Origin of the sequence: Streptomyces roseoverticillatus, assembly GCF_000719265.1 — a bacterium.
Lineage (GTDB): Bacteria > Actinomycetota > Actinomycetes > Streptomycetales > Streptomycetaceae > Streptomyces > Streptomyces roseoverticillatus.
Genome location: NZ_JOFL01000014.1, coordinates 1 through 54,881, shown reverse-complemented (window position 1 = coordinate 54,881; position 54,881 = coordinate 1). Strand labels below are relative to the sequence as shown.

The window sequence follows — 54,881 nt, the reverse complement described above, 5'->3', positions numbered from 1 at the left end:
ACGGCGACGGTGCGGACATCGACTTCACCTGGCGGACCACCGGCGAGTACCTGGACCGCCTCGACCACGGCTTCGCCGGCGAGGGCATCGCCGTCAACGCCGCCTACCTCATCCCCCAGGGAACGCTCCGCGCGCTCGCCGTCGGCTGGGAGGACCGCCCGGCGACGCCGGCCGAGACCGAGCGCATGAAGCGGCTCGTCGCGGAGGGGCTGGCACAGGGCGCCGTCGGCCTGTCCTCCGGGCTCACGTACACACCCGGCATGTACGCGACGGACGCCGAGCTGACCGAGCTCTGCCGCGTCGTCGCGGCGTACAGCGGCTACTACTGCCCGCACCACCGTTCGTACGGGAAGGGGGCCCTCGCCGCGTACGAGGAGATGATCGCCCTGACCCGCCGCGCGGGCTGCGCCCTGCACCTGGCCCACGCCACCATGAACTTCGGGGTGAACGAAGGCCGCGCCCCCGAGCTGCTGGCCCTGCTCGACGCGGCGCTCGCCGCGGGCGCGGACATCTCCCTGGACACGTACCCGTACACCCCCGGCTGCACGACGCTCGCCGCGATGCTGCCGAGCTGGGCGGGCGAGGGCGGCCCGGAGTCGGTGCTGGCGCGCCTGCGCGACGACGCGACGGCCGGGCGCATCCGGTACGCGATGGAGACCGAGGGCGCGGACGGCTGCCACGGCGTGCCCATCGACTGGGAGGCGATCGAGGTGTCGGGCGTGGCCGATCCGGCCCTGGCCTCCGCCCACGTCGGCAGGACGATCGCCCGCGCGGCCCGCGAGCGCGGCGAGGAGCCGTGGGCGACGGCCCGCCGCCTGCTGATCGCGGACAGGCTGGGCACGGCGATCCTGCAGCACGTGGGTCACGAGGAGAACGTCCGCACGATCATGCGGCACCGCGTGCACACGGGCGGCAGCGACGGCATCCTGCAGGGCGCGAAGCCCCATCCGCGCGCTTACGGAACGTTCCCGCACTACCTCGGCCGGTACGTGCGCGAGCTCGGCGTGCTCTCCCTGGAGGAGTGCGTGGCGCATCTCACGTCCCGTCCCGCGGCCCGGCTGAGGCTCCCCGACCGGGGTCTCGTACGGGTCGGGCACCATGCGGACCTCGTCCTGTTCGATCCGGAGACGGTGGCCGCCGGTGCCACTTTCGAAGCCCCGCGAACCCTTCCGACCGGCATTCCTTATGTCCTGATTGCCGGACGCTTTGTGATGGAAGACGGCCGCCGCACGGACGTCCTCGCGGGCCGGACCGTCCGGCGCACCGCACGGCCGTGATCAGCGGCTTCGCGGCGGTGCCGGCGCCTCCGCAAACGGCGCGCGCCCCGTGTCGCGCCCCCGTATGGTGGCCGTCATGCAGGTGATCCAGTCAACGAAGCTCGCCAACGTCTGCTACGAAATCCGTGGCCCGGTGCTCGAGGAGGCCATGCGGCTGGAAGCGGCAGGTCACCGCATCCTCAAGCTCAACACGGGCAACCCGGCGATCTTCGGGTTCGAGTGCCCGCCGGAGATCCTCGAGGACATGCTGCGCAACGTCGGCGACGCGCACGGCTACGGCGACGCCAAGGGTCTCCTCTCCGCCCGCCGCGCGGTGGTGCAGCACTACGAGACGAAGGGCATCGAGCTGTCCGTCGAGGACGTCTACCTCGGCAACGGCGTCTCCGAGCTGATCCAGATGTCGATGCAGGCGCTGCTCGACGACGGCGACGAGGTCCTCGTCCCCGCGCCGGACTACCCGCTGTGGACGGCCTCGGTCTCCCTCGCCGGCGGCACCGCCGTGCACTACCGCTGCGACGAGCAGTCGGACTGGATGCCGGACCTCGCCGACATCGAGCGCAAGGTCACCGACCGCACCAAGGCCATCGTCATCATCAACCCGAACAACCCCACGGGTGCCGTCTACGACGACGAGATGCTGCGCGGCCTGACCGAGATCGCCCGCCGCCACAACCTGATCGTCTGCTCCGACGAGATCTACGACAAGATCCTCTACGACGGCGTCACGCACACTCCGACCGCCGCCATCGCCCCCGACCTGCTGACGCTCACCTTCAACGGCCTCTCCAAGTCCTACCGGGTGGCCGGCTACCGCAGCGGCTGGATGGCGGTCTGCGGCCCCAAGGCCCACGCCGACAGCTACATCGAGGGCCTGACGATCCTCGCCAACATGCGCCTGTGCGCCAACATGCCGGCGCAGTACGCGGTGGCCACGGCCCTCGGCGGCCGGCAGTCGATCAACGACCTGGTGCTGCCGGGCGGCCGGCTGCTGGAGCAGCGCGACGTCGCGCACGAGCTGCTGACGCAGATCCCGGGCGTGACCTGCGTAAAGCCGAAGGGCGCGCTGTACGCCTTCCCGCGCCTCGACCCCAAGGTCTACAAGATCAAGGACGACCGGCAGATGGTGCTGGACCTGCTCCGCGCCGAGAAGATCATGGTCGTCCACGGCACGGGCTTCAACTGGCCGGAGCCGGACCACTTCCGCCTGGTCACGCTGCCGAGCACCAAGGACCTGGCGGACGCGGTGACGCGCATCGGGAACTTCCTGGACGGCTACGGCCAGCCCTGAGCGGCCCGAGCGGCCCGAGCGACCCTGAGCGAGCCTGAGCGACCCGAGCAGCACAGAGCGGCCCCGATTGACCCTTCGGACCCAATCTGATCGAGTATCCCTGTAGACAGGACAACTTTAGACGCCGTCTAAGTTAGGATGGCCTTCTGAGGCATTCCCAGGAGGCCATCCATGTACGAGCCGATCCGGACGCAATCGGTCCACACCATGGCCGCACAGAGCTGCAGCATGCGCGGCCTGCACCGCTCCCGCGAGGAAGAGCTGGACATCCGGCTCGCGGGGCACCTCACCGCACTGCTGACCATGACCGACGAGCTCCGCGCCCTCACGCCGTCCCGCACCCTGGACGACGCGGCGGACCGGCTCGCCGACCGCATCACCCGCATGCGCGGCCACGCCCCGCTCCGCGCCACCCCCTCGGCGGAGCACAGCACCCCCGCCCGCATCACCGCCCTGCACCAGCGAGCCCACCAGCTGGCCGGCCAGGCCCTGGTCGTCGCGACGACCGTCGGCGACACGGCGGGCGAGACCCTCGCCGCGGAACGCCTGGCGGCGCACGCGGCGGCACTGGGCATCGCCGAGCCGGGCAACTAAAGGCGGCCGGCCCGACCAGGTTCCGCCCGGTCGGTCATCCGATGCGTCGGGCCGGATCCCCGCGCTGATCAACGGGCGCCGTGGCGGTCACGGACGGAAGCACCGGATGCGGCATGGCTAGCATGGCGGAATGAGCGACAACACGTCCGACGACTACAGCCCCGGCCCATCACCGGCCTCGCGGTCCGGGAAACCCATATCGCTGCGCACGCTCAGGCGCGCGACCCGATGGGAAACATTCGCCCTTCTCGTCGTGCTGCTCATCGTCGTCTTCGCCTTCGCCTAGAACTGCCCTGGTAGTCATACGCGGAGCCGGATGACGGGGGCCGCTTGAACCGGTGCCGCCACAAAGCGCCGCCACCGACCGGGGGTCAGCCGACCGGGCGTTGACGGCCCACCCGTAGAGTCGGTGGTGACCAGGTCGTTTCACCGTTGGGAGGACATGGAATGAAACAGGCCCCGTTCGGCGTCCTGTTCGCTGTGCTCACCGTGCTCGGAACTGCACTTGTATCCTTCGCGTTTCAGTTGCGCGCAGAAGGCTACGAACAGTACGTCCAGGACGTGACTTTTGTGGCCGGCACGGCGTACTTCACCGCGATCATGACCGTGGTGATGTGGGTGCGCGCTCGCCGGATGCCCTTGAGCTGAGTCCTTCGGCCACGGCGCAGGCGCCTCGGCAAGGGCCTGCCTGGTGGGTCCGGTCACTCAACTCACCTGGCACGCCCTATGCCGCCAGCGGCTCCGGGCCGTCGCCGCGCACCACCAGCTCCACAGCCGCCCGCATGGTCTCCACCGGCCACAAGCCGGGCCACGGCCGACCCGTCCGCCGGTCGAACCACTCGCTGCCGGACCCCACCCGGCCCACACCCTTCCTGAGAACTGGACTGGTACCAGGTGGGGTTCTCGCACGAACACACACCCAGGCGGGGCAACCGCCGCCGCAACGCAGCTCAGCGAAGTCTCGGGTGGTACCAGCCACGACGTAGTGATGGGGCATTTGAGCTGACTTGTCATGAGGGCTGTTAGATACGAGACAGGGTTCCTCCCAACTCGCGCCTCGGCGCCCCCATGAGGACACTGCTTCACCGGTTCCGGCACGGCCCTTCGGACATGCGCCTAGGCGCATCTCGTCGGTGCTCATCCCGCTTCTGTGCGGTTGCTGCCAGTGTTCTCGTCGGTCAGCGGCCGGATATCGGCGTCAAGCTTCATGAATCCTGCTGGCCGGATCGGCGATGCGCTACTCACCTTGTGGACTTGGCCGATTTACCTGCTGGTTGACGGAAGTCGCACGCGACAAGATTGGCTCGCTCGCCGAGGTTTTCACTAACTCTGGCCGGCGGTGCTACGCGTGGTCTTACGGCTCGATTCCGGGAGTCAAGAATCACAGGCAGAAAGGTGATCGGTATGCGTGAGACGAATTTCCACATCGACATCGTCATGCCGGAACAGACGGTCCTCGATCTGGAACACGGCGGGTACCATCTCTTCGGCTTCAAGGCGGTCACGACCTCCTCCCCCAACGGATCTCCGGTGGTGTGGATCAAGTCTCAGAAGTACTCCACACACACCACGATCAAGTGGAGCGAGCACTTCCAGGCGTATGCCTCAGTGTCTGACATCCAGCCGGGCTACGAGATCACGGGACGGAACGCCAAGGACATCACCCTGGGGCAGAAGTTCATCATCTACTCCAAGCATGCGATCGGCCGGGTCGAAGGTGGCGGCACCCCGGAAGTCATCAGCGCCATCAACGAAACAACGGAACGGTTCTCGACCGGAATCTCGCAAGCCCAGCCGGGCCAGGACCCTGCGCCCCTGTGCGCAGTTGACCTTCGCGGACTGCAATCAGTGGCGTTCGCTCCTAAGGAACGCGTGCTCCTGGCCTTCGCCACCAACCCCTTCAAGGTCGGAACGGTCACGGTGCAGATGTTCGGCCCCGGGGCTCTGATCGATATGGGGTTGGAGGACAACCGAAGGGTCGCTTTCGACATGGACAAGGGCTGGAGTGCCGAGGGGACCCCACCGTGGCTGCAGCTCGTGAAGTCGGGCGATCTGATCACCCCGCTGCTCATCTCTCACTCCATGGAACTGGCCGCCCAGGTCGAGGAGGTCAAGCTGCTGCCGTGAGTGGCCGAGCAGTGAACTGCTGAACAGCCTATAGGCGGGCCCCGTGTCAGGCCGGATACTTTCTGTCCTGACACGGGGCCTCGAACATGGAAACTTACCGGCTGTTTTGAGGTAGTCGATCATAAACTCCCACCGCTATGCCGGTCGAAGATGCCGGGCTGCATCAGATCGGCATCACCGTAAATAAGCTTGCTGAAACCAGCAGCCGCTGCGATGGGATCGGCCCGGCGGGGGAGTTCTGTCCGGCCGAGGCCGAGGTTAAGCGGCCAGTGATTGCGGGCCGTCCCCGCGCACGACATCCACCGCCGGAACGCGCCTACGGACGGATCCGGAGACGGTCACCGAGAAAGGTGGCACGGCCGCTGGTGGTACGGCCGTCCCAGACGTGGCCGCGGCCGCCGTAGCGGGGGCTGAAGAAGTGGTAGGGGACGTTGCCGGCGACGAAGTGGCCCAGGCCTTCGAGGTAGGCGTCGAGGCCCGGCCGACCGCCCCGGGGCCCGCTGCGGACGGCCTCGGTGACGTCGAGCAACTGCCGTTCGTGATCGGCGATGAGCCCGCACAGCCTGTCCGTCGCCTCCTGGAGGTCCAGGCCCTCGTGGAAGTGGAGAATGCCCAGCGCGTTGAAGGGCCACTGCCCCTCTCGGCACTCGCGGCCGAAGGAGAAGAGATCGTTGACCAACGCCGAGTGCAGCACTGCGAGTTCCCGTGCACGGCGCAGCTCAGGGCTGTCGAGGAGGTCGTCGGGCAGGTCCACGTCCAGGACGAAGTCGAGCATCGCTGTCCAGGGCCGAGCCCCGATGGCGTAGCCGCGCATCGGCAGGTACTCGTCGATGGTGAGGCGGCGGCCGGTCCGGTGGACTTCGTCGGCCATGGCTTCGCCCCTGACGTAGTCGTGTATCCCGGCGAGCACGCGCCAGCGCTGGCTCGGGCGCATGGGAGAGGTCAGACCGTTCCATGCCTCGGCCGCCATGACGGCCAGCGGGTCGTCGCCGGGCGGGGCGCCCCCGACGACCTGCAGGACGGCGGCCGTCACGGCGGCGGTGCGATCGGGCCGCAGGCCGCGCTGCATGTCGGTGAGCAGGTTGTCGCAGACCGACACGCAGATCGTCAGATCGGCCGAGCCGCGCACCCTGTCGGTGACGCCCCGCGGGTAGACCCAGCACGGCCAGTTGTCGTGGCGCATGGAGACGAAGACGTCGGTCCAGTCCGCGTCGAGGCCCATGCGGTGCAGGTGCTTCCTGGTCCAAGGGGTGGTCACGGCCCGGATGGACTCGTGGTCAGGGTGGAGTTCGGCCTTCAGGCCGGCCAGCAGCTCGGGCAGGAGCACGGTGCGGCCCAGGGCGTCGGTGCGCGGTGTGAGGAGCATGGCGATCCTCCTGAGGGTGGTCCCTGCCGGCGAGCTGCTCGTACTCAGTGGCCGTAACGGCGGTGCCGTGACGCGTAGGAGTCCAGTGCGCTGCGGAAGTCTTCCCGGCTGAAGGCTGGCCACGGGGCTTCGCAGAAGTAGTACTCGGCAACGGCCGCCTGCCACAGCAGGAAGCCGGACAGGCGCTGTTCAGGGGCGTGTGCCCCGTCGCGCGACGGCTGTTCAGGCGGCGGAGGTGTTAGGAGAAGACGTGCACGCACTTTGGCCGGCGCTCCGGCAGGCACGTGCCGCACGCGCCGTCAGTCCTGAACTGGTCACGCTCTACGACCAGCGCGCGGACGTTCCGGTATCCCGCTTCGCCGACCTGTTCGCCCAGGCCCGCGAGCACATCGACGTACTCGTCTATGCCGCGGTCTTCCTGCACGAGGCGTACCCCCGACTCAACGATCTCCTTCGTGAGCGGGCCGCTGAAGGATGCTCGATCCGGATCGCGCTGGGCGACGCCGACAGCGCGAACGTACGGCAGCGCGGTGAGGAAGAGCGGTTCGGCCACGGCATCGAGTCCCGGTGCCGGCTGGCGCTGATGCACTACCGGTCGTTGGTCGGGGTGCCCGGAATCGAGATCCGGACCCACGGGACGACGCTGTACAACTCCCTCTACCGGGCGGATGATCAACTACTGGTCAACGCTCACATCTGGGGAGCGAACGCGTTCGCGGCACCTGTCTGGCACCTCCGCCGCAGCGGCGCCGGAGGGATCTTCGACACGTACGCGCAGAGCTTCGACGCGGCGTGGGCGACAGCGACGCCCGTCCAGGAGGAGTGACCGTGTCCCGCACCGAGTACTACGACGACCCGGAGGCCCCCGAGCCCAACAGCATGGTCGTCGCCGCGTCCGCCGTCGTCACCGACGACCAGGGGCGCATCCTGCTGCAGCGGCGACGCGACAACGGTCTATGGGCCTTGCCCGGTGGCGGCATGGAGATGACCGACTCCCTCCCGGGCACAGCCGTGCGCGAGGTCAAAGAGGAGACCGGGCTGGACGTGGAGATCACGGGGATGGTCGGCACTTACACCGACCCGCGCCACGTGATCGCCTACTCCGACGGGGAGGTGCGGCGGCAGTTCAACGTCTGCTTCACCGCCCGCGTGACCGGCGGGAAGCTGGCGATCTCCGACGAGTCCACGGAGCTGCGGTTCGTCCGCCCCGGCGAGATCGCTGCTCTCCCGATGCACCACACCCAGCAGCTCCGCATCCGGCACTTCCTGGAGCACCGGGAGCGCCCCTACCTGGGGTGACGGGCCGCGATGTCAGTCCTCGACCGGCGCGATCCCCGTCGGGCACGAGCCGCCCCAGTTCGTCTCGAACGGGTCACTCAGCTTGACGCCCGTCCGTCGGCTGCATGCTGCCACGTGGCCTTGCACGCGGTTGGCTGCTGGGCGCGTCGACATGGCCGGCTTTGGTGAGAGGTCGATCGAAGTGAGCAGGAACCGGGCGCTCGATAGGGGTGTTCCCGAGCTCTTCGGTGGGGAGCTTCCAGCGGTGATGAATGAAACGTTGCTCAATGAGCCCAGATGGAGCGATCACCATTGCAGGCCCTGCAGTGATCCAATGCTCAGCGGATCGCTTCGTCCATGAGTACGTACAGCACGCCCACCAGGGATCCGCTGCTGACGATCTCCCGGCGGTCGATCATGCCGCGTACCTTGTCCAAGGGGACCCACTCGATCCGGTCAGACTCGTTCTTCTCGGTCGGCGGGCCGATGTACGTGGCGCTGTCGGCGCGGAACACGTAGTGCTGCGAGTCCGTGATCCCGTTCGCGGGCTCCGCGTACACCAGCGGTCTCACCGACTCGGGGCGCCAGCCCGTTTCTTCCTCGACCTCCCGGACGGCCGCTTCCTCGGGGGTCTCGCCCACCTCTATCAGACCCATGGGGAGTTCCCAGGCCCACGAGTCCGTGATGAACCGGTGCCGCCACATCATGAGGATCTCGCGCTGCTCGTTCACCACGGCCGCCACGGCGAGGTGCCGCAGCCGGACCACGTGGTGTTCCCACCGCCGGCCGTCCGGCTGTTCAACGTCGACCAGGCACAAGTTCACCCACTCGTTCGTATAGATCTGCCGCTCGCCATGGGTCTTCCACTGCATGCGAGTTGCCCTCCGTCGCCAACTGCACCCCAGCATCCCAGAGGGGTATCCCAAGTGGGTAAGTCCCGGTCGGCAGGGGAGTTGACGCACGGGCGTGCTGCCGTGAGTTCAGCGCTTCCGGAAGCGGGGCTCCGGCGTGTACGGGATTTAAGCCCTGAGGACGCTGTTCGCCGGATCCGGTCCCGCCAGCAGCGCCTCCAGCGTTGCCACCGCGCCCGCAGGCAGCGGTTCAGTCACTGGCCGTTAGCCTCGGCCACGCCGATCGGGCAGCTAACACCAGTCCCGCCGATCCCGCAGTAGCCGTTAATGTTGCGCGCAAGATACTGCTGGTGGTAGGGCTCCGCGTAGTAGAACGGGCCCGCCGGGAGGATTTCCGTGGTGATGGGGCCGTAGCCCGAGCCCGTCAGGACCTGCTGGTACGCCTCCCGGGAGGACTCCGCGGTCGACTGCTGGGCGGCGGAGTGGGTGTAGATCGCCGAGCGGTACTGCGTGCCGCGGTCGTTGCCCTGGCGGAAGCCCTGGGTGGGGTTGTGGGATTCCCAGAAGAGCTTCAGGAGGGTGGCGTAGGAGACGACTGCCGGGTCGAAGACCACGCGGACCACCTCCGTGTGGCCCGTCAGGCCGCTGCACACCTCCTCGTACGCCGGGTGCGGCGTGTGGCCGCCCTGGTAGCCGACGAGGGTGGTCCGGACGCCCTCCGTCTGCCAGAACTTGCGTTCCGCGCCCCAGAAGCAGCCGAGAGCGAAGTCCGCCACTTCCAGGCCCGCCGGGTAGGGGCCGCCCAGGGGCGTGCCCAGCACCGTGTGGCGTTCCTGGAGGGGGAATTCCGGTTCCGGGCGGCCCTTCAGGGCCTCTTCCGGGGTGGGGAGGCGGGGTTCTCGGGTGGGGAAGAGCATGTCAGGGCCTCCAAGGCGTCAAAGGCAAGCACGGCGCGGCTTTACAGCCAACGGTTCGCCGCTCCCGGCGATTCCCCGCCCGCCAGCGCCACCGCGCGGTACGCCGCGTACGCCGCGACCGGATCCGCCTCGTACGACCACGGCACCGCACCGATGTGGCCGTCCACCCGGCGCAGCTGCTCGATCGCCTCCGGGTAGCGCTCGGCGTTGACCAGGAACCAGACGAGCAGGTGGCGGACGTGCGGCAGGACGGGGTGGTCGGACGGGGCGTGGACGGCGGCGTACTGCGCCGCCTCGATCGCGCGGGTGATCACCTCGCTGCGGTACAGGCCCTGGACGACGTTCACGTCGGGCAGGTGGTCGTGGACGGCGAACAGCGGCAGCGCCGGCAGCAGGCTGCCCTTCGCCGCGCCCGCGGCCGCCCGCTGCGCGAAGGCGTCGGCCTGCTCGCGGGAGCCGTGCCACTTCGCGCTCCAGTAGCGCAGCGCGGCCAGGTGGGCGCCCATGTGCTGGGGGGCGCGGGCGGCGACCCGCTCCCACGCCGACTGGAACTCGGCGGCTCCCACGCCCATGCCGCGCGCCACGCCCAGCTCGACGATCAGCGGCACCACATCCTCCGGGGCCAGCCGGGCGGCCTCCGCGCAGACCGTACGGGCCTCCTCCAGGATCATGCGGTAGTCCTGCGAGGACGGGTCGCGCAGGGCCTGCTGGACCAGGAACTCGGCCTGCACGGCCGCGCCGCCCGCGTCCTCCGGGGCCACCACGCGCCAGTGCCGCAGCCACAGGCCGCCCGTGCCCGGTGCGCCGGCCAGCTCGCGGACCGCCGCGCCCGCCAGCGTCTGTACGCGCTGCCAGCGCTGCTCCGGGTCGTTCGTGCGGGAGAGCAGCTCGGCGGCGGGCTTCCAGTCCTGCGTGCGGCGGGCCTCCTCGACGGCGCCCAGCAGCTCGGGGTCGGGGCCGGGCAGGCGGACGTCCAGCTGCTCGGGCGGCAGGAAGCCGTGCGCGGCGGCCGCGTCGACCGGGCCGGGTCCGTGCGGTCCGCCGGCCAGCCCGGCGCGGGCCCGCCGGCGGCGCAGCGCGGGCCCGGCGAGGACGGCGCCGATCGCGACGACGGCCAGCATGATGAGCAGAAACTCCATGAGCGGTCCTGAACGTGGGTGGGGCAGCGTACGGCTATGTGAGGAACAACGCGCGGGATCCGCGGATCGTTCATCCTCCGGTTACAAGTGAACACGGGTGTTCGGGTGTGCGGAGTACTAGGCTCGGGAAAATGAGCGATCAGCATGCCTTCGAAACCCTGGCCATCCACGCCGGGCAGGAGCCGGACCCGCTGACCGGGGCCGTCGTGCCGCCGATCTACCAGGTGTCCACCTACAAGCAGGACGGGGTCGGCGGTCTGCGCGGCGGTTACGAGTACAGCCGCAGCGCCAACCCGACCCGTACCGCTCTTGAGGAGAACCTGGCGGCGCTGGAGGGCGGTGTCCGCGGCCTGGCGTTCGCGTCCGGCCTGGCCGCCGAGGACACCCTGCTGCGTACGCTCCTGGCGCCGGGTGACCACGTGGTCATCCCGAACGACGCCTACGGCGGCACCTTCCGCCTCTTCGCCAAGGTGATCAGCCGCTGGGGCGTGGAGTGGTCGGTCGCCGACACCTCCGACCCGGCCGCCGTGCGCGCGGCCCTGCGGCCCTCGACCAAGGCGATCTGGGTCGAGACCCCGTCGAACCCGCTGCTGGGCATCAGCGACATCGCCGCCCTCGCCGAGGTCGCGCACTCGGCCGGGGTCCGCCTGGTCATCGACAACACCTTCGCGAGCCCGTACCTGCAGCAGCCGCTCGCGCTCGGCGCGGACGTCGTCGTGCACTCCACGACCAAGTACATGGGCGGCCACTCCGACGTCGTGGGCGGCGCGCTGATCACCGCGGACGCGGGCCTCGCCGAGGAGCTCGCCTACCACCAGAACGCGATGGGCGCCGTCGCCGGCCCCTTCGACTCCTGGCTGACGCTGCGCGGCATCAAGACCCTCGCCGTGCGCATGGACCGGCACAGCGCCAACGCCGAGCGCGTGGCCGAGCTGCTCGTCTCCCACCCCAAGGTCACCCAGGTCTACTACCCGGGTCTGCCCGAGCACGCGCTGCACGAGGTCGCCGCCAAGCAGATGAAGTCCTTCGGCGGCATGGTGTCGTTCCGTGTGGCCGGCGGCCAGGAGCAGGCCGTCGAGATCTGCAACCGCACCGAGGTGTTCACCCTCGGCGAGTCCCTCGGCGGCGTGGAGTCGCTGATCGAGCACCCGGGCCTGATGACGCACGCGTCGACCGCCGGGTCCCAGCTGGAGGTCCCCGCGGACCTGGTCCGCCTGTCGGTGGGCATCGAGTCCGTCGACGATCTGCTGGCCGACCTCACGCAGGCGCTGGGCTAGTCGCCGGTCCTTCGCCGGTCCTTCGCTTTCCCCCTACGCCGGGCGGGCCGCATTACGCGGCCCGCCCGGCGCAGTGCGTTTCAGCGCGTTCTACGGTGCGCTCAGCGCGTTGCTCGATGCGTTGTTCGGCGCGTTACTCGGTGCGATGTTCAGTGCGTCCTTCGACGCGTTCTTCGGTGCGGTCACGCCGTCGGCGTCACCGGCGGCAGGGCGTTGTGCACCTCGGACAGCGCGGTGTTGAAGCGCGTGAGCAGCGAGCAGAACGCGTCCCGCTCGCCCTCGCTCCAGCCCTCCGTCACCAGCGCCATCAGCGCGCGCCGCGAGGCCCGCACCTCCTCCAGGCGCGCCTTGCCGCGCGGGGAGAGCTGGAGAACCACGGCACGGCCGTCCTCGGGGTGCGAGGTGCGCTTGACCAGGCCGGTGTCGACCAGCGGCGCCACCTGGCGGGTGACGGTCGAGGAGTCGATGCCCATGCCGGCGGCGAGCGCCTTGACGCCCATCGGGCCTTCCTGGTCGAGGCGGTTGAGCAGCAGATAAGCGGCGCGGTCCATCGAGTTGCGGACCTGTCCCACGCCGCCGAGCCGCGTCTGTTCGGCGCGGCGTGCGAAGACGGCAACCTGGTGCTGGAGCGCGTCGAGGACACCTGGGGCGATGTCGGTCGTCATGTCCGAAGGGGTGGGCATGGCCTGGGGCTCACTTCGTGCGTCGGGCAGGGAAGATTGGGGGACAGAGTACGCGGCCCGGAGGGCCCCTGGGCCGGTGGCGGACAATCCGCTGGAGCGGTGCCTGACAATCCGCTCGGTATGCATGGATATGCACTGCGATGCGCACCGGAATCGGCCGGACGATATGCGTCGGTCACGACGGTCGTTACGTAAGGTCGTTACGTAAACGAGCCGCAAGCGAGCCGAAACCGAGCCTCGGACCCACCGCGGGCCCGCTCACCGGAGCCGTGCGCGGGCCGCCCGCCCGGCTGCCACACTGGCCTCATGGCCGTACGCGCGGCGGACCGGCCCGGCCTGCCCGCTGCCCCCGCTGTCACCCTCGACGACGTCCTGCGCGCCCGGAAGGTCCTCGCGGGCGTCACCCGCGTCACGGCCCTGGAAGGCAGCCGCCACCTCTCCCGCCTGATCGGCGCCCCCGTCCGCCTCAAGTGCGAGAACCTCCAGCGGACCGGCTCCTTCAAGGTCCGCGGCGCGTACACCCGCATCGCCGGGCTCTCGCAGGGGGAGCGCGCGGCGGGGGTCGTGGCCGCCAGCGCGGGCAACCATGCGCAGGGCGTGGCCCTGGCAGCCGCGCTCCTGGGCGTGCGCGCCACGGTGTTCATGCCGGTGAGCGCGCCCCTGCCGAAGGTCGCCGCGACCCGCGCGTACGGCGCCGAGGTGCGCCTGCGGGGACAGGTCCTGGACGAGGCGCTGTCCGCCGCCCGGCAGTATGCCCGCGCGACGGGCGCCGTCTTCGTCCACCCCTTCGACCACCCGGACGTCATCGCCGGTCAGGGCACCGTCGGCCTGGAGATCCTCGAACAGTGCCCCGAGGCGCGCACGATCGTGGTGGCCATGGGCGGCGGCGGGCTCGCGGCCGGGATCGCGACCGCGGTCAAGGCGCTGCGGCCGGACGTCCGGATCGTGGGCGTGCAGGCTGCGGGCGCGGCCGCGTACCCGCCGTCGCTGGCCGCCGGGCACCCCGTGGCGGTCGCGGAGCCGGTGACGATGGCCGACGGCATCCGGGTGGGCCGCCCCGGGGACGTGCCCTTCGGCATCGTCCGGGAGCTGGTCGACGGGGTCTGTACGGTCTCCGAGGACGCCCTCGCCGGGGCGCTGCTGCTCTGCCTGGAGCGGGCCAAGATGGTCGTGGAGCCGGCAGGCGCGGGCCCGGTGGCGGCGCTGCTGGCCGATCCCGACTCGTTCGAGGGACCTCTCGTCGCCGTGTTGTCGGGCGGCAACGTCGACCCGCTGCTGCTGCAGCGCGTCCTGCGGCACGGGATGGCGGCGGCCGGCCGCTACCTGAGCCTGCGGCTGCGGCTGATCGACCGCCCCGGGGCGCTTGCCGCGCTCCTGGAAGTGCTCTCCGCCGCCGACGCCAACGTCCTGGACGTCGGCCACGTCCGCACCGACCCGAGGCTCGGCCTGGCCGAGGCGGAAGTGGAGCTGCACCTGGAGACGAAGGGGCCCGCGCACTGCGACGAGGTGTTCGCGGCCCTGCGGGAGGCGGGATACCGGGTGGCCGGATGGCCGGGTGAGAGTGCCGCCCCCATATGAAGCCCGACGCCCGTACGAGGCACAACGGCCATGCGAGGTCCGATGGCCGTACGAAGCCCGACGCCCGTACGAAGCCCGATGGCCGCACGAGGCCCGATGGCCGTACGAAGCCCGACGGCCATACGAGGCCCGACACCCGCACGAGCCCCGACGGCCGTACGAGCCCCGACACCCGCACGAGGACAGGGTGTTGCCCTTCCGCACCCTGCACGGATTGACCCGCATTGCCCGCGTTTCCCTGCACAAGCGGGGAACGGCATTCACAGGGCGAGATCGCACCACCGAACGTAAAATCAGGTAATACGTCATTCAGCGGGGAGAACTTCCATGCCAGGCGCCATTTACGCCGAAGGCCTGGTGAAGACCTTCGGCGACGTCAGAGCTCTGGACGGCGTCGATCTCGACGTACCGGAAGGAACCGTTCTAGGACTGCTCGGCCCCAACGGCGCCGGCAAGACCACGGCGGTACGCGTCCTCACCACGCTCATCAAACCCGACAGCGGCTCCGCCTCCGTGGCGGGCATCGACGTCCTCAGAAAGCCGGACGAGGTCCGGCGCTCCATCGGCCTCTCGGGGCAGTTCGCCGCCGTCGACGAATACCTGACGGGGCGTGAGAACCTGCGGATGGTCGGCCAGCTCTACCAGATGTCCGCCCGCGACGCGAAGGCGCGGGCCGACGAGCTGCTGGAGCGCTTCGACCTCGCCGACGCCGCCGACCGCATCGCCAAGACCTACTCCGGCGGCATGCGCCGCCGCCTCGACCTCGCCGCCGCCCTCGTCGTCAGCCCGCCCGTGATGTTCATGGACGAGCCCACCACCGGCCTCGACCCGCGCAACCGGCAGGGCCTGTGGGAGGTCATCCAGGAGCTGGTGGCCGGCGGCACCACCCTCCTGCTCACCACGCAGTACCTGGAGGAGGCCGACCACCTCGCGCACGACATCTGCGTGGTCGACCACGGCCGGGTCATCGCCCGCGGCACCTCCGACCAGCTCAAGGCCCGAACGGGCGGCGAGCGCGTCGAGGTCGTCGTGCGCAGCCCCGAGCACATCGCTCCGGCCGACGCGGTCCTGCGCGGCTTCGGCAAGGGCACGTCCTCGGTCGAGAAGCACACCCGCAGGGTGACCGTGCCGGTCTCCGGCGGCGCGAAGCTGCTCGCCGAGGTCATCCGGGAGCTCGACGGCCGCGGGATCGAGATCGACGACATCGCCCTGCGCCGCCCGACCCTGGACGACGTCTTCATCTCGCTCACCGGGCACGCCGCGGAGGCGGATGCCGACGAGACGGCGGGGACGGGAGGGACGGCGGGGACGGCCGAGCCGACCGAGGATCCCGGCGCGCAGCAGGAGGTCAGGTCATGAGCGTCATCGGAAGCCCCGCCTCCAGAGCCGCCGCCCTCCGCGTCCACGGCGGCATCGGCCGCTCCGTGCGCGACTCCCTCGTCGTCGCCAAGCGCAACCTGATCCGGATGATCCGCATCCCCGAGGTGGTCATCTTCGGGCTCATCCAGCCGATCATGTTCGTGGTGCTGTTCAGCTACGTCTTCGGCGGCTCGATCGCCGTCGGCGGCAACACGGACCCGGCCGCGTACCGCGAGTTCCTCATGGCGGGCATCTTCGCCCAGACGGTCACCTTCGCCACGGCCGGCGCCGGGGCGGGCATCGCCGACGACATGCACAAGGGGCTCATCGACCGCTTCCGGTCCCTGCCCATGGCCCGCGGCGCCGTCCTCACCGGCCGCACGCTCGCCGACCTGGTGCAGACGGCCCTCACCCTGGTCGTACTGGCGATCGTGGCGGTGATCGTCGGCTGGCGGATCCACGAAGGCGTCCTCAAGGCCATGGCGGGGTTCGCGCTGCTGCTCCTGCTCGGCTACGCCTTCTCCTGGATCGGCGCGCTGATCGGGCTGTCGGTGCGCACCCCGGAGGCGGCCACCTCGGGCGGGCTGATCTGGCTCTTCCCGCTCACCTTCATCTCCAACGCCTTCGTGCCCGCCGACAACATGCCGACGGTGCTGCGCACGATCGCGGAGTGGAACCCCTTCAGCGCCACGGTGCAGGCGGCGCGCGAGCTGTTCGGCAACCTGCCGGACGGCTATCCCGTGCCGGCGGCGTGGCCGATGCAGCACCCGGTGTGGGCGTCGCTGATCTGGTCGGTGCTGATCATTGCGCTGTTCCGGACGCTGGCGGTGCGGAAGTTCCGGTCGGCGACGGCCTGAGCATGGCGACGGCCTGAGCGCGGCGTGTCGCCCCGAGGGACACCCCCGAGCACGGCGAAGGCCCTCCCGCCCCCTTGAGAGGGGACGGGAGGGCCTTCGTGCGCCGCGTGCGACGCCCTGCGACACGTACCGCGCGACCCGGCCGTCGGTCAGCCGGTGAAGCAGTCAGCCCGTGAAGCTGGTCAGCTGGTCAGCCGGTGTACGGCTTGGCCTCCAGGATGCGGACCATGGCCTTCTTGCCGTTCGGCAGCTCGTACTGGGCGTCCTCGCCGATCTTCTTGCCGTTGACGCCGGAGCCCAGCGGGGACTGCGGCGAGTACGTCTCGATGTCCGAGCTGGCGTACTCGCGGGAGGCGAGGAGGAAGTCCAGGGTGTCGTCCACGTCGCCGTCGAAGGCGATGGTCACCACCATGCCGGGCGCGACGACGCCGGTGGCCGCCGGGGCCTCGCCGACCTTCGCGTTCTCCAGCAGCTGGGTGAGCTGGCGCACGCGGAGCTCCTGCTTGCCCTGCTCCTCCTTGGCCGCGTGGTACCCGCCGTTCTCTCGCAGGTCACCCTCCTCGCGGGCGGCCGCGATCTTGGTCGCGATCTCGGTGCGAGCGGGACCAGACAGGTACTCCAGCTCGGCCTTGAGCTGGTCGTACGCCTCCTGAGTCAGCCAGGTGACGTTGTCGCTGGTCTGGGTCACAGGTGCTCCTCGTCGGTACTGGGGAATGCTTGGGGATACATCGCGATAACAAATGAACGCCCTACTCAGAAGGGTGCACCTTCAAAGCGGGGCGAAACCACGAGCCTAACAATTGGGTCCGGAGAGGGGGAAGAAGTAAACGGGAGAAATCACGCAAGAATCGCGTCAATGCAGGTCAGGCAGGTGACTGCACTCCGTATCGGATCAGCTGCGGCGCGTGGCGCCCGGCCGACGGAACCCCTGCTTCAGCACGCCGGCGTTCGCCCGGGCCCGTCACCCGTCGCCCGTCAGCGCCCCGGCGTCGCCCGGCAGCCCTCAAGCTCCGTGGCCGCCGCGTGCTGCGTCGTCCGCATGACGACGAACTCGGTGAAGTGCTCCTCGCGGCGGTCCAGCGTGACGTCCTTGCGGCCGACCTCGGAGCCGTCGGCGCCGAGCGAGCGCAGCGTGCACACGCCGGTCTGGTCCTTGCCCTTGCGGATCTCCACGACGGCCTGCACGGTGTCGTCCGAGACCGGCTTCGAGCGGAGGAGCTGGCCGGTCACGTCCGACTTGGTGATGTAGTGGATCCCGGACCAGGCGATCACGCCGAGCAGTCCGGCGCCCAGCACCGCGCCGACGACCTTGAGCTTGCGGTCCGCGCGCGTGTCCGCCGAGCGGCCGTAGCGACCGTCGGGCAGCCCTTCGCGTGCCGCAGCCATGATCTTTCCTCCGGGTCGGTGCCGCTCGGGAGAACAGGAATGAAACGCCCTCCCGCTTCGGTCACTATAGGAGGCGCCCCGACACACCGATAAGACGGGCCATGACCAGTGACTGAGGATCGAGCCTTGACTGAGCAGCTGCGACTGATGGCCGTGCATGCCCACCCCGACGACGAGTCGAGCAAGGGCGCGGCCACGATGGCCAAGTACGTGTCCGAGGGGGTGGACGTGCTGGTGGCCACCTGCACGGGCGGCGAGCGCGGCTCCATCCTCAACCCCAAGCTCCAGGGCGACCCCTACATCGAGGAGCACATCCACGAGGTCCGCGCCAAGGAGATGGCCGAGGCGCGCGACATCCTGGGCGTCAAGCAGGAGTGGCTGGGCTTCGTCGACTCCGGTCTGCCGGAGGGCGACCCGCTGCCGCCGCTGCCGGAGGGCTGCTTCGCCCTGCAGAACGTCGAAGAAGCGGCGGAGGCGCTGGTGCGGCTCATCCGCGAGTTCCGTCCGCACGTGGTCACCACGTACGACGAGAACGGCGGCTACCCGCACCCCGACCACATCATGACGCACAAGATCTCGATGGTGGCCTTCGAGGCGGCCGGCGACGCGTCCCGCTACCCCGAGGCCGGCGAGCCGTGGCAGCCGCAGAAGCTCTACTACAACCAGGGCTTCAACCGGCCGCGCACCCAGGCGCTGCACGACGCGCTGCTGGAGCGCGGCATGGAATCCCCGTACGGGGAGTGGCTGGAGCGCTGGCACACCATGGGCCGCGAGCGCACCCTGACCACGTACGTGCCCTGCGGCGACTTCTTCGAGATCCGCGACAAGGCGCTGATCGCGCACGCCACGCAGATCGACCCGGACGGCGGCTGGTTCCGCGTGCCGCTGGACCTCCAGCGGGAGATCTGGCCGACGGAGGAGTACGAGCTGGCGAAGTCTCTCGTCGGCACGTCCCTCCCCGAGGACGACCTCTTCGCGGGCATCCGCAACAATTGACCCCATGATGAGCTCCCTCGCCGCCACGCAGCTGGTGCCGCTCGCCGAAGAACTCGACAAGAACAAGGTCACCCCCGGTGTCCTCGGCTTCATCGTCTTCGCCGTCATCGGCGTGGCGGTGTGGTTCCTGATGAAGAGCATGAACCGGCACATGAAGCGGGTGGACTTCGTCGAGGAACCGGACGCCTCCGGCGCGGTGCCGGGTGACAAGGCCAGCCCCACGGTCTGACGGCCGAGGCGGTCCGGCACCGCCGGAAGCCGCCGCCGGACTTCGCACCGTTGCGGCGGAAGGGATCGTCCCGCCGCAACGGCGATCAGCCACGCCGGCGGGGTCCTGCGGTGCCGGACCGGCCCGCACCGCAGGACTGCGCCCGCGCGGCGGAAGGTCCGCCATGGCGGAAAGTCGTCCGGCCGTGCCGGACCCGCGCCTGCCACCGGGTGGTGCGCCGGGGCCGACCCCCGCGGGCGGACACGGCCCCATGGCCACCCGCCCGGGAGGGCACCCCGTGCGCAAGGATGGGCCCATGCCCAACCGCCTGGCGCACGAGACGTCCCCCTACCTCCTCCAGCACGCCGCGAACCCGGTCGACTGGTGGCCGTGGTCGGCCGAGGCCTTCGCCGAGGCCCGGCGCCGGAACGTGCCGGTGCTGCTGAGCGTCGGCTATTCCAGTTGCCACTGGTGCCATGTGATGGCACACGAGTCGTTCGAGGACGAGGCCACGGCCGCGCTCCTCAACGAGCACTTCGTCGCCGTCAAGGTCGACCGCGAGGAACGGCCCGACGTCGACGCCGTGTACATGGAGGCCGTCCAGGCCGCGACCGGCCAGGGCGGCTGGCCCATGACGGTATTCCTCACGCCCGAGGCCGAGCCGTTCTACTTCGGCACGTACTTCCCGCCCGCGCCCCGGCACGGCATGCCGGGCTTCCCGCAGGTCCTGGAGGGCGTGCGGGCCGCGTGGCGGGACCGCCGCGACGAGGTCGGGCAGGTCGCGGGCCGCATCGTGCGCGACCTCTCCGAGCGCACGCTCGCCCTCGGCGTCCCGGCGGAGAAGGGCGCGCCCGCACAGCCGCCCGCCGCCGAGGACCTGGGCGCGGCCCTGCTGGGGCTGACCCGCGAGTTCGACGCGGTCCGCGGCGGCTTCGGCGGGGCCCCGAAGTTCCCGCCGTCCATGACGCTGGAGTTCCTGCTGCGCCACCACGCCCGTACGGGCTCCGAGGGCGCCCTGGAGATGGCGCAGGCCACCTGCGAGGCGATGGCCCGGGGCGGCATCTACGACCAGCTGGGCGGCGGCTTCGCGCGCTACTCCGTCGACGCGGAGTGGGTGGTGCCGCACTTCGAGAAGATGCTGTACGACAACGCCCTGCTCTGCCGCGCCTACGCGCACCTGTGGCGGGCCACGGGCTCCGAGCTGGCCCGCCGCGTCGCGCTGGAGACGGCGGACTTCCTGGTCCGCGAGCTGCGCACCGAGCAGGGCGGGTTCGCGTCCGCGCTGGACGCCGACAGCGACGACGGCAGCGGCCGGCACGTGGAGGGTGCCTACTACGTGTGGACGCCGCAGCAGCTGCGCGAGGTGCTCGGCGAGGAGGACGCGCTGCTCGCCGCGGCCCACTTCGGCGTCACCGAGGACGGCACCTTCGAGGAGGGCGCCTCGGTCCTCCAGCTCCCCGACTCCGAACGGCTCCTGGACGCCGGCAAGCTCGACTCGGTGCGCCGCAGGCTCCTCGCGGCGCGCGAGCAGCGGCCCCGGCCCGGCCGTGACGACAAGGTGGTGGCCGCCTGGAACGGGCTGGCGATCGCCGCGCTGGCCGAGACCGGCGCCTTCTTCGACCGGCCGGACCTCGTCCAGGCCGCCACCGACGCCGCCGACCTGCTCGTCCGTACGCACATGGACTGGCACGCGCGGCTCTTCCGCACCTCCCTCGACGGCACGGCCGGCGCCCACGCGGGCGTCCTGGAGGACTACGCGGACGTCGCCGAGGGCTTCCTCGCGCTCGGCGCCGTCACCGGCGAGGGCGTGTGGGTGGACTTCGCGGGCCTCCTGCTGGACACCGTCCTCGCCCGCTTCACCGGCCCGGACGGCGCTCTCTTCGACACCGCCGACGACGCCGAGACCCTCATCCGGCGCCCCCAGGATCCGACGGACAACGCCACGCCGTCGGGCTGGACCGCCGCCTGCGGCGCGCTGCTGACGTACGCCGCGTACACCGGCAGCACCGCGCACCGCGAGGCCGCCGAGCGGGCGCTCGGCGTGGTCCGGGCGCTGGGCCCGCGGGCGCCGCGCTTCATCAGCTGGGGCCTGGCGGTGGCCGAGGCGCTGCTCGACGGGCCGCGCGAGGTCGCCGTCGTCGGCCTGGCCGACGACCCGGCCACGGCCGCCCTCCACCGCACGGCCCTGCTGTCCACGGCCCCCGGCCTCGCCGTCGCCGTCGGCGCGCCGCCGTCCGCGGACGATCCCACCGCGGTGGAGGTGCCGCTGCTGGCGAACCGTCCCCTGGCGGACGGTCGGGCGGTCGCGTACGTCTGCCGGGGCTTCGTGTGCGACGCGCCGGCGACGGACCCGGAAACGCTCACGCTGCGCTTGAGCTGAGCGATTCCCGCACGGGCTGAGGCGGTCCGGCACCGCCGGATACCGCCGTCGGGGCCGACCACCGTCGCGGCGGAACGACGGAATGCGGTTGCACCCCCGGCCAGGGACCGGGCCCCTGGAATCCGCCGCCCCGGCAGTGCCGTACGAGCTGAGGCGGTCCGGCACCGCCGGACACCGCCGTCAGCGCCGGCCGCCGTCGCGGCGGGACGACGGAATGCGGTTGCACCCCCGGCCGGGGACCCGGGCCCCCGGAATCCGCCGCCCCCGGCAGTGCCGCACGAGCTGAGGCAGTCCGGCACCGCCGGATACCGCCCTCGGCGCCGGCCGCCGTCGCGGCGGGACGACGGAATGCGGTTGCACCCCCGGCCGGGGACCCGGGCCCCCGGAATCCGCCGCCCCGGCAGTGCCGCACGAGCAAAGGCAGTCCGGCACCGCCGGATACCACCGCCGGGGCCGACCGCCGTCGCGGCGGGAGGAAGGATGCGGCTGCACCACCCGGTCAAGGGGCCCGGCCCCTTGGATCCGCGGTGCGGCTGCGCCTGTTCGCGGCGGCCTCTCCTGGCCGGGGCAAGGGGCTCGCAGGCCCTTGAATCCGCCGCCGCGGTGCGCAACCACGACGGTGGAGCCCGGCGGTGCCGTGCAGGCCGCAGGCTGCAGGCCGTGCGTGGCGCACGCCCGCATAGCCGCATGGCCGGCATCGCCGCACGGCCCGCATCGCCCGCATCGCCCGCATCGCCCGCATCGCCCGCCGCGAGGCTCAGAGCGTCAGGCCGCGGCCCAGGACGTCCAGCGTGCGTTCGATGAGCGTGACGATGTCCTCCGTCTGGCCCCGCTCGTCCCAGTACATGAGCGCCTCGTTCATCGCCGCGAAGACCGCGGTGACGACGATGCGCAGCTCGATGTCGTCCGCGGCCCGTCCCGTGCGCTCGGCCAGGACGCCGCAGAGCATGTGTCCCGACTCGCCCATCCCCTCGGCCGCGCGGCGGCGCAGTGCGGGCACCTCCCGCATGAGCCGGGCCCGCTGGCGGAACTCGGTCATGTCGCGGGCGACGATGTCCCGCATCGAGACGATGACGCCCTGCCGGATGGCCTCGACGGGCGGCTCCTCCGCCGGTCGCGCACGGATCGCGGCCTCCAGCGCCGGGTCGTACTCGTCGGTGAGGACGATGTCTTCCTTGGTGGGGAAGTAGCGGAAGACCGTGCTGGGAGAGACGTCGGCGGCTTCCGCGATCCGGTCGACGGGCGTCGCGTCGTAGCCCTGCTGCTCGAAGAGGCGGTAGGCGGCGCGGCGGATCGCCTGGCGGGTCTGGATCTTCTTCCGTTCGCGCAGGCCGAGCCGGGGCCCGGGCTGCGCGGCGGAGGGGGTTTCTGCGGAGGCCATGGCTGCATTCTCAGGCATCGGCCCCCACGGCTTCGCGGGTCCCCGCCGCGGCGGCCGTGGCGGGGGGCCTGCCGGGCAGGCGGACGGCGGTGAGCAGCGCGGCGGCGACGGCTCCTGCGGCGCACACCAGCAGGGCGAGGTCCATGCCGTGGACGAAGGCGGCGTCCGCCGACCGGGCGAGGGCCGTGTCGCCGAGCCGCGCGGCCACCGCGTGCGCGGCGACGACGGAGTCGCCGGCGGCGTCCGCCGCGGCCGGCGGCAGGGCGTGGGTGTCGAGCCGGCCGGCGAACGAGCCGGCGATCAGGCTGCCGAGGACCGCGACGCCGATCGCCCCCGAGAGCTGACGCAGTGTCATCAGCAGGCCGGAGCCGCTGCCCGCGCGGTCCCGCGGCAGGGCGCCGAGCGCGCCGTCCATGGCCGGGATGATCCCGAGGCCGAACCCGAGGCCGGCGAGCGTCAGCCACACGGCGGCGAACCCGTAGCCGTCGTGGACGTTCGTACGGCTGCCGAGCAGGGCGGCGACGGCCAGGACGAGCAGCGCGCCGGGGATGACCACGCGGGACCCGAGGCGCTTGACGAGGGGCCCGGCTGCGCGGGAGGCCACGAGCAGGCCGCCCATCATCGGCATCATCCGCAGCCCGGTGCCGAAGGCGTCCCGGCCCTGGACCGTCTGCAGGTACTGCGGCACGACGAACAGCAGGCCGGTGAGGGCGAACGTGACCAGGGCCGCGGCGAGCGTGTTCCACCGGAACGCGCGGTGCCGCAGCAGCGAGACGTCCAGGACGGGCCGGGCCGCGCGCCGCTCGCGCAGCACGAGCGCGGCGAGCAGGACGGCGGACGCGGCGAGCGCGGCGATCACGAGGGGCGAGGTCCAGCCCCGCGCCGGGCCCTCGTTGACGCCGGAGACGAGGGCGGCGAGGCCGGTGACGGTGAGGACGGTGGACAGCGGGCTCAGCTTCGGCGCGGCGGGGTCCCGGGTCTCGGGGAGCAGGAAGAGGCAGGCGGCTATGCCGAGGAGGACGAGCGGGACGTTGACGAGGAAGACGGAGCCCCACCAGAAGTGGTCGAGCAGCCAGCCGCCGACGATCGGGCCGAGCGGCATACCGAGCGCGGAGGCGGCGGAGACGGCCCCGAGCGCCTTGGAGCGCTCCTCCGCGGGGAACAGCGAGGGCAGCACGGACAGGGCGAGCGGCATGATCAGCGCCCCGCCGGCGCCGAGGACGACGCGGGCGGCGATGACCTGGGCGGGGCTGGTGACGAAGGCGCCGAAGAGGGAGCCCGCGAGGAAGATCCCGAGGCCGGCGAGGAGCATCCGGCGGCGCCCGAACCGGTCGCCGAGCAGGCCCGCGGGGAGCATCAGGGCGGCGAAGACGACGAGGTAGGAGTCGGCGATCCAGGTCTGCTCGGCCGTGTCGGCGCCGAGCTGGGCGGCCATCGCGGGCAGGGCCACGTTGAGGATCGTGCCGTCGAAGCCGAGGACGAGCATGCAGGCGACGAGGGCGCCGAGCGCCCACCAGCGGCGCGGGTCGGGCCGGGTGCTCATGGCACACCTCCGAGGGGAGAGTTGGAGTCGAATGATAGTAACTCTCAAAAGATGGGCACTGTCAATCAAGAGTCCCTTTCGGTACGGTGGGGCAGCGCACGAAAATGGCCGCGACCTGTGCGGTCGCGGCCATGTCCGGGAAGGGCGGGGCGGTTCAGGCGTGCGTGTACGCCACCAGCGAGATGCCGACGTAGTGCACGATGAACGCCGCCAGCGTGAGCGAGTGGAAGACCTCGTGGAAGCCGAACCAGCGCGGCGACGGGTTCGGCCGCTTGATGCCGTAGATGACGCCGCCCGCACTGTAGAGCAGCCCGCCGATGACCACCAGGACGAGGACGGCGATGCCGCCCTTGCGCAGGAAGTCGGGCAGGAAGAACACCGCGGCCCAGCCCATCGCGATGTAGCAGGGGGTGTAGAGCCAGCGCGGGGCCCCCACCCAGAAGACGCGGAAGGCGATGCCCGCCGCCGCGGCCGCCCAGACGGCCCAAAGGAGGACCTGCCCCCGGCCGCCGGGGATCAGCAGCATCGTAAGCGGAGTGTATGTACCGGCGATGATCAGAAAGATGTTCGCGTGATCGAGGCGGCGCAGCACCGCGTTGACGCGCGGGCTCCAGTTACCCCGGTGATAGAGGGCGCTGATGCCGAAGAGGGATCCCGCGGTGAGGACGTAGACCGCACAGGCGATCCGGCCGCGGGTGCTGTCGGCGAGGGCGGTCAGGAAGACGCCGGCGATCAGCACGGCGGGGAACATCCCCGCGTGCAGCCAGCCGCGCAGGCGCGGTTTGGCCGGGATCGGCGGCTCGGCGAGCGGGGTGGCGGCGGAGTGGGCAGCATCGGTGGGGAGGGCTGCTGCGGCCGCGCCACCGGCGGGCGCGGGGAGCGCGGGAGGCGCTGCGTCGGGCGCGGGAGTCATGGCCGACATGCTACCTACGCCACCGTAAGTTACGGATCAGTATCACGTGGCGATGGTCACGGGAGTGCCCCCTGGACAGAACGTAAACGGAGTCGGATGATCAAATGAGTGCGGGCGGCACCGGATGAGCGGTCACGAAGCGTCTGGGTCGCAGCCCCCAAGGGGCAGACAACGACGAAGCGGGCTTCCTGGTGCGCCGAGCACCGAACGGGTCCGTTCAACCCTCAACCTCTACGCCGGGGCAGCGTGGTTTCCGGCGGGACGGAGCGATCGTGGCGCGCATCAGTGCGGCTCCCACCACCCCCACCCAGCACCAGGAGCTGATCTCCTGGGTCGACGAGATCGCCGCCCTCACCCAGCCTGACCGCGTGGTCTGGTGCGACGGCTCCGAGGCCGAGTACGAGCGCCTGTGCGAGGAGCTCGTCGCCAAGGGCACCTTCAAGAAGCTCGACCCGGTCAAGCGCCCCAACTCGTACTACGCCGCCTCCGACCCCAGCGACGTGGCGCGCGTCGAGGACCGCACGTTCATCTGCTCCGAGAAGGAGGAGGACGCCGGCCCGACGAACCACTGGAAGGCCCCCGCCGAGATGCGGGAGGTCTTCTCCGGCAAGGACGACCAGGGCGGCATCTTCCGCGGCTCCATGCGCGGCCGCACCATGTACGTCGTGCCCTTCTGCATGGGCCCGGTCGGCTCCCCGCTGTCCGCCATCGGCGTCGAGATCACCGACTCGGCCTACGTCGCCGTCTCCATGCGCACCATGACCCGCATGGGTCAGGCCGTCCTCGACGAGCTCGGCACCGACGGCTTCTTCGTCAAGGCCGTCCACACCCTCGGCGCGCCGCTCGCCGAGGGCGAGGCCGACGTCCCCTGGCCCTGCAACTCCACCAAGTACATCTCGCACTTCCCCGAGGACCGCGAGATCTGGTCCTACGGCTCCGGCTACGGCGGCAACGCCCTGCTCGGCAAGAAGTGCTACGCCCTGCGCATCGCGTCGGTGATGGCCCGCGACGAGGGCTGGCTCGCCGAGCACATGCTCATCCTCAAGCTCACCCCGCCCCAGGGCGAGTCCAAGTACGTCGCCGCCGCCTTCCCGTCCGCCTGCGGCAAGACCAACCTCGCCATGCTGGAGCCCACCGTCTCCGGCTGGACGGTGGAGACCATCGGCGACGACATCGCCTGGATGCGCTTCGGCGAGGACGGCCGCCTCTACGCCATCAACCCCGAGGCCGGCTTCTTCGGCGTCGCGCCCGGCACCGGCGAGCACACCAACGCCAACGCCATGAAGACCCTGTGGGGCAACTCCGTCTTCACCAACGTCGCCCTCACCGACGACGGCGACGTGTGGTGGGAGGGCATGACCGAGGAGCAGCCCGCCCACCTCACGGACTGGAAGGGCAACGACTGGACCCCGGCCTCACCGACCCCGGCCGCCCACCCGAACGCCCGCTTCACCGTGCCCGCCGCGCAGTGCCCGATCATCGCGCCCGAGTGGGAGGACCCCAAGGGCGTGCCGATCTCGGCGATCCTCTTCGGCGGCCGCCGCGCCTCCGCCGTCCCGCTGGTGACCGAGTCCTTCGACTGGCAGCACGGCGTCTTCCTCGGCGCCAACGTCGCCTCCGAGAAGACCGCCGCCGCCGAGGGCAAGGTCGGCGAGCTGCGCCGCGACCCGTTCGCCATGCTGCCGTTCTGCGGCTACAACATGGGCGACTACATGGGCCACTGGATCAAGGTCGGCAAGGGCCGGGACCAGGCCGCCCTCCCGAAGATCTTCTACGTGAACTGGTTCCGCAAGGACGCGGACGGCCGGTTCGTGTGGCCGGGCTTCGGTGACAACAGCCGCGTCCTGAAGTGGATCGTCGACCGCCTCGACGGCCGCGCCGAAGGCGTCGAGACCCCCATCGGCATCCTGCCGACCCGCGAGGCGCTCGACACCCAGGGCCTGGACATCTCCGACGAGGACCTCGACCTGCTGCTCACGGTCGACCAGGAGGTGTGGCGCGAGGAGGCCGCGCTCATCCCCGAGCACCTGAACACCTTCGGCGAGCACACCCCGAAGGAGCTGTGGGACGAGTACCGGGCGCTGGTGCGGCGCCTCGGCTGACGGGTGACGGCCCCCGGGTTCGCGGTCCGGGGGCCGTGCGCGGACGCTCCCGCTAGGGGGTGGGAACGATGCCCTGCGGGTACGTGAACAGCCTGTCGGGGTCGACTGTGCGTTTGACCCGCTGCAGCTTCTTGTAGTTGTCCCGGCCGTAGTAGGCCGTCTGCCAGTTGCTCAGCCCGGGGTCGGGGAAGTTCTGGTAGGCGTCCGTGCCGAGGGTCTTACTCAGGACGCGGTAGAGCCCCTGGAGCCGGTGCCGGTTGGCGTCGGCCACCCAGGACGGGTCGGTGTCCGACCAGTACGTTGCCAGGTCCACGATGAACGTGGCGTCACGGTGGACGTACGCGGTGTCCGCCGGGCGCAGCGCCGTGTCCTCGCCGCCCATCGCGAAGAAGGAAACGGTGGCCCGGGAGGCCGGGGAGGCGGACTTCCAGCTGCCGAGGGAGTCGACGAGCTCGTCGACGAGGGGTGCGCCGAGATCCTGTCCGGCCACGATCGAGCTGGAGAGGTACGGGTCCCCCGACGAGGTCTCGTAGAAGCGGTGCATGCACTCCCAGATCCCGGCGGCGCCGGTGAGGCTCCTGCCCGGCCGCAGCAAGGTGACGAGCTTCCGCAGGGTCTGCTCGGAGCCGAAGAACAATCCCTGGGCGTAGACGCGCGTCTCGCCGGACGTACGGAGACCGAACTGGCAGGTGAGGTTCTTCCGGTACCGGGGGTCCGCGATCAGTTCCGCGAGCCTCTTCAGCGCGGGCGCCGCGTCCTTCCAGTCCCATGACAGGTCGTACCAGGCCGTCGCCTGCCGGACCCGGTGCAGGTCGAACGTGAACGACGTGTTGATCCCGAAGTTGCCGCCCGCCCCTCCGCGGCACGCCCAGAAGAGCTCGGCGTTGCTGTTGTCGTTGCAGCGCGCGGTGTACCCCTCGCCCGTCACGACGGTGGTGTCGGTGAGACTGTCGCAGCTGAGGCCGTAGGCACGCGTGGCCAGGCCGATGCCACCGCCCAGGACCAGCCCGCTGACGCCGACGTCCGGACACCGGCCCCCGGGCAGCAGCAGATCGGTGTCCTTGAGCGCCGCGTACACGTCGGCGTTGCGGGCTCCGGCCTCGACCGTGACGGTGGTGCCGTTCCGCGTGACCTTGCGCATGCCGCCCAGGTGGACCAGAAGGCCGCCGTTCGTCGTCGAGTAGCCCGCGTAGTTGTGGCCGCCGCTGCGTGGAACCGGGGAAACCTTGTTGGCCGCGGCCCACAGGACCGTCGCGGTCACTTCTCCGGCGGTCCGCGGGTAGGCGATTCCTGCCGGGATCCGGTTGGCGTAGAGGTGGTTGGACGGCAGGTTCAGCGGCCAGAAACCGGGGTCACCCGGGCGGAACAACCGGCCGCCGAGCGCCTTCTTGAGAGCACCCCAGTCAGGATCCTTCGGCGCCGCCGGGCGTGCCGCCGCCGTCGCCCGCCCCGCCGGCGCCCATAAGCCCGCGGCGAGCCCCGCCCCCGCTCCCGCGCGCAGCACGGTGCGTCTGTCCATGGCCTTCACGATGGTGCCCCTCTCGTGTCGGAGACGGGGCAGCACCGTACGCGTGGGACAAGGGAGCCGGAAGGCGGTCGGCCGGTCCTGGCTGTGTTTCCGCCAGTGTTTCCGCCAGTGGGTGATGACCGGATACGCCCTGCTTCCGCTCCTCGTGCTGCTGCAACACCGATCGATTACCCAGCGGGAACGTGACCGGGTTCACGGCGTGTGCCGGGAGGGGATCCGGGGTAGGCCGGGGCATGCGCAGCGTGACCTTTGTCGTCGGCTCGGGGCGGAGCGGCTCCACCGCCCTGTCCCGGATCGTCCATGCCCATCCGGACGTGCTGAGTCTCAATGAGTTCTGGGCGTCGGTCGGCACGCGCGCCTTGCCCGACCGGCCCGTCGACGGGGCGGAGTTCTGGCGGCTGATCGCGGATCCTCACCCCGCCTTCGACGCCATGGTCCGCAGCGGGATGCCGATGGCCGAGTTCCTGCACCCGCGCGCGGCGAGACGGGACGAAGGCGCGGGAATCCCCGCGCTGTCGCTCATGGTGCTGCCTCACCTCTCGGACGACCCGGACGGGCTGCTCGAAGAGCTCAAGGAAGCGGTCATCAGGTGGCCGCGCCGTACAGCCCCCGAGCACCACCAGCGGCTGTTCGACGCGCTGTGCGCGCGCTTCGGGCGGACGGCTGTCGTCGAGCGTTCCGGCTACTCGGGGCACAGGGTGCCGCAGTTGCACGCCGCCTTCCCCGGGGCGAAGTTCGTGCACATGTTCCGCGACGGGCCGGACTGCGCGCTGTCCATGAGCCGGCATCCGGGGTTCCGGCTCATCCTCCTGCGGCGCGAGATCCAGGCCCGGACGGGTGCGGCGAGTCCCGACGAGGCGCTGACCGGGGAACAGGTGCGGTCCCTGCCCCCGGAGCTGGCAGGCCTGCTGAATGTCCCCTTCGATCCGGCGCTGGTGCTGGACCGGCCCCTTCCCGTGGCGGAGTTCGGCACCCTGTGGTCGCAGATCGTCAGCGAGGCGGCGGCGCACCTCGGCCGGCTGCCGCAGGAGCAGTGGATGCCGCTCGCGTACGAGGATCTGCTCGACGCACCGCGCCGGGAGCTGAGCCGCATTGCGGCGTTCTTCGGCGTCGAGCCGCTGCCGCACTGGCTGGACACGGGGTGCGCGATGCTCGAAGGGGGCCGCCGGGGCGCCTCGCTGCGGCTGCCGCCCGGTGAACTCGCCGCGCTCCACCGGCAGTGCGCTCCCGGTATGCGGGCGCTGAAGGCGACGGCCGGCAGACCGTCCTCGACTGCCGGCTAGAGCTGCTTCTCCAGGAGGGTGACCGCGTACGTGCTGCCCAGGCCGCCGTTCTTCGCCCGCTGTTCGCCGACGACCGTGTAGCCCGCCGCCTCGTAGTAGTCACGCAGCCGCGCGTTGTTGCTCAGGCAGTCCAGCCGGCACAGGGTCCGGCCGGTGGCGGCGATGCGGCGTTCGGCCTCGGCGAGCAGGTGGCGGCCGGTGCCGGGCGGGGCGGTGCGGCGGTCGGTCATGAGGCGGTGGACGTAGCCGGCGTCCGGGGACTGGGGACCCCAGGCCGCCGGGTCGTCCCACCACAGTTCCCAGGCGCCGGTGACGGGGCCGCCGGGGCCGTGGGTGGCGATCCAGACCTCGCCGTCCTCCAGGCGCGCCCGGAAGTGGTCCTCGCCGAGTTGCCCCGGCTTCCACTGGTCGATGCCGCGGCCGATCTGCCAGCGTGCGGCGTCGTCGCGGAGGCGGGTCAGCTCGGTCAGGTCGTGTTCGTCCGCGCGGCGGAAGGTGAGGTCGTTCATGACGGGGCACTTTACGGCGCGGCTCAGTAGAAGAAGAGCGGGAGGTCTTCCACGGAGCCCGGGCCCGTGAAGAAGGCTTCGGCCGCCGCGAGTTCCTTTTCGAGGCGTGGGTGACGTGCCCTGATCTCCTGCGCCAGGGACTGACCCCGCGGCAGGGTGCGCACCGTGGCCAGGAGGAGTTCCTGCCACTGTTCGCCCTGTTCGGCGAGTGCGTAGATGCCGGACAGCAGGTCGGCCATGCCGGCGGGGCGGGTGAGGGCCGACGGGTCCCGGCCCGTCACCGGGGAGAGTTCCCAGCCGCCGGCGCGTGCGGCGAGGCGGAGCGCGCCGGCCCAGTTGGTGATGCGGCCGATGCGGACGTACAGGGAGTCCCCGGTGTGGGGCGGCAGGTTGCCGCCGTGCAGCGGGTTGGTCGCGGCGACCAGGTCGGCGAGGACGCGCCGCTCCGTGTCGTCCAGTATCCAGTCGCCGTCCTGCTGGGCCCCTATCGCGAGGTCCAGCCAGTCCTCGGCAGCGGTCAGGCGGGCGGCGAAGTCGGCATCATGAGGCATCCCGCCAGTGTGGCCCGGCCGGGCCGGCCCTGCGCGCGCCGTCCCCTGTGCGGCGCGCGCAGGGCCGCTCATGAGCCGGCCGCGCCGCCCGCACCCGGCGCCGCCCCCGCCGCCCGCATCTTCGCCGCCAGCTCCGCCGGGTCGTAGCCCGGTGCGACGCCGTCCACGAGGATGATCACGCCCTCCACGTGGTCCGTACGCAGCGGGACGATGGCCTGGTATGCCGGTGACGCGTACCAGGCGCGGGCCTCGGCCGGGCCCGGGAAGCCGATCAGGACCATGTTGCCGGGCCAGTCGCCCTCCAGGACCTCCACCTCCGCGCCATGGACGAGGAAGCGGCCGCCGAACGGATCGAGGGTGGCCTGGATGCGTTCGACGTACGCGATGATGTCGGGGTGGGGACCGGCGCCGGCCGCGGCGGGGGCGATGTCACGGAAGCTGCCCAGGGCGTACGCGGTCATGAGGGTTCTCCTTCAGCGCGGTTGCGGTGCGGTGCCGTGTGATCGCGGTGTGACGCGGCGATCTGCATCAGTGGTGGTCTCCGTCAGTCCGGAGTCTTCCGTCCGCCCTCCCGTTCCGTCGATTACCTGCCGGGTAATCCCCCGGCCCCGGCTCACCGGCCCGGCTCACCGCCCCCGCTTCGCCACGAAGCGGAAACTCCCCTTCCCCACCGTGACCGTGCACTCCTCGAACCCCGCCATCCGCAGCCGCGCCTCCAGCGTCTCCGGCGGCACCGGAACGCATGTGTCGCCGACGTGGATCAGCCGGAAGCCCCAGTTGCTGAGGGCGTCGCAGCCGGTGAAGACACCGCCGGGGCGCAGCACGCGGTGGGCCTCGGCGAAGAGGCGGTCCTGGGCGGTGAGGGCCGGGACGTGGTGGAGCATCGTGAAGCAGGCGACCGAGTCGAAGCGCCCGTCCGGCAGCGGGATGTCGGCGCCGTCCCCGTAGACGACGTCGACGCGGTCACCGAACAGCAGCCGCAGCCGGGCCGCGTACGACGCGTCCGACTCCACGACGCTCAGCCTCTCCACCTTGCGCACCAGGACCCGCGTGGTCGCCCCGTAACCCGGCCCGATCTCCAGGCAGTCCTCGCCCAGCGGGACGTCCTCCAGGGCCCAGGGCAGAAGTTCGTCCCGGATGGCGCGGAACCACCGGTCGGAGGAGCAGAGGCGGCGGTGGATGAGGTTCATCGGCATGTGTCGAGGCTAGGAAGGGGATGGCGATGTCGTATACGGGCCAGGAGGTCAACTCATGTCGCTGAACGGACAGCAGGAGGCACGGCGGGCGAGCCGGGAGCCGCTCCCCCACCTCGTCTCCCCTCCCGGCGCCGCCGTCGCCGTCGCCAGCTTCGCCCTCGACGACGGCGAGTGGTTCGCGCGCCACGAGCACGCGGCCCACCAGCTGGCCTGGGCACCCCACGGCGTCCTCGCCGTGCGCGCCTCCGGCCGTACGTGGGTGCTGCCGTCCACCGTCGCGCTCTGGATCCCCGCGGGCACCCCGCACGCCACCGGCGCGACCTCGTCCGCGCTCCTCCGCAGTCTCTACTTCTGGCCGGAGCGCTGCCCGTTGGCCTGGGCCGAGCCCCAAGTCGTGCCCGTCTCCGGCCTCTTGCGGGAGCTGATCAACTACCTGGCGCAGGAGACCGGCTCCCTCGCCGCGGAGCCCCGGCAGCGCGCCGAGGACGTCGTCCTCGACCTCCTCCGCCCGGTCTCCGTGACGACCGTCCGCGCGCCGCTGCCCGCCGACCCCCGCGCCCGCCGCATCGCGGAGGCCCTCCGCGCGGACCCCTCGGACGGGCGCACGCTCGCGGAGTGGGGCGCGGTCGTGGGCGCGAGCGCGCGGACGCTCGCGCGGGCCTTCGCCGCCGGTACGGGCATGACGTACGGGCAGTGGCGCACGCAGCTGCGGCTGCAGGCGGCGATGCCGATGCTGGCGGCGGGCGCAACGGTCTCGGCCGTGGCGCGGCGCGTCGGCTACGGGTCGCCGAGCGCGTTCGTGGCCGCCTTCCGCCGGGGCGTGGGGGTGCCTCCGGGGACGTACTTCGCCCCGGGGGACCCCCGGTAGTGCTAGCCCAGCTCCGCCGCGTCCGCCGCCTCCGCCCCCCGCGCCCAGCCGTCCGCGTCGCGCCCCCGCAGCCGGTGCGACGTGGTCTCCGGGAAGAGCCGCTCGGCGGTCTCGCCGACCGCGAGGTCGCGCGCGGCGAGCACCGGCAGCACCTCGGGCCGCGCCTCCTGCGCGACCGCCTCGGCCGTCGCGTCCCGCACCGCCGCCGCGAGCCGTTCGCTGATCCGGGACGCGTAGGCGATCAGGAAGGACTCGCGGAAGTCGCGGGTGCGGCGCGAGCGCCCGCCCGCGTGGTGCGCGTCGGCGGCCCGGTTCATGGCGGTGGTGGCCTGGACCAGCAAGGACGTGTACATGAGCTCCACCAGCTCCAGGTCGGCGTCGAAGCCGACGACGGTGGAGAAGCAGTGGTCGGCGGACCAGACCGCCTGGCAGTGGTTCGCGCCGGCCACCGCGTCCAGCAGCAGCGCCTTCGCCGACTCGTACGGGCCCTCGACACCGATCCGGCAGGCCCCGGGCCCGTCGGCGACGGCCCCGTCCGCGTGGGCGGCCAGGAGCGCCTCGTCCATGGAGTGGCGGGCCATGAGCTCCTGGGCCTTGCCGGAGAGGGCCTCGGCCTCCTCGGGGAAGTCCGTGGACTCGGCCTTGGCCAGCAGCGCGCGGATCCGGCCCAGGACGCGCGGCTCGACGTGCGCGCCCGGCCGGGCGTACGCGGCGCCGGGCAGCGGTCCGACCGCGCCCGTCCTCGGCAGGCGGGCGGCCAGCCGCAGCGCGCCGAGCGCGCACGCGACCGTCTCGAAGCGGCTGAGGCGCTCGCGCTGCGCGAAGCCCTCCAGGAAAGCGGCGTCGTCGTCCCACCACACCTGCGCCCGGAGGTCGTGCAGCTGCGCGGTCCAGCGCGCGCCGAGCGTGTCGGAGGCGTACCGCCGCGCCTCGGCGGCCACGGCCGCGACGGCGAACCGCACCTCGGCGGGGCCGAGTTCCCGCCGGGCGAGCCGGATCACGTCGGCGGGCTGCCAGCCGCGCTCCCAGCAGCCCCGTACGGTCGCCGAGGCGGTGCGCACGACGGCGCGGCTGAGGGCCTCCCAGCCGGCGGGCGCGGCGGCCAGGGCGGAGGCGGCGGCGTAGAGAGCGTCGTCGAGGGTGTCCGGGCCGTGCGCGCGGAGGGAGGAGAGCGCCTCCTCGACGGTCTCCAGCAGGGCGGCGTCCTCCTGCCGGACCTGCCGGTCCTGCTGGTCCTGCCGGCGACCCTGCTGCTTGTTGCGTTCGGCCACGGGACTCTCTTCCTTGCATGACGCATGACGGATCACCGCGTCGGACGGGTTCACCGCGATGCGGCACCGGTACGGCGCCGGTACGGTCCATTGTCCGTGACGCCCGCTGCACCAGGTGTTACCGCCCAGGTCAGCGGGCGGAGGCTACCATTCCGCGGGCTGTCGGGGGAGCCCTCGGACAAAGCCCGGGAGGACTCCCGGGCGCCTCCCGGGACGAGCCCTGTGGATCCCGGCGGAGCCGTACGAGCTGACGTGCGCTCGGCACCGCCGGGAACGTCCGCTGTGGCGGATCATCGCCGCGGCGAAAGAATCCCGGGGCACCCGCAAACGTACGGGTGCCGCCCCGGCCGGCCCCTGCCCGCCGCAGCGCCGCACGACCACGACGGTGGAGCCCGGCGGTGCCGCTCACGGTCCGGCCGCGGCACCGGGCCCGCGCAGCGCCTGAAGCGCTACTCCGGCACCCGTGCCTGGAAGATCCCCACGGACCGCTCCGGCCGGTAGCCGAGCAGCTTGTTGACGGCCCGCATCGGGCCGTTGTCGTCGGCGACGTGCGTGCAGATCTCCCGTACGGACGGCTCCTGCGCGCGCAGCACCTGCAGCATGCGGAGCTTGACGGCCCGTCCGAGGCCGAGGCCGCGGTGCGCGGGGGCGACGGCGGTCTCGTACTGCTGGGCGCGGAGGTCGCCGGGCGAGCGCACGCCCACCTCGGTGAGAGCGGCGTACGTGCCGTCGGGCGCGGCGACCGTGACGGTGTACAGCAGCCCGCCGCGCTCCACGAACCCGCGCTGGGCGGCGGCGATGCTCTCCGCGTCCCACCGCATGGGCTGCTGGTCCAGTTCGCCCATGGGGGCGTCGGCCATGGCGTTGCGGACCCCGGCGAAGAGGGCGGCGTTGGCGGCGGGAACGGCCCCGGTCCACACCACGAAGCGATAGCCGTCGGGCAGCTCGGGCGCGGCGGTCTCGTCGGCGATCCGCTGGACGTACAGGACGAGCTGCAGCCCGCACGTGAACCCGCGGTCCTTGGCGAACTGCTCGCCCACGCTGCCGATTTCCAGCTCCAGGCTCACCGAGTCCCGCCGCTCGTGCTCCAGGACCGCCCGTATCTCCCGCCACAGCAGGGTGCCGACGCCGCGGCGCCGCTGGTCGGGCCGGACGGCGAGCCGCCCGATCCAGGCGGTCCTGCGGTTCACGTCGTCGTCGAAGAGCCGGAGCATGGCGACGCCGGCGTACCCGGAGCCGTCTCCGTCCGGCGACGGGACGGCCAGCTTGACGATCCGGCTGCGCGCCGCGGGCACCCGCAGCTGCCCCGCAGTCTCCACCCGCCCCGGCCCGGGCACCCCCGCCGGCATGTCGTGGCGGTGGGCGGCGGTGACGACGGCGTGCCAAGCGTCGGTCTCGGTATCGGAAGGAGTGCTGCTCAGGCGCTCGACGACGCCCGTTCGCGAAAGATCGCTCATCCTGCGCACGGTACGGATCGCGCTGCCGCTTGTCGTGCGGATTTCATGTCGTGCGGATTCACGGCTCCTGTCCGCACGGCACCGCCGGTCCACAACGTCGTGGCGACGCGCCGTTGCGGCGGAGTCTTTTCGGCGGAACCGCCGGAGCAAGCGCGACGCGCGGCACTCCACGCGAAAGGTGCCACCCGGCGAAGGTGCCGTCCACACGACAGGGCGGCGGCCCCCACTCTCGTGGGGACCGCCGCCCTGGGAAAACCGCTTACCTGCCCGGAGGGCCTACGCGCCCGTGGCGCTGCCCGCCACCCACGCGCTCCAGTCCATGTTCCAGCCGTTGAGGCCGTTCTCGGGGGCGATGGTCTTGTCGGGCGAGTTCTTCACCTCGACGACGTCACCGATCTGGGAGTTGGTGAAGAACCAGGCACCCGAGGTGTTGGGGTCGTCCGCGCCCTGCTTGTCCTGCAGGCCGATGCAGCCGTGGCTGGTGTTGGCGACACCGAAGATGCCGCTGCCCCAGTAGTTGCCGTGGATGAACGTGCCGGACGTGGACAGCCGCATGGCGTGCGGCACGTCCTTGATGTCGTACTCGCCCTTGCCGTCGCCCTTGGTGAAGCCGACGGTCGAGCCGTCCATCCGGGTCTCCTTGAACTTCTCGGAGATCACCATCTTGCCGTTGTACGTGGGGTTCTCGGGGCTGCCGGCGGAGATCGGGATGGTCTTGATGGTCTTGCCGTCCCGGACGACCGTCATCTGGTGGGACTTGCTGTCCACCGTGGAGACCTGGGAGTGACCGATCTTGAAGGAGACGGTCTTCTTCTGCACGCCCTTGACGCCCGGCGCGCCCTCGACGCCGTCGAGGTCGAGCTTCAGGGTGACGTCGGAGTTGGCCTTCCAGTACTCCTGCGGGCGGAAGTCGATGCGCTGGTCACCGAACCAGTGGCCGACGACCTTCTGGCCGCTGCTCGAGTTCACCTCGATGTGCGACTGGACGGCCTTGCGGTCCTTGATCGGCTTGTCGAAGTTGATCGACACGGGCATGCCGACGCCGACGGTCGAGCCGTCCTCGGGCGTGAACGCGCCGATGAAGCTGTTGGTGGGCGAGACGGTGGTGAACGAGGAGTTCTCCGTGGCCTTGCGGTTGGCGGAGTCCACGGCCTCGACGACGATCTTGTACTTGGTCGAGCGCTCCAGCTGGGCCTTGGGCTGCCACGACGTCTTGTCCGGCGATATCGTCCCCTCGACCGGGGCGCCCTTCTCCGTCGTCATCTTGACGCTCACGAGCGTGCCGTCACTGACGGTGACCTTGGCGTTGTCCGCCGCGATGCCCGCGTTGGTCGAGCCGTCCTTCTGAGCGATCTTGATCTGCGCCTTGGAGGCTTCCTTGGCGGCGGCGGCATCGACCTTGTTCTGCTCCTTGCCGCTGCTGCTGGAGCTGCTCTTGCCGCCGTCGTCATCGCCGCCGCAGGCGGCGAGGGTCAGTACACCGCCGAGCACAGCGGCCGCGGCCGCGAGGGCCTTGCGGCGCTTGCCGTACGTCATCACACGCTTCTCCATTGCTCCTGCGGCCCCTATCCCCGAGCCGAACCGTGGGGCAGCACGATTCCCGGCTACTACTTCAAGGAACGCCTGCACCGGTTCGTCCGTTCCACACCCCTGGAGAATGTGGGGAAGGCCACGCCTGCCTGCTCCCCTCGGAGGGGCGCCATGATAGCGGGGGAGCCGATGACGGCGGGGCGGTTGACGGGGCGCGGGGCGGCGGTGACCGACGGAAACCCCACGACTTCCTCCCGGCCGTTCGTATCACTACCATCGGGTCACTGACATCGAGTCAGTCCGGAGGAGGCCGCCGTGCCGCGCCCTCAATCTCCGCCGCCTCAAGGGGGATTCGTCCGTGACCGCACGCCGACCGCTGCTGACCGCCGTCGCCGCAGGGTCGCTCCTGTGTGCGGTGTGGTTCATGCCTACCGCGAACGCCACGGTCGAACGGGCGGAGCGCGCCGCGCCGCGCCCGGCGCCCACGGCACAGCCCGCGCAGGCCGCTGAGCAGCACCTTTCCCTCGCCGACTCGGGCAGCGTGGACACCACTCCCTACGTTTTCGGGGGAGTTGCCCTCGTGGCGGCGGGCGGTGCGCTGGTGACGGTCGCCGTACGCAGGACGCGCACGGCGGACCGCTGACCAGCTTTTACCTTTTTTACCTTCGCCTTACGCCAGCGGACCCGTTACGGGTTCAACCGCTTCGACGAGCTTCCCGGCCCGTACGAACTCCTCCGCGCGCGCCAGGTCCGGGGCGAGGAAGCGGTCCCCGCCGGGGCCCTCCACGCCCGCCGCGCGCACGGCCTTGAGCACGGCCTGCGTGGCGGGCGAGGGGGTGAGGCCCTCGCGCAGCTCGACGGCGCGGGTCGCGGCGACGAGCTCGACGGCGATGACGCGCGCGAGGGCGGCCACGGCCGTACGGAGCTTGCGGGCGGCCGACCAGCCCATGGAGACGTGGTCCTCCTGCATCGCGGAGGACGGGATGGAGTCCACCGAAGCGGGGACTGCCAGCCGCTTCATCTCGCTGACCAGGGCGGCCTGGGTGTACTGGGCGATCATCAGGCCGGAGTCGACGCCCGCGTCGCCGGCCAGGAACGGCGGCAGGCCGTGCGAGCGGTTCTTGTCGAGCAGCCGGTCGGTGCGGCGCTCGGCGATGGAGGCGAGGTCGGCGGCGGCGATGGCGAGGAAGTCGAGGACGTAGGCGACGGGGGCGCCGTGGAAGTTGCCGTTGGACTCGACGCGGCCGTCGGGCAGCACCACGGGGTTGTCGACGGCGGAGGCGAGCTCGCGGTCGGCGACCAGGCGGGCGTGCGCGAGGGTGTCGCGGCCGGCGCCGGCGACCTGCGGGGCGCAGCGGATGGAGTAGGCGTCCTGGACGCGCGGCGCGTCGTCCTGGTGGTGCCCGGTGAGCCCGGAGCCGGCGAGGACGCGCAGCATGTTGCCGGCGCTGGCGCCCTGGCCCGGGTGGGGCCGGATGGCGTGCAGTTCGGGCGCGAGGACCTTCTCGGTGCCGAGCAGGGCCTCCAGCGACAGGGCGGCGGTGACGTCGGCCGAGGTGTAGAGGCGGGCGAGGTCGGCGCAGGCCATGACGAGCATGCCGAGCATGCCGTCGGTGCCGTTGAGGAGGGCCAGGCCCTCCTTCTCGCGCAGCTCGACGGGCTCGATGCCGTGCTCGGCGAGGAGCCGGCCGGCCGGGTGGACGGCGCCGTCGGGGCCCTCGGCGTCGCCCTCGCCCATGAGCGTGAGCGCGCAGTGGGAGAGCGGCGCGAGGTCGCCGGAGCAGCCCAGGGAGCCGTACTCGTGCACGACGGGGGTGATGCCGGCGTTGAGGATGGCCGCCATGGTCTCGACCACGAGCGGGCGCACGCCGGTGCGGCCCGAGGCGAGGGTCTTCAGGCGCAGGAACATCAGTGCGCGGACGACCTCGCGCTCGACGCGCGGGCCCATGCCGGCGGCGTGCGAGCGCACGATGTTGCGCTGCAGCTGGGCGCGCAGCTCGGGGCTGATGTGGCGGACGGCGAGGGCTCCGAAGCCGGTGGAGACGCCGTAGACGGGGTCGGGCTTGGCGGCGAGGTCGTCGATGACGCGGCGCGACGCGGCAACCGCGGCCAGCGCTTCGTCCGATACGACGACGCGCGCGGCGCCCCGTGCCACGGCGATCACGTCTTCCGCGGTCGTCCCGGCCGTCCCCACCACCACAGTGTGCATATCCATATTCAGGCACCCTAGAGACTGAATCGCTGCCTGTACATAGCCGACGGGTTGCCTGTCAGGTACAACGCGTAGGGACCCGTTCCGCATGCCGGACCGGGAAGAATGCCCGGGGCCTTTGCCACGGCTGCCCGAGCCCTCGTCACGGCAGCACGGGCCTTCGTCACGGCCGCCGCCCCCGGAACCGCCGCCGCTCGGCCACCGGCGCGGCGGGCGGATGATCGGCGAGCCGGACCACGGGGTCGGCCGGTCCCCCGGCGCGCCCGGCGACGACCGGCTCGGTGGCCCGCGCCGCCTTCGCCCGGTACTGCGCCGCGTCGGCGAGCCGGAACAGCCGCCGGGCCGTGGCCACCGGGCCGATCGGGTCGCCGGTGGAGGCGATGCCGCAGGAGACCCCCTCGCCCAGCTCCAACGCCGCGGCCCGGCGGCACAGTTCGCCGGCCACGGCGACGACCTCGTCCGTGCCCGGCCCCACCGTCAGCAGGCAGAACTCGTCACCGCCCAGCCGCGCCGCCAGCGCGCCCGGCAGCATCGCGCCGCACAGCGACAGCACGGAGCCGAAGCGCTCCAGGAGGCGGTCGCCGACCGCGTGCCCGAGGGAGTCGTTGACGCGCTTGAGGCCGTTGAGGTCGCACACCACGAGGCTCACGACGACCCCGTCCGCGAGGTGCCGTTCCACGGCCTCGTCGAGCCGCGCGTCGACCGCGCGCCGGTTGGCGAGCCCGGTCAGCGGATCGGTGAAGGCCAGCCGCCGGACCTCCTCCAGCTGCTCGGTCTGCGCGATCCCCGCCGCCGCCACGGCCGCCAGGACGGTCGCGAAGTCGGCGTCCGCACGGTCGAAGGCGGGCGCTCCGGGCGGCCGGGCCACGTACAGCTCCCCCCAGGCCCGCCCGTGCAGGACGACCGGCGCGACGACACAAGCGCCCCGGCCGCGGCGGCGCAGCGCGGCCACCCGCTCGTGCCGGTACGCGCCCTGCCCGCCGCCCGTCTCCGCGGCCCCGTCCATGCTCTCGACCCACGCGCGCGGCTCGGTGCCGCCGCCCGCCCACTCCTCGTGGAGGAACTCCGCGATCTCGGGGAAGTCGTGCACCGGATAGGACTCGTCCTCCGGGTAGCGCTCCTCTCCCGCGGTCAGCTCCCCCGCGTTGACCAGGACGCGCAGCCGCCCGCGGTCGCGCTCCCACACGGACACGGCGGCGAAGCTGCCGCCCAGCGCGGTCATCACCCGCTCCGCCGCGGCGGCCACCGTGTCCAAGGGGGTACGCGCCGCCGCCATCGACTGGGCCAGCTCCACCACGGCGCGCAGCCGATCGTCGCACTCCCCGCCTGCTGCCACCCGAGCCTCACATTCCGTTGCTGAGCGCAGATTCTGCACTCCAGCCTAAGAATGTCGGGCCCATTCCGCCCCATGACGGCCGTAGCGCCCTCCCGTCACTTCTTCCTCAGGGGCGACAGCAGTACGGCTACAGGCCCGGCCAGTCGGGCTTGCGCTTCTCGTTGAAGGCGGCGACGCCCTCGGCCCGGTCGCCGGAGAAGGCCACGGACCGCCAGGCCGCGTCCTCGACCTCCAGACCGGCGCGCAGATCGAGACCGTGCCCGAGCCGCAGCGCGCGCTTGGCGGCACGAAGGCCCACGGGCGAGTTGGCGGCGATCCGCGCAGCGAGGGCGAGCGCCTCGGCCCGGTCCTGGCCTTCGCCGACCAACTGATCGACGAGACCCAATTCCCTGGCCTCCACGGCCTCCACCCGCCGGGCACTGAAAATCAGCTCGGCAGCACGGGCCGCACCCACCCGCCGGGGCAGAAGCTGAGTACCGCCCCCACCCGGAATGACACCGACGGACACCTCAGGCAGCCCCACCACAGCAGTCGCATCGGCAACGATGACATCGCACGAGAGGGCAAGCTCGAACCCACCCCCGAGCGCGAACCCGTGCACGGCGGCGACAGTCGGCATGGGGAGCTCCAGAACACCGGTGTACGCGGCACGAGCATGAGGCCGCTGCCGGCTGAGATCAGCATCAGTGAAGGAGTTCCGCTCCTTCAGATCAGCACCCACACAAAAGGCGCGCTCATGCGTGGACGTAAGAACGACGACCCGCACGGAATCATCCGCGGCAAGAGCGGAGGTCGCCTCAGCAAGCCGCCCGGCCAGCTCACTGGAGACGGCGTTCATGGCCTTGGGCCGATCCAGCACGAGCTCGGCCACGTGCCCGTGCCGCCGAACCGCAATCCACTCTCCGAAACGCTGCTCGCTCATGGCCTTCACCCTCCGGGTACGGGTTAACGCTCGTAAACCTGCGGTACCCAGATCATGCCCTGCACCCACCCGGCGAGGCCATACCCGAATGCGAGCCGGGGCGCGGGCTCAGCGCAACTTCGAACGAGCCCCGCCCGGACGACCACTCCGCGCCCGCCGCCGCGCCCGCTCCGGCAGCGGGGACAGCTCCCGCTCCATCCACCGCTCGGCCCGCGCCCAAGCCTGCTTGACCATCAAGGCCTGCAACGGGCCGGGAATACCCTCGGCGTGCCGTCGGCACGCCGACTCCCCACAATGCAACGGCGAAGCCTCGGTACCCAGCTCCGGGTACCTCATCGCCTTGGGCGGCAGGTAGGTGCACCCACACCCCACACAGACGAAGACCGGACGCATCTGACCCTCGGGTGTGCTCATCCTGAGACCTTTTCGGACATGTCACATGCCCCCTCTCGGTGGCACAAACCGAGGCTAGCCCAACGCAACCCCCTCCGGACTGAGAACTGCAGGAGGGGGCGGGGGCGCAGGGGTGGGGGTCCGGGGCGCTGACGTGTATTTGTGGGCCCAATACCGGGGCACCCTCGACGCCTACGGCAACGGGCCCGTAAATATACGGCCCCGGACCCCCACCCCGGAGCCCCCACCACCGGCACCCAAGCGCGCCCGCACCGGCACCGAAACGAACCCGCACCGACGCCCCGTCAGCCGCCCCTCCGGCGCAGGAGCCACGGCTCCACCATGCCCAGCCCCCGCACAGGCCGCTGCCACATCGGCTGGAGCGCGAACCGGTACCCGTTTCCGGCCCCCTCCTCCACCTCCGCCTCCGACTTCGGCGCCTCCCCGCTCCGCGTCAGTTCCTCCGCCAGCGCCTGGTCGACCAACACGGCGTCCTTCGGCGCTATCGACGTGAGCCTCGACGCGAGGTTCACCGTCGTGCCGAAGACGTCGCCCATCCGCGTCGTGACCGTCCCGAACGCGATCCCGACCCGCAGCTCGGGCATGGTCTCGTCGTGCGTCATGGTCTCAATGAGCCGCAGCCCGATCTCGGCAGCCGTCCCCGCATCATCAGCGGAGTACAGCACCTCATCACCCAGCGTCTTGATCAGCCGCCCCCCATGCGCAGCCACCAGATCCGCCGCGGTGGTCTCGAAGGCCTCGACGAGCTCCCCGAGCTCCTCCTCCTCCAGCCGCCGCGTCAATCGCGTAAAGCCGACCAGATCAGCGAACCCGACGGCCAGCCGCCGGTCCACCATCTCCGCGTCGTCCTGGGCCTGGACCACCCGTCCCGTAGCGGCCGCCAGCTGTCGCCGCCACACGTAGATCAGGAACTCTTCCAGCTCGGGCAGCAGCAGCTCGACCAGCGGGTACGTGATCTCCGTCCGCGTCATGCCGGGTTCCTGGGGCTCCGTCAGGCCCTCCAGGAAGGAGTCGATCTGCCAGTCGGCGAGCCGGGCCGTGGTCTGCCCGGTGGACCGGGCGACCTGCACGGCCATCGGCTCGCTGAGCAGCCCGGCCTCCACGAGGCCCGCGAGCCGCCGCAGGGCGAGCACGTCCGCCTCGGTCAGGGCCCGGGCCTGCCCGATGTCGGCGAAGCCCATGGCCCGCCAGAACCGGGAGGCGAGGTCCATGGAGACGCCGGCCGCGCGGGCGGCCTGGAAGGGGGTGTAGCGACGCTCCGCGCCGAGGATCAGCGCTTCGAGCTGCAGCGCAATGGGGTCGCCGCCCTCGTCTCCGCCCTCGTCGCCGTCGTACTCCTCGACGCCACCAGTGGCGGCACCTTCGACCCCGTCGGCGGTCACCGCCCGCCCCCTGTCCGATCCGTGCGCACTGCCCTGCCGATCACTGCTCGCTTAGGTTCCGGGCACAACGATACGACAGGTGTGCCGTAGCTCACTCTTCCGACGGGGCGGAGGGCCCACCGGACCCTCGACCGAACCGTCCACCGGCCTCCCCGCCGAACCACCCACCGGCCCCTCAGCCGGCTCCCCCGGCAGGCCGCACATGAACAATGTCCCCGGCCCCCACAGGCCGCTGCACCCCGTCCCCCGTGGCCAGCACCAGCCGCCCGTCCCCGTCGACGGCCACGGCCTCCCCGACGAGCTCACCGCCGCCCGGCAGTTCGGCGCGTACGTTCCGCCCGAGCGTCGCGCACCCCGCCGTGTACGCCTCCTGCAGCCGGCTCTGCGCCGGATCGCCCGCGGCGTCCCGCCAGAGGCCGTACCACTCCTCCAGCGAACGGAGTACGGCGCGCAGCAGCGGATCGCGGTCGAGGACCTGCGCCCCGGCCAGGGCGAGCGACCCCGCCGTGGGGACGGGCAGCTCGTCCGCCCGCAAGGACACGTTGAGCCCGATCCCGACCACGACCGCGTCGCCGGTCCGCTCGGCGAGGATCCCCCCGGCCTTCCGCTCCTCTCCCTCCACCGTCACCAAGAGGTCGTTCGGCCACTTGAGCGCGGTGTCGACCCCGGCGGCCCGGGACAGCGCGGAGGCGGTCGCGACCCCGGCGAGGAGCGGCAGCCACCCCCACCGCTCCACGGGCACGCCCGCGCCGGGCCGCAGCAGCACGGAGAAGAAGAGCCCGGAGCGCGCGGGCGCGGACCACGTGCGGTCGAGCCGCCCCCGCCCCGAGGACTGCTCCTCGGCCACGAGCACGGCCCCCTCGGCCTTGCCGGCGGAGGCGGAGGCGGAGGCGGACGCGGCCTCGACGAGGTCGGTGTTGGTGGACCCGGTCCGGGTGACGACGTCCAGCGAGGTCCACAGCGAGCCGGGCCGGAGGAGCCCGCGCCGCAGCGCGGTGACGTTGAGCGGCGGCCGGTCGAGATCGGACCAGCGGCTTCCATCAGAAGGAGGGGTCATGGGGCCCACCATAGGAGAGGGGAAGCGGAAGCAATCCGGTGTGGCCAACGACGCACTGCCACGGCGCAGCCGCGCGGATACGCTACGGACCGGTAGCAAGGATCAGCAGCGACAACACCGGTGACCGGCCGGCGCACCGCGAGCACCGGTGACCAGCCGGCACCGCGTCAGCCCGCCGCAACGCCAGACCTTCAGTTCAGTCCCGTCAGCCCACCTCTGGACGAGCAGGAGCCGCATCCCGATGTCCGAGCCGGAACACGACATCCACACCACCGCGGGCAAGCTCGCGGATCTGCAACGCCGGATCGACGAGGCCACGCACGCCGGCTCCGCCCGTGCCGTGGAGAAGCAGCACGCCAAGGGCAAGCTGACCGCTCGTGAGCGGATCGAACTCCTCCTGGACGAGGGTTCCTTCGTCGAGCTCGACGAATTCGCCCGCCACCGCTCGACGAACTTCGGTATCGAGAAGAACCGTCCGTACGGCGACGGCGTCGTGACCGGCTACGGCACGGTCGACGGCCGCACCGTCTGCGTCTATTCGCAGGACTTCACGGTCTTCGGCGGTTCGCTCGGCGAGGTCTACGGCGAGAAGATCGGCAAGGCCATGGACTTCGCGCTGAAGACCGGCTGCCCGATCATCGGCATCAACGACGGCGGCGGCGCCCGCATCCAGGAGGGCGTGGTCGCCCTCGGTCTGTTCGGCGAGATCTTCCGCCGGAACGTGCACGCCTCGGGCGTGGTCCCGCAGATCTCCCTGATCGTCGGCCCGTGCGCGGGCGGCGCGGTCTACTCCCCCGCGATCACCGACTTCACGGTCATGGTGGACCAGACGTCGCACATGTTCATCACGGGCCCGGACGTGATCAAGACGGTCACGGGCGAGGACGTCGGCTTCGAGGAGCTGGGCGGCGCCCGTACGCACAACACCACCTCGGGCGTGGCGCACCACATGTCCGGGGACGAGAAGGACGCCATCGAGTACGTGAAGGCGCTCCTCTCCTACCTGCCCTCGAACAACCTCTCCGAGCCGCCGGCCTACCCCGAGGAGGCCGACCTGGAGATTTCGCCGGCCGACGGCGAGCTGGACGCGCTGATCCCGGACTCGGCCAACCAGCCGTACGACATGCACACCGCGATCGAGCACGTGCTGGACGACGGCGAGTTCCTGGAGACCCAGGCCCTGTTCGCGCCGAACATCATCACCGGTTTCGGGCGTGTCGAGGGCCGGCCGGTCGGCATCGTGGCCAACCAGCCGCTCCAGTTCGCCGGGTGTCTCGACATCAACGCGAGCGAGAAGGCCTCCCGCTTCGTGCGCACGTGCGACGCGTTCAACGTGCCGGTGCTCACCTTCGTCGACGTGCCGGGCTTCCTCCCGGGCACCGACCAGGAGTACAACGGCATCATCCGCCGCGGCGCCAAGCTGATCTACGCGTACGCGGAGGCGACCGTCCCGCTGATCACGGTGATCACGCGGAAGGCGTTCGGCGGCGCGTACGACGTGATGGGCTCCAAGCACCTCGGCGCCGATCTCAACCTCGCGTGGCCGACCGCCCAGATCGCCGTCATGGGCGCCCAGGGCGCGGTCAACATCCTGCACCGCCGCACGATCGCCGCGGCGGAGACGGACGAGGAGCGGGAGGAGCTGCGCGCGCAGCTGATCGCGGACTACGAGGACGCGCTGCTCAACCCGTACGCGGCGGCGGAGCGCGGCTACGTGGACGCGGTGATCATGCCGCACGAGACGCGCCGCCACATCGTGCGGGGCCTGCGGGCGCTGCGCGACAAGCGCGAGGCGCTGCCGCCGAAGAAGCACGGCAACATCCCCCTCTAGGTATCCCTCTAGGTCCCTCCGGGAGGCGTCCGGTGATCAAGGTAGTACGGGGCAACCCGACCCCCGAGGAGCTCGCCGCCGCCCTGGCGGTGGTCCGGGCCCGCGCGGCGGCGGGCGATGCCGCCGCCGCGCCGGCGGCGGGTGAGGACCGCCCGGAGTGGTCGGCGCCGGCGCGGCGCCTGGCCGCGGCCCGGATGGCGAGGCCGGGCCCCAGGGCGTGGCGCACGACGTACTGGCCGTCATAGTCGTACATGTGAATCTTCGTTCGACTTCGTCCCTGTCCGCCGCCCTCGCCCTGGCCCTCGGGCTGGGGCTGGGGCTGGGGTCGGCCGCGGCCCCACCGGCCGCGGCCGGCGAACGCCCGCGCGAGTGCGAGCGGAAGCCGCTCGACTACTACCCCCCGTCCGCCACGCTGTCGCTCGACAGGGCCGAGGTCGGGCAGGGGGAGGAGGTCGAGGTCGACTGGCTGGACGAGTGGATGGACACCGGCGAGAAGACGGTGACCGTCATGTCGGCGGCCTTCGAGCGGCCGGCCGTCCTCACCTTCGCGGGCCGCCAGTACACGGGGAAGGCGAAGATCAGGGCGGGGGCCGGGCCGGGGCCGCAGTACGCCACGCTCACCAGCCACGGCGGCTGCGGTCAGCTGACGAAGACGTTCACCATCACCGCCCGGGGCAGCGCCGGCGCCGCGACCCCGGAAGCGGACGAGGAGCCCTGGACGTTCACCATCACGCAGGCGGACCCCGAAGAGGACGAGAGCTCCTGGCGGGGCCCGGCCCTGGCCGCGGGCGGCGCGGCGGCCGTGCTGGTGATCGCAGGAACCATCGCTCTGCGGCGCCGCCGCGGAAAGTCCTGACGCCAAGCTGAGTACGGGTACTCAGGCGGTAACAGCCCGCTCACGCCACGATGGATCCGATGCTGTGGTCGGATCCATCGAACGAGCCCCCCGAGGAGCTGCGCGAGGCGCAGGCGATGCTCCGCCGGGCCGGTCTCGTACTCGCGATCGGCATGATCGCGGCGTTCATCATCCTCGGCCTGCACTGACCTCCCCGCACTCAGGCACCCCACCGGGCACCCCACCAGGCACAGGAAACCCACAGTTACAGGGGACCTGCAACCAAATCCTCCCCACCCGCATCATCGCTAGTGAAATGCCGCGAACCGGGGAGTGCGTCACACCATGAACAAGCCCGTGCGCCACATATCCGTCTTTGTCGGAGTGCTGGTCCTGGCGCTGCTGGTCCAGGCGACCTGGGTCCAGTTCGTCCGCAGCGACGAGCTGTCCAACCACAAGGACAACAAGCGGGTGAAGATCGCCTCCTTCGCCCAGCCGCGCGGCAACATCATCGTCGGCGGCCAGCCCATCACGGGCTCCTCGGAGACCACGGGTGACTACAAGTACAAGCGCACGTTCAAGGACGGCGAGATGTACGCCCCCGTCACCGGCTACTCCTCGCAGCTCTACGGCAACAGCCAGCTCGAATTCGTCAACAACAAGCTGCTCAGCGGCACCGACGACAAGCTGTTCCTGCAGCGCACCACCGACATGCTCACCGGCAAGAAGCCCCACGGCGGCGACGTGGTGACGACCATCGACCCCAAGGCGCAGGAAGCCGCGTTCAAGGGCCTCGGCAAGTACAAGGGGGCCGTCGTCGCCCTCGACCCGCGCACGGGCAAGATCCTCGCCCTCGCCTCCACCCCCTCCTACGACCCCTCGGTCTTCTCGGGCAACACGCTCAAGGACCAGGAGGAGTACAAGAAGCTGGAGGCCGACAAGGACAAGCCGCTGGTCAACCGGGCGATCAAGGAGCGCTACCCCCCGGGCTCCACCTTCAAGATCCTCACCGCCGCGGCGGCCCTCGAACACGGCATCGTCACCGACATCAACGCCAAGGGCAGCGCCCCCGTCCCGTACCCGCTGCCGCTGAGCACCACCAAGGTCCGCAACGACGTCCAGACCGACGAGTGCGTCAACGGCTCCCTGATGGCCGGCCTCCAGTGGTCCTGCAACAACGTCTTCCTCGACCTGGCCGACAAGCTGGGCAAGGACAAGATGCGGGAGACCGCGGAGAAGTTCGGGTTCAACAACAAGGACCTCTTCATCCCCAACGGCACCGTCGAGAGCATCTACCCCAAGAACCTCGACCGCCCGCAGACCGCCCTCACCGGCATGGGCCAGGGCAGCCTCGACAGCACCCCGCTGCAGATCGCGATGATGACCGCCGCCCTCGCCAACGACGGCAAGCTCATGAAGCCGTACCTCGTCGAGGAGCTCCGCGACCCGAACCTGAACACGCTGGAGAAGCACAAGCCCGAGCAGATGTCCCAGGCCGTCTCCGCCGACACGGCGAAGAAGGTCCAGCAGATGATGGAGAACACCGCCAAGAACGGCACCGGCAAGGCGGCCCTCATCGACGGCGTCACCGTCGGCGCCAAGACCGGCACGGCGCAGCACGGCGTCAACAACGAGAAGCTCCCGTACGCCTGGTTCGTCTCCTACGCCAAGCAGGCCGACGGCTCCCCCGTCGCCGTCGCCGTCTTCATCGACCCCGACGGCTCCGGCATCGACCGCGACGAGATCCACGGCGGCGCGCTCGCCGGCCCGATCGCGAAGAAGGTCATGGAGGCCATCGTCAAGAAGTAAGGGCCCGGGGATCACCCGCGGGGTTGTCTACGATGGCGGGCATGACCGCTCAGCGCCGCCGTCTCGTCCTCGGCTCCCAGTCCCCCGCCCGCCTCGGCCTGCTCAAGGCCGCCGGGCTCGACCCCGAGGTTTGCGTAAGTGGTGTCGACGAGGACGCGCTGACGGCCGCCACGCCCGGCGAGCTCGCCCGCGTCCTCGCCGAGGCCAAGGCCGACGCGGTCGCCGCCCGGCCGGAAGCGGCCGGGGCGCTGGTCATCGGCTGCGACTCCGTCCTGGAGCTGGACGGTCAGGCCCTGGGCAAGCCCGCGGACGCCGAGGACGCCACCGCCCGCTGGAAGTCGATGCGCGGCCGGTCCGGGATCCTCCGGACCGGCCACTGCATCATCGACACGGCCACGGGCCGCCGGGTGTCGGCGACCGCTTCCACGACCGTGCGGTTCGGCGACCCCTCCGACGCCGAGATCGCCGCGTACGTCGCGACGGGTGAGCCGCTGTACGTCGCGGGCGCCTTCACCCTCGACGGCCGCTCCGCCCCCTTCATCGAGGGCATCGAGGGCGACCACGGGAACGTCGTCGGCCTGTCCCTGCCCATGCTGCGCAAGCTCCTCGCCGAGCTCGGGGTCCGGATCACGGACCTGTGGGCCTAGCGAGCCCGCTCGCTACATCGGCAGCAGACCGGTCACCGGCGCGAGGATCCCGAGCACCGGGTCGAGCGCCTGGGACGCCTGCCCCAGCTGGTTGAGCTGGTTCAGCTTGTTGAGCTGGTTCGTGCCGTCCGGGTAGATGCTCGTCGGCGGCTTCGCGTCCATGCCGTCCGACGGGGCGACGGGCGGGGCGACGACGCTCCCGGAGTGGGAGACGGGCGGCTGAGGCATCGGGGCCGCCGAGGCGGCAGTGGCGGTCAGGGCGAGAGCGGCGCCGCTGAGGACGGCGACAGAAACGATGCGCTTCATCATGACCGCCACAACGAGGTCACCGCGCCTCGGTCACCATTCCTTCCGCCACTCGGGGGGCGCTCCCCAGAAATGCACGGGCCGTGCTGAGCAGGAGAAGTGTGTGCACGAGCCTGCCGTCCGCGGTGGGCTTACACCACCACGAGAGCGGCCATGTGGCGCCGTACAGCGCGGGAATGAGTACGTAGTCGAGCCGAGTGACGCCCTTCGGCCATGAGCGGCCGGACGTACTTCCGGGGTTGAGGAGGAAGTACATGGCCTCGCCGTTGTTCGCTTCCGCGATGATCGGACCGGGCCGGCCGCGGGTGAGCATGGCCATGGCATTGGCCAGACGGCGGCCGTCGCCGCCGGGGACGCGGACGGCGTCGAAGTGGACGCCGGTTTTACGGAGTTGGTGACCGGAAGCGGGCAGCCACTCGATTTCGGCCATGTGGGCTTGCTGATTCATGTGACGAGCATCACCGCAGGCGGCTAGGTTTTCCATCACGGAGCGTGGACGCACGTTAACGGTGCGCCGCAGTCGAACGCGTCTTGAGCGCAGTTGAGTGCAGTGGAAGGCGGGGGTCGGGAATGGCGAGCCAGGAGAACAAGGACCGGGCGTCGACGGCGGCGCAACTCACGTCCGATATCACACGGTTGCTGCGCAAGCTCGCGGGCATGACACAGGAGGAGCTGGGGGCGCAGATCGGCTACACGGGGTCGGCCATCAGCGCGTTGGAGACAGGCGCGCAGCCTGCGACCGAGCAGATGCTGGACGGCCTGGAGAATGCCATCGGCAGCGGGATGGGCATCTTCAAGGCGGCGAAGAAGTACGTACGGCTGGACAAGTACCCGACGCACTTCAAGGACTTCGCGCGGCTGGAACAGCAGGCGCTGACGCTCTGCACGTATCAGAACTTCGTGATCGACGGACTGTTTCAGACGGAGGACTACGCACGGGCACTCATCAGCGGCGGATATCCACCGCTACCGGAGTCCACAGTGGAGGAATTGGTCGCAGCCCGAATGGCGCGCAAGGCAGTCTTCGACCGCGAGCCTACGGCGTTGATCGAGTTGATCCTCGAAGAGTCGACGCTAAGCCGCCCGTTCGGAAGCTGGGACATCATGCGCGGGCAGCTGAGCCACCTCATCGACTGCTCGGAGCGGCCGAACGTCTGCATTCAAGTACTACCCATGGACCGTGGACTGCGAGGGCGGCACGCCGGCGCCAGGGGGACGATGCAACTCGTACAGTCCCCAGACCACCGCATGATGGTCTACTTGGAAGTACAGGGCACCAGCAATCTGCTCAGCGAACCGGCCGAGGTGACCCGTCACTTCCACCTCTATGCGAAGATCCGCGCGCAGGCTCTCGGCCCAGATGAATCGCTGGGCTTCGTCAAGCGGTTGGCGGGAGAACTATGAGCACGGCCTTGCAATGGCACAAGTCCAGCTACAGCGACGACAGCGGCGGCCACTGCGTCGAAGTCGCGGCCGATTGGCGCAAGTCGAGCCACAGCGACCCCAGCGGCGGCAACTGCCTGGAGGTCGCCAGACGCCCAAACCGGGCCCCGGTCCACATACAAGGGGTCCACATACGCGACTCCAAGAACCCCACCGGCCCCACCCTCACCGTGGGCCTCCCCGCCTGGTCGACCTTCCTCAGCTACGCGGCATGCTCGCGATGACGTTGCCGGGGTCGTCCAGCCAGACCCGCTCCCCCGCACCGTCGACGACAAGCCCCGCACGGTCGCGGCCGGGGGCGCCGTCGTGCTCGTGGTGGAGGAAGTCCCGCAGGCGCCCCCGCCGCCGGGGCGGCTGCGGGTGTGCATGAACGCCGGGTTTCCGGTGAAGCGGCCTTCGGCACGCCCGTCGGAGACGTCGAGGACGGCGAAGCTGTAGTGGAACAGGCCGCCGCCCCACGGGGCGACGATCCGCCCGCGCGGCGGGTACCTCAACCGTCGTCAACAGTTGAGGAACACCGGCCCGTCGCAGGGCCCGTGGAGCCCCACGCACCCCACCCTCACCATCACCCACCTCGCCCGGTCACGTTTCCTGGGACATGTCAAGGTGCATATTCCGGTAGAGCCAACGACTCCATCCCCCGAGGAGCGAGGAGCCAGCCATGCCGAGGATCCTGATCACCACCGGAGACGCCGCCGAGGACCTGGAGGTCCTGTACCCCTACCAGCGCCTGCTGGAGGAGGGCTACGAGGTGGACATCGCCGCCCCCACCGTGAAGCAGCTCCAGTTCGTCGTGCACGACTTCGTCGCGAGCTTCGACACGTACACGGAGAAGCTCGGCCACAGCTGGCCCGCGGACGTCGCGCTGGCGAACGTGAACCCCTCCGACTACGCCGCGGTCGTCATCCCCGGCGGCCGCGCGCCGGAGTTCCTGCGGCTGGATCCGGACTTCCAGCGGATCATCAAGTGGTTCTTCGCGCACAACAGGCCCATCGCTCACATCTGCCACGCCGTGACCGCCCTGACGCCGCTGGGCGTCCTCAAGGGCCGCCGCACCGCTGCTTGGCCCGCCTGCAGGCCGGACGTCCAGCTCGCGGGCGGCACGTTCGTGGACGCGGAGGCCGTCGTCGACGGGAACATGGTGTCGGCCCGCGCCTGGAACGACCAGCCCGCGTGGATGCGCGCCTTCGTGGAGCTGCTGCGGGAGCAGGCGCCGGTCAAGAGCTAGCGCCCGCCGCCCACGGGGTTCCCTGTGCGAGGCTGGTAGGTCCGTCAGCCGGATCCGCCCGAAGGGAACCCCGTACACCCATGTCCCAGTCCGTGGACCGCGCCCTGGACGTCCTGGACGCCGTAGCCGCGGCAAGCGGCCCCGTGCCCGCCAAGGCGCTGGCCCGGCAGCTCGGCTACAGCCTCTCCACGGTGTACGAGATCCTCGGCACGCTGACGGACCGCGGCCACCTGGTCCGCACCCCCGGCGGGTACGCGCTCGGCTATCGCGTACCCGCACTCCACCAGGCGTTCCAGCGGCAGATGCAGCTGGACGACGCCGTGCACGCCCTCCTCCTGCGCGCCCGGCGCGAGGCGGGCGCGGACACGTACTTCAGCACGTACCGCGACGGGGCCATCGCCGTCCTCGCGGGGAACTCCGCGGTGCCCTCCACCGGCGGTTTCACGGTGGGCCGGGACCTCGACGGGCATGCCACCGCCCACGGCAAGGTGCTGCTGTCCGCGCTGCCGCGGGCCGCGCGGATGCGCTACCTGACCGGTACGGGGATGCGGGCGATCACACCGCGGACGATCACGTCACCGGCCCGCCTCGACGCGGAGCTGCTGCGCGTGCGGCGGGAGGGGGTCGCCGTGGAGGTGGAGGAGTGCGCGCCGGGAGTGGCGTGCGTGGCGGTGCCCGTACCGGCCGCGGCGCCAGGCCGCTCCCTGAGGGCCGTATCGGCGGCCCTGCCCCTGGAGGACTTCCACCGCCGGCGCCTTCAGCTGACGGACACCTTGCGCCACGTGGCGGCGGAGGCGGCGAAGTTGGCCGCGCATCAGCGCGGCGGAACGGCGGCTTCCGCGCTCTGAGCCCGCCCCTCCGGGTCGTACGCCAGCAGCGTGCAGATCAGCAGCGCGAGGACGGTCATGACGGCCGCGAACGCGCCCCAGCCGACGAGGGCGACGCAGAACGCGCCCAGCAGGCCGTGCACGACGCCGCAGGTGATCAGCAGGATCCTCCCGGCCGTACGGGGCGGGCGGTCGCGCAGGGCCGCGCGCAGGGCGACGAAGGCGCAGAGGAGCAGGTAGACGGCGAAGAGCCCGCCGGCGATCCACGCGGCGAGGGACATCAGCCCCGGATCGCTGCCCGCGAGGGACATCCGCTGGCGGCGGACGACGACGCCGAGGATCCAGTTGATGAGGGCGATGCCGAGCCCCTCGACGGTGAGGGCGAGGGCTGCGAGGGCGGCGACGGACCGGCGGAAGCGGACGGTCCGTCGCCGGCCGGTCGTCCAGGCAGTCATGCGCCATCCCTCCCACCACCCCGTGCGGGTGATTGCTGCGCGTTACCGCGGGTACGACGTCATGGAGGACGCTACTCACGGGTAGATCCCGGGGCAAGGGGCGCGACGACCCCGTGGCGCGGATCTCGGATCCGCAAACTTTGGCCCACCCGTTCGTAGGGACTGAACAAAGAAAGCGGTTTCCCGCTCCTCGCCGCGGTTCGAGAGCTGCGCCACAGCCAAAGGTCGGCGGAGACCCGTATACCCGGCGTACCGTGGGAGAACTGGGGACTTTGGCGCGCACACGGCCTCCGGTTCACGCTCCGTGTGGGCAAGCTCACCTAGGGAGTCGGCTCGGCACAGAGTGTCGCCAGTACCTAAACTCACCTTGTTTCAAGGAGGGAGCCATCGTGCGCAAGGTGCTCATCGCCAACCGTGGCGAAATCGCTGTCCGCGTTGCTCGCGCGTGCCGGGATGCCGGGATTGCCAGTGTGGCGGTCTACGC

Annotated in this window: 55 protein-coding genes and 2 pseudogenes (1 of these 57 running past the window's edge); 30 read left to right on the top strand and 27 right to left on the bottom strand. The window is 71.2% G+C overall.

The features are described 5' to 3' along the window. From IF61_RS0118225 to IF61_RS0118195, 6 genes are all read left to right on the top strand, one after another. On the top strand, nt 1–1,277 hold the 3' portion of the coding sequence (locus IF61_RS0118225) for an N-acyl-D-amino-acid deacylase family protein (protein WP_030367484.1). It extends 343 nt beyond the left edge of the window; 1,277 of the gene's 1,620 nt are visible here — the last part of the coding sequence; the start codon falls outside the window, past its left edge; its stop codon occupies nt 1,275–1,277. 76 nt (nt 1,278–1,353) lie between these two features. After that, the gene (locus tag IF61_RS0118220) at nt 1,354–2,565 is read left to right on the top strand and encodes a pyridoxal phosphate-dependent aminotransferase (protein ID WP_030367483.1); all 1,212 of its coding nucleotides are present in this window, start codon (nt 1,354–1,356) and stop codon (nt 2,563–2,565) included. Nucleotides 2,566–2,736: 171 nt separating this feature from the next. Further along, entirely contained in the window at nt 2,737–3,159 is a 423-nt protein-coding gene (locus tag IF61_RS0118215) for an SCO4983 family protein (protein WP_030367482.1), read from the top strand. 130 nt (nt 3,160–3,289) lie between these two features. Then, entirely contained in the window at nt 3,290–3,445 is a 156-nt protein-coding gene (locus IF61_RS35915) for a hypothetical protein (protein ID WP_157848625.1), read from the top strand. A gap of 161 nt (nt 3,446–3,606) precedes the next feature. After that, nucleotides 3,607–3,807, top strand: coding sequence for an SCO3870 family protein (locus IF61_RS0118205; RefSeq protein WP_030367481.1), 201 nt, complete (start codon nt 3,607–3,609; stop codon nt 3,805–3,807). Nucleotides 3,808–4,563: 756 nt separating this feature from the next. Further along, on the top strand, nt 4,564–5,286 hold the full coding sequence (locus IF61_RS0118195; RefSeq protein ID WP_030367480.1) for a hypothetical protein: 723 nt from the start codon (nt 4,564–4,566) through the stop codon (nt 5,284–5,286). A 316-nt stretch (nt 5,287–5,602) separates the two neighbouring features. On the opposite strand, the gene IF61_RS0118190 is transcribed toward IF61_RS0118195, so the two are convergent. Beyond that, entirely contained in the window at nt 5,603–6,652 is a 1,050-nt protein-coding gene (locus tag IF61_RS0118190; RefSeq protein ID WP_030367479.1) for a terpene synthase family protein, read from the bottom strand. A 44-nt stretch (nt 6,653–6,696) separates the two neighbouring features. Continuing rightward, nucleotides 6,697–6,843: pseudogene (locus tag IF61_RS37035) on the bottom strand (undecaprenyl diphosphate synthase family protein); the annotation flags it as partial. Between the two features lie 2 nt (nt 6,844–6,845). On the opposite strand from IF61_RS37035, the pseudogene IF61_RS0118185 reads away from it, so the two are divergent. Together IF61_RS0118185 and IF61_RS0118180 are read left to right on the top strand one after the other, a co-directional pair. Further along, a pseudogene (locus IF61_RS0118185) lies at nt 6,846–7,478 on the top strand (XRE family transcriptional regulator); the annotation flags it as partial. Between the two features lie 2 nt (nt 7,479–7,480). Next, nucleotides 7,481–7,951 carry an NUDIX domain-containing protein gene (locus IF61_RS0118180; RefSeq protein WP_030367477.1) on the top strand — a complete coding sequence of 157 codons (471 nt, stop codon included), beginning with the start codon at nt 7,481–7,483 and terminating at the stop codon, nt 7,949–7,951. A gap of 317 nt (nt 7,952–8,268) precedes the next feature. On the opposite strand, the gene IF61_RS0118175 is transcribed toward IF61_RS0118180, so the two are convergent. The 3 genes from IF61_RS0118175 to IF61_RS0118165 form a co-directional block, all read right to left on the bottom strand. After that, nucleotides 8,269–8,802, bottom strand: coding sequence for an NUDIX domain-containing protein (locus IF61_RS0118175; RefSeq protein WP_030367476.1), 534 nt, complete (start codon nt 8,800–8,802; stop codon nt 8,269–8,271). 233 nt (nt 8,803–9,035) lie between these two features. After that, a complete protein-coding gene (msrA, locus tag IF61_RS0118170; protein ID WP_030367475.1) occupies nt 9,036–9,698 on the bottom strand; it encodes a peptide-methionine (S)-S-oxide reductase MsrA in 663 nt (220 codons plus the stop codon). Nucleotides 9,699–9,739: 41 nt separating this feature from the next. Next, the gene (locus IF61_RS0118165) at nt 9,740–10,837 is read right to left on the bottom strand and encodes a membrane protein (RefSeq protein WP_030367474.1); all 1,098 of its coding nucleotides are present in this window, start codon (nt 10,835–10,837) and stop codon (nt 9,740–9,742) included. Between the two features lie 131 nt (nt 10,838–10,968). Here IF61_RS0118165 and IF61_RS0118160 point away from each other — a divergent pair, with 131 nt between their 5' ends. Beyond that, on the top strand, nt 10,969–12,114 hold the full coding sequence (locus tag IF61_RS0118160; RefSeq protein WP_030367473.1) for a cystathionine gamma-synthase: 1,146 nt from the start codon (nt 10,969–10,971) through the stop codon (nt 12,112–12,114). Nucleotides 12,115–12,296: 182 nt separating this feature from the next. Here IF61_RS0118160 and IF61_RS0118155 read toward each other — a convergent pair whose 3' ends face one another. Then, nucleotides 12,297–12,797, bottom strand: a complete 501-nt coding sequence (locus tag IF61_RS0118155; protein WP_030367472.1) for a MarR family winged helix-turn-helix transcriptional regulator — start codon at nt 12,795–12,797, stop codon at nt 12,297–12,299. Between the two features lie 306 nt (nt 12,798–13,103). Between IF61_RS0118155 and ilvA the strand changes: the two genes are divergently transcribed. The 3 genes from ilvA to IF61_RS0118140 all read left to right on the top strand — a co-directional run bounded on the left by ilvA (nt 13,104) and on the right by IF61_RS0118140 (nt 16,591). Beyond that, complete coding sequence (gene ilvA, locus IF61_RS0118150) at nt 13,104–14,375, top strand: threonine ammonia-lyase (protein ID WP_030367471.1); 1,272 nt, start codon at nt 13,104–13,106, stop codon at nt 14,373–14,375. A 327-nt stretch (nt 14,376–14,702) separates the two neighbouring features. Then, nucleotides 14,703–15,734, top strand: a complete 1,032-nt coding sequence (locus IF61_RS0118145) for a daunorubicin resistance protein DrrA family ABC transporter ATP-binding protein (protein WP_030367470.1) — start codon at nt 14,703–14,705, stop codon at nt 15,732–15,734. Continuing rightward, the gene (locus IF61_RS0118140; RefSeq protein WP_030367469.1) at nt 15,731–16,591 is read left to right on the top strand and encodes an ABC transporter permease; all 861 of its coding nucleotides are present in this window, start codon (nt 15,731–15,733) and stop codon (nt 16,589–16,591) included. Before IF61_RS0118145 ends, IF61_RS0118140 begins: the two co-directional genes overlap by 4 nt. Nucleotides 16,592–16,781: 190 nt before the next feature. Here IF61_RS0118140 and greA read toward each other — a convergent pair whose 3' ends face one another. Both greA and IF61_RS0118130 read right to left on the bottom strand, forming a co-directional pair. After that, a complete protein-coding gene (greA, locus tag IF61_RS0118135; RefSeq protein ID WP_030367468.1) occupies nt 16,782–17,279 on the bottom strand; it encodes a transcription elongation factor GreA in 498 nt (165 codons plus the stop codon). Between the two features lie 287 nt (nt 17,280–17,566). Then, the gene (locus IF61_RS0118130) at nt 17,567–17,977 is read right to left on the bottom strand and encodes a DUF4307 domain-containing protein (RefSeq protein ID WP_030367467.1); all 411 of its coding nucleotides are present in this window, start codon (nt 17,975–17,977) and stop codon (nt 17,567–17,569) included. 126 nt (nt 17,978–18,103) lie between these two features. Between IF61_RS0118130 and mca the strand changes: the two genes are divergently transcribed. The 3 genes from mca to IF61_RS0118115 all read left to right on the top strand — a co-directional run bounded on the left by mca (nt 18,104) and on the right by IF61_RS0118115 (nt 21,561). Next, a complete protein-coding gene (mca, locus tag IF61_RS0118125) occupies nt 18,104–18,973 on the top strand; it encodes a mycothiol conjugate amidase Mca (RefSeq protein ID WP_078660312.1) in 870 nt (289 codons plus the stop codon). Between the two features lie 4 nt (nt 18,974–18,977). After that, a complete protein-coding gene (locus tag IF61_RS0118120; RefSeq protein ID WP_030367465.1) occupies nt 18,978–19,202 on the top strand; it encodes a hypothetical protein in 225 nt (74 codons plus the stop codon). Nucleotides 19,203–19,497: 295 nt separating this feature from the next. Next, on the top strand, nt 19,498–21,561 hold the full coding sequence (locus IF61_RS0118115) for a thioredoxin domain-containing protein (RefSeq protein WP_030367464.1): 2,064 nt from the start codon (nt 19,498–19,500) through the stop codon (nt 21,559–21,561). 757 nt (nt 21,562–22,318) lie between these two features. Here the strand turns inward: IF61_RS0118115 and IF61_RS0118110 are convergent. The 3 genes from IF61_RS0118110 to trhA form a co-directional block, all read right to left on the bottom strand. Beyond that, nucleotides 22,319–22,942 (bottom strand): TetR/AcrR family transcriptional regulator, encoded by a 624-nt coding sequence (locus tag IF61_RS0118110; RefSeq protein ID WP_030367463.1) that lies wholly within the window; start codon nt 22,940–22,942, stop codon nt 22,319–22,321. A gap of 10 nt (nt 22,943–22,952) precedes the next feature. After that, on the bottom strand, nt 22,953–24,485 hold the full coding sequence (locus IF61_RS0118105) for an MFS transporter (protein WP_043189667.1): 1,533 nt from the start codon (nt 24,483–24,485) through the stop codon (nt 22,953–22,955). Nucleotides 24,486–24,639: 154 nt separating this feature from the next. Beyond that, nucleotides 24,640–25,398 (bottom strand): PAQR family membrane homeostasis protein TrhA, encoded by a 759-nt coding sequence (trhA, locus tag IF61_RS0118100; protein ID WP_030367461.1) that lies wholly within the window; start codon nt 25,396–25,398, stop codon nt 24,640–24,642. A gap of 272 nt (nt 25,399–25,670) precedes the next feature. Here trhA and IF61_RS0118095 point away from each other — a divergent pair, with 272 nt between their 5' ends. Continuing rightward, a complete protein-coding gene (locus IF61_RS0118095; protein WP_030367460.1) occupies nt 25,671–27,500 on the top strand; it encodes a phosphoenolpyruvate carboxykinase (GTP) in 1,830 nt (609 codons plus the stop codon). A 52-nt stretch (nt 27,501–27,552) separates the two neighbouring features. Here the strand turns inward: IF61_RS0118095 and IF61_RS0118090 are convergent, their stop codons facing one another. Further along, a complete protein-coding gene (locus tag IF61_RS0118090; RefSeq protein ID WP_157848624.1) occupies nt 27,553–29,019 on the bottom strand; it encodes an FAD-binding oxidoreductase in 1,467 nt (488 codons plus the stop codon). Nucleotides 29,020–29,261: 242 nt separating this feature from the next. On the opposite strand from IF61_RS0118090, the gene IF61_RS0118085 reads away from it, so the two are divergent. Further along, entirely contained in the window at nt 29,262–30,311 is a 1,050-nt protein-coding gene (locus IF61_RS0118085) for a sulfotransferase family protein (RefSeq protein ID WP_030367458.1), read from the top strand. Here the strand turns inward: IF61_RS0118085 and IF61_RS0118080 are convergent. The 4 genes from IF61_RS0118080 to IF61_RS0118065 all read right to left on the bottom strand — a co-directional run bounded on the left by IF61_RS0118080 (nt 30,308) and on the right by IF61_RS0118065 (nt 32,567). Further along, on the bottom strand, nt 30,308–30,820 hold the full coding sequence (locus IF61_RS0118080) for a GNAT family N-acetyltransferase (protein ID WP_030367457.1): 513 nt from the start codon (nt 30,818–30,820) through the stop codon (nt 30,308–30,310). The two genes, IF61_RS0118085 and IF61_RS0118080, sit on opposite strands and share 4 nt — an antisense overlap. Nucleotides 30,821–30,843: 23 nt before the next feature. Beyond that, on the bottom strand, nt 30,844–31,371 hold the full coding sequence (locus tag IF61_RS0118075) for a hypothetical protein (protein ID WP_030367456.1): 528 nt from the start codon (nt 31,369–31,371) through the stop codon (nt 30,844–30,846). Nucleotides 31,372–31,439: 68 nt separating this feature from the next. Continuing rightward, the gene (locus IF61_RS0118070) at nt 31,440–31,832 is read right to left on the bottom strand and encodes a DUF1330 domain-containing protein (protein ID WP_030367455.1); all 393 of its coding nucleotides are present in this window, start codon (nt 31,830–31,832) and stop codon (nt 31,440–31,442) included. Between the two features lie 165 nt (nt 31,833–31,997). Further along, the gene (locus tag IF61_RS0118065; protein ID WP_030367454.1) at nt 31,998–32,567 is read right to left on the bottom strand and encodes a class I SAM-dependent methyltransferase; all 570 of its coding nucleotides are present in this window, start codon (nt 32,565–32,567) and stop codon (nt 31,998–32,000) included. A 55-nt stretch (nt 32,568–32,622) separates the two neighbouring features. Here IF61_RS0118065 and IF61_RS0118060 point away from each other — a divergent pair, with 55 nt between their 5' ends. Beyond that, on the top strand, nt 32,623–33,435 hold the full coding sequence (locus IF61_RS0118060) for an AraC family transcriptional regulator (RefSeq protein ID WP_030367453.1): 813 nt from the start codon (nt 32,623–32,625) through the stop codon (nt 33,433–33,435). A 2-nt stretch (nt 33,436–33,437) separates the two neighbouring features. On the opposite strand, the gene IF61_RS0118055 is transcribed toward IF61_RS0118060, so the two are convergent. From IF61_RS0118055 to IF61_RS0118045, 3 genes are all read right to left on the bottom strand, one after another. Continuing rightward, nucleotides 33,438–34,628, bottom strand: a complete 1,191-nt coding sequence (locus IF61_RS0118055; RefSeq protein WP_052392797.1) for a DUF2786 domain-containing protein — start codon at nt 34,626–34,628, stop codon at nt 33,438–33,440. Between the two features lie 527 nt (nt 34,629–35,155). After that, the gene (locus IF61_RS0118050) at nt 35,156–36,163 is read right to left on the bottom strand and encodes a GNAT family N-acetyltransferase (RefSeq protein ID WP_157848623.1); all 1,008 of its coding nucleotides are present in this window, start codon (nt 36,161–36,163) and stop codon (nt 35,156–35,158) included. 276 nt (nt 36,164–36,439) lie between these two features. Continuing rightward, complete coding sequence (locus IF61_RS0118045; RefSeq protein WP_030367450.1) at nt 36,440–37,714, bottom strand: L,D-transpeptidase; 1,275 nt, start codon at nt 37,712–37,714, stop codon at nt 36,440–36,442. Between the two features lie 337 nt (nt 37,715–38,051). Between IF61_RS0118045 and IF61_RS0118040 the strand changes: the two genes are divergently transcribed. Further along, nucleotides 38,052–38,336: a hypothetical protein gene (locus IF61_RS0118040; protein ID WP_030367449.1), complete on the top strand. Its 285-nt coding sequence runs from the start codon at nt 38,052–38,054 to the stop codon at nt 38,334–38,336. 27 nt (nt 38,337–38,363) lie between these two features. Here the strand turns inward: IF61_RS0118040 and hutH are convergent, their stop codons facing one another. The 5 genes from hutH to IF61_RS0118015 form a co-directional block, all read right to left on the bottom strand. Continuing rightward, nucleotides 38,364–39,902: a histidine ammonia-lyase gene (gene hutH / locus IF61_RS0118035; RefSeq protein ID WP_030367448.1), complete on the bottom strand. Its 1,539-nt coding sequence runs from the start codon at nt 39,900–39,902 to the stop codon at nt 38,364–38,366. A gap of 166 nt (nt 39,903–40,068) precedes the next feature. Next, nucleotides 40,069–41,181 (bottom strand): GGDEF domain-containing protein, encoded by a 1,113-nt coding sequence (locus tag IF61_RS0118030; RefSeq protein ID WP_052392796.1) that lies wholly within the window; start codon nt 41,179–41,181, stop codon nt 40,069–40,071. Between the two features lie 187 nt (nt 41,182–41,368). Continuing rightward, nucleotides 41,369–42,163, bottom strand: coding sequence for an enoyl-CoA hydratase/isomerase family protein (locus IF61_RS0118025; RefSeq protein WP_030367446.1), 795 nt, complete (start codon nt 42,161–42,163; stop codon nt 41,369–41,371). A gap of 698 nt (nt 42,164–42,861) precedes the next feature. Further along, nucleotides 42,862–43,959, bottom strand: coding sequence for an adenylate/guanylate cyclase domain-containing protein (locus IF61_RS0118020; protein ID WP_052392791.1), 1,098 nt, complete (start codon nt 43,957–43,959; stop codon nt 42,862–42,864). A 175-nt stretch (nt 43,960–44,134) separates the two neighbouring features. Further along, entirely contained in the window at nt 44,135–45,016 is an 882-nt protein-coding gene (locus tag IF61_RS0118015) for a biotin--[acetyl-CoA-carboxylase] ligase (RefSeq protein WP_030367444.1), read from the bottom strand. A 241-nt stretch (nt 45,017–45,257) separates the two neighbouring features. Between IF61_RS0118015 and IF61_RS0118010 the strand changes: the two genes are divergently transcribed. The 6 genes from IF61_RS0118010 (at nt 45,258) to IF61_RS0117985 (ending at nt 50,138) form a co-directional block, all read left to right on the top strand. Continuing rightward, entirely contained in the window at nt 45,258–46,847 is a 1,590-nt protein-coding gene (locus IF61_RS0118010; RefSeq protein ID WP_030367443.1) for an acyl-CoA carboxylase subunit beta, read from the top strand. 32 nt (nt 46,848–46,879) lie between these two features. After that, nucleotides 46,880–47,092: an acyl-CoA carboxylase epsilon subunit gene (locus IF61_RS0118005; RefSeq protein WP_030367442.1), complete on the top strand. Its 213-nt coding sequence runs from the start codon at nt 46,880–46,882 to the stop codon at nt 47,090–47,092. 8 nt (nt 47,093–47,100) lie between these two features. Continuing rightward, nucleotides 47,101–47,703 carry a hypothetical protein gene (locus IF61_RS0118000; RefSeq protein ID WP_030367441.1) on the top strand — a complete coding sequence of 201 codons (603 nt, stop codon included), beginning with the start codon at nt 47,101–47,103 and terminating at the stop codon, nt 47,701–47,703. 59 nt (nt 47,704–47,762) lie between these two features. Beyond that, entirely contained in the window at nt 47,763–47,891 is a 129-nt protein-coding gene (gene mmpB, locus IF61_RS37475) for a morphogenic membrane protein MmpB (RefSeq protein WP_281178037.1), read from the top strand. Nucleotides 47,892–48,027: 136 nt separating this feature from the next. Continuing rightward, nucleotides 48,028–49,491 carry a peptidoglycan D,D-transpeptidase FtsI family protein gene (locus IF61_RS0117990; protein ID WP_030367440.1) on the top strand — a complete coding sequence of 488 codons (1,464 nt, stop codon included), beginning with the start codon at nt 48,028–48,030 and terminating at the stop codon, nt 49,489–49,491. A gap of 41 nt (nt 49,492–49,532) precedes the next feature. After that, the gene (locus tag IF61_RS0117985) at nt 49,533–50,138 is read left to right on the top strand and encodes a Maf family protein (RefSeq protein WP_030367439.1); all 606 of its coding nucleotides are present in this window, start codon (nt 49,533–49,535) and stop codon (nt 50,136–50,138) included. 12 nt (nt 50,139–50,150) lie between these two features. On the opposite strand, the gene IF61_RS0117980 is transcribed toward IF61_RS0117985, so the two are convergent. Next, nucleotides 50,151–50,447, bottom strand: a complete 297-nt coding sequence (locus IF61_RS0117980) for a hypothetical protein (protein WP_157848622.1) — start codon at nt 50,445–50,447, stop codon at nt 50,151–50,153. A 16-nt stretch (nt 50,448–50,463) separates the two neighbouring features. Next, on the bottom strand, nt 50,464–50,892 hold the full coding sequence (locus IF61_RS0117975) for a hypothetical protein (RefSeq protein WP_030367437.1): 429 nt from the start codon (nt 50,890–50,892) through the stop codon (nt 50,464–50,466). Nucleotides 50,893–51,014: 122 nt separating this feature from the next. Here IF61_RS0117975 and IF61_RS0117970 point away from each other — a divergent pair, with 122 nt between their 5' ends. The 4 genes from IF61_RS0117970 to IF61_RS0117955 all read left to right on the top strand — a co-directional run bounded on the left by IF61_RS0117970 (nt 51,015) and on the right by IF61_RS0117955 (nt 53,963). Beyond that, complete coding sequence (locus IF61_RS0117970) at nt 51,015–51,848, top strand: helix-turn-helix domain-containing protein (RefSeq protein ID WP_030367436.1); 834 nt, start codon at nt 51,015–51,017, stop codon at nt 51,846–51,848. Continuing rightward, on the top strand, nt 51,845–52,111 hold the full coding sequence (locus tag IF61_RS34295; protein WP_078660309.1) for a DUF397 domain-containing protein: 267 nt from the start codon (nt 51,845–51,847) through the stop codon (nt 52,109–52,111). The genes IF61_RS0117970 and IF61_RS34295 overlap by 4 nt, the downstream gene beginning before the upstream one ends. 437 nt (nt 52,112–52,548) lie before the next feature. Beyond that, nucleotides 52,549–53,115, top strand: coding sequence for a DJ-1/PfpI family protein (locus IF61_RS0117960; RefSeq protein ID WP_030367434.1), 567 nt, complete (start codon nt 52,549–52,551; stop codon nt 53,113–53,115). A gap of 80 nt (nt 53,116–53,195) precedes the next feature. Beyond that, the gene (locus IF61_RS0117955; RefSeq protein ID WP_052392790.1) at nt 53,196–53,963 is read left to right on the top strand and encodes an IclR family transcriptional regulator; all 768 of its coding nucleotides are present in this window, start codon (nt 53,196–53,198) and stop codon (nt 53,961–53,963) included. Here the strand turns inward: IF61_RS0117955 and IF61_RS0117950 are convergent. Further along, entirely contained in the window at nt 53,930–54,397 is a 468-nt protein-coding gene (locus IF61_RS0117950; RefSeq protein WP_030367432.1) for a hypothetical protein, read from the bottom strand. The two genes, IF61_RS0117955 and IF61_RS0117950, sit on opposite strands and share 34 nt — an antisense overlap. Before the next feature lie 389 nt (nt 54,398–54,786). Here IF61_RS0117950 and IF61_RS34290 point away from each other — a divergent pair. Then, nucleotides 54,787–54,881: biotin carboxylase N-terminal domain-containing protein (locus IF61_RS34290; RefSeq protein ID WP_279617129.1), on the top strand; the 95-nt coding region annotated here is incomplete at its 3' end.

Excerpts from the sequence above, each read along its gene's own strand:
- trhA (WP_030367461.1), bottom strand. The coding sequence starts at position 25,398 with ATGACTCCCGCGCCCGACGCAGCGCCTCCCGCGCTCCCCGCGCCCGCC.
- IF61_RS0118205 (WP_030367481.1), top strand. The coding sequence starts at position 3,607 with ATGAAACAGGCCCCGTTCGGCGTCCTGTTCGCTGTGCTCACCGTGCTC.
- IF61_RS0118015 (WP_030367444.1), bottom strand. The coding sequence starts at position 45,016 with ATGACCCCTCCTTCTGATGGAAGCCGCTGGTCCGATCTCGACCGGCCG.
- IF61_RS0118175 (WP_030367476.1), bottom strand. The coding sequence starts at position 8,802 with ATGCAGTGGAAGACCCATGGCGAGCGGCAGATCTATACGAACGAGTGG.
- IF61_RS0118085 (WP_030367458.1), top strand. The coding sequence starts at position 29,262 with ATGCGCAGCGTGACCTTTGTCGTCGGCTCGGGGCGGAGCGGCTCCACC.
- mmpB (WP_281178037.1), top strand. The coding sequence starts at position 47,763 with ATGCTGTGGTCGGATCCATCGAACGAGCCCCCCGAGGAGCTGCGCGAG.
- IF61_RS0118115 (WP_030367464.1), top strand. The coding sequence starts at position 19,498 with ATGCCCAACCGCCTGGCGCACGAGACGTCCCCCTACCTCCTCCAGCAC.
- IF61_RS35915 (WP_157848625.1), top strand. The coding sequence starts at position 3,290 with ATGAGCGACAACACGTCCGACGACTACAGCCCCGGCCCATCACCGGCC.
- IF61_RS0118030 (WP_052392796.1), bottom strand. The coding sequence starts at position 41,181 with ATGGCGGCGGCGCGTACCCCCTTGGACACGGTGGCCGCCGCGGCGGAG.
- IF61_RS0117985 (WP_030367439.1), top strand. The coding sequence starts at position 49,533 with ATGACCGCTCAGCGCCGCCGTCTCGTCCTCGGCTCCCAGTCCCCCGCC.
- IF61_RS0118220 (WP_030367483.1), top strand. The coding sequence starts at position 1,354 with ATGCAGGTGATCCAGTCAACGAAGCTCGCCAACGTCTGCTACGAAATC.
- IF61_RS0118045 (WP_030367450.1), bottom strand. The coding sequence starts at position 37,714 with ATGGAGAAGCGTGTGATGACGTACGGCAAGCGCCGCAAGGCCCTCGCG.
- ilvA (WP_030367471.1), top strand. The coding sequence starts at position 13,104 with ATGGCCGTACGCGCGGCGGACCGGCCCGGCCTGCCCGCTGCCCCCGCT.
- IF61_RS0118080 (WP_030367457.1), bottom strand. The coding sequence starts at position 30,820 with ATGAACGACCTCACCTTCCGCCGCGCGGACGAACACGACCTGACCGAG.
- IF61_RS0117955 (WP_052392790.1), top strand. The coding sequence starts at position 53,196 with ATGTCCCAGTCCGTGGACCGCGCCCTGGACGTCCTGGACGCCGTAGCC.
- IF61_RS0117990 (WP_030367440.1), top strand. The coding sequence starts at position 48,028 with ATGAACAAGCCCGTGCGCCACATATCCGTCTTTGTCGGAGTGCTGGTC.
- IF61_RS0117975 (WP_030367437.1), bottom strand. The coding sequence starts at position 50,892 with ATGAATCAGCAAGCCCACATGGCCGAAATCGAGTGGCTGCCCGCTTCC.
- IF61_RS0118145 (WP_030367470.1), top strand. The coding sequence starts at position 14,703 with ATGCCAGGCGCCATTTACGCCGAAGGCCTGGTGAAGACCTTCGGCGAC.
- IF61_RS0118090 (WP_157848624.1), bottom strand. The coding sequence starts at position 29,019 with ATGGACAGACGCACCGTGCTGCGCGCGGGAGCGGGGGCGGGGCTCGCC.
- IF61_RS0118120 (WP_030367465.1), top strand. The coding sequence starts at position 18,978 with ATGATGAGCTCCCTCGCCGCCACGCAGCTGGTGCCGCTCGCCGAAGAA.
- hutH (WP_030367448.1), bottom strand. The coding sequence starts at position 39,902 with ATGCACACTGTGGTGGTGGGGACGGCCGGGACGACCGCGGAAGACGTG.
- msrA (WP_030367475.1), bottom strand. The coding sequence starts at position 9,698 with ATGCTCTTCCCCACCCGAGAACCCCGCCTCCCCACCCCGGAAGAGGCC.
- IF61_RS0118025 (WP_030367446.1), bottom strand. The coding sequence starts at position 42,163 with ATGAGCGAGCAGCGTTTCGGAGAGTGGATTGCGGTTCGGCGGCACGGG.
- IF61_RS0117970 (WP_030367436.1), top strand. The coding sequence starts at position 51,015 with ATGGCGAGCCAGGAGAACAAGGACCGGGCGTCGACGGCGGCGCAACTC.
- IF61_RS0118070 (WP_030367455.1), bottom strand. The coding sequence starts at position 31,832 with ATGACCGCGTACGCCCTGGGCAGCTTCCGTGACATCGCCCCCGCCGCG.
- IF61_RS0118110 (WP_030367463.1), bottom strand. The coding sequence starts at position 22,942 with ATGGCCTCCGCAGAAACCCCCTCCGCCGCGCAGCCCGGGCCCCGGCTC.
- IF61_RS0117980 (WP_157848622.1), bottom strand. The coding sequence starts at position 50,447 with ATGATGAAGCGCATCGTTTCTGTCGCCGTCCTCAGCGGCGCCGCTCTC.
- IF61_RS0118075 (WP_030367456.1), bottom strand. The coding sequence starts at position 31,371 with ATGCCTCATGATGCCGACTTCGCCGCCCGCCTGACCGCTGCCGAGGAC.
- IF61_RS0118060 (WP_030367453.1), top strand. The coding sequence starts at position 32,623 with ATGTCGCTGAACGGACAGCAGGAGGCACGGCGGGCGAGCCGGGAGCCG.
- IF61_RS0118215 (WP_030367482.1), top strand. The coding sequence starts at position 2,737 with ATGTACGAGCCGATCCGGACGCAATCGGTCCACACCATGGCCGCACAG.
- IF61_RS0118105 (WP_043189667.1), bottom strand. The coding sequence starts at position 24,485 with ATGAGCACCCGGCCCGACCCGCGCCGCTGGTGGGCGCTCGGCGCCCTC.
- IF61_RS0118165 (WP_030367474.1), bottom strand. The coding sequence starts at position 10,837 with ATGGAGTTTCTGCTCATCATGCTGGCCGTCGTCGCGATCGGCGCCGTC.
- IF61_RS0118140 (WP_030367469.1), top strand. The coding sequence starts at position 15,731 with ATGAGCGTCATCGGAAGCCCCGCCTCCAGAGCCGCCGCCCTCCGCGTC.
- IF61_RS0118050 (WP_157848623.1), bottom strand. The coding sequence starts at position 36,163 with ATGAGCGATCTTTCGCGAACGGGCGTCGTCGAGCGCCTGAGCAGCACT.
- IF61_RS0117950 (WP_030367432.1), bottom strand. The coding sequence starts at position 54,397 with ATGACTGCCTGGACGACCGGCCGGCGACGGACCGTCCGCTTCCGCCGG.
- IF61_RS0118010 (WP_030367443.1), top strand. The coding sequence starts at position 45,258 with ATGTCCGAGCCGGAACACGACATCCACACCACCGCGGGCAAGCTCGCG.
- IF61_RS34295 (WP_078660309.1), top strand. The coding sequence starts at position 51,845 with ATGAGCACGGCCTTGCAATGGCACAAGTCCAGCTACAGCGACGACAGC.
- IF61_RS0118065 (WP_030367454.1), bottom strand. The coding sequence starts at position 32,567 with ATGCCGATGAACCTCATCCACCGCCGCCTCTGCTCCTCCGACCGGTGG.
- IF61_RS0118155 (WP_030367472.1), bottom strand. The coding sequence starts at position 12,797 with ATGCCCACCCCTTCGGACATGACGACCGACATCGCCCCAGGTGTCCTC.
- IF61_RS0117960 (WP_030367434.1), top strand. The coding sequence starts at position 52,549 with ATGCCGAGGATCCTGATCACCACCGGAGACGCCGCCGAGGACCTGGAG.
- IF61_RS0118190 (WP_030367479.1), bottom strand. The coding sequence starts at position 6,652 with ATGCTCCTCACACCGCGCACCGACGCCCTGGGCCGCACCGTGCTCCTG.
- IF61_RS0118160 (WP_030367473.1), top strand. The coding sequence starts at position 10,969 with ATGAGCGATCAGCATGCCTTCGAAACCCTGGCCATCCACGCCGGGCAG.
- IF61_RS0118130 (WP_030367467.1), bottom strand. The coding sequence starts at position 17,977 with ATGGCTGCGGCACGCGAAGGGCTGCCCGACGGTCGCTACGGCCGCTCG.
- IF61_RS0118195 (WP_030367480.1), top strand. The coding sequence starts at position 4,564 with ATGCGTGAGACGAATTTCCACATCGACATCGTCATGCCGGAACAGACG.